At 61.9% G+C, this 57,671-nt stretch carries 49 protein-coding genes (1 of these 49 cut by a window edge); 32 read left to right on the forward strand and 17 right to left on the reverse strand.

Annotated elements, in window-relative coordinates; all coding sequences use genetic code 11:
* Positions 1-84, forward strand: the final stretch of a protein-coding gene (locus tag C8K44_RS01000; protein ID WP_109573883.1) for a glycosyltransferase family 2 protein. The gene continues 837 nt to the left of window position 1, outside the view; only the last 84 of its 921 coding nucleotides appear in the window; its start codon lies off the left edge, out of view; the stop codon is at positions 82-84.
* On the opposite strand, the gene C8K44_RS01005 is transcribed toward C8K44_RS01000, so the two are convergent.
* From C8K44_RS01005 to C8K44_RS01015, 3 genes are all read right to left on the reverse strand, one after another.
* Positions 37-1,230, reverse strand: a complete 1,194-nt coding sequence (locus C8K44_RS01005; RefSeq protein WP_245417305.1) for a glycosyltransferase family 4 protein — start codon at positions 1,228-1,230, stop codon at positions 37-39. The two genes, C8K44_RS01000 and C8K44_RS01005, sit on opposite strands and share 48 nt — an antisense overlap.
* 76 nt (positions 1,231-1,306) lie before the next feature.
* Complete coding sequence (locus C8K44_RS01010) at positions 1,307-2,617, reverse strand: GNAT family N-acetyltransferase (protein ID WP_146203891.1); 1,311 nt, start codon at positions 2,615-2,617, stop codon at positions 1,307-1,309.
* A gap of 57 nt (positions 2,618-2,674) precedes the next feature.
* A complete protein-coding gene (locus tag C8K44_RS01015) occupies positions 2,675-4,048 on the reverse strand; it encodes an O-antigen ligase family protein (protein WP_158282688.1) in 1,374 nt (457 codons plus the stop codon).
* Positions 4,049-4,334: 286 nt separating this feature from the next.
* On the opposite strand from C8K44_RS01015, the gene C8K44_RS01020 reads away from it, so the two are divergent.
* A complete protein-coding gene (locus C8K44_RS01020; RefSeq protein ID WP_245417306.1) occupies positions 4,335-5,423 on the forward strand; it encodes a glycosyltransferase family 1 protein in 1,089 nt (362 codons plus the stop codon).
* 48 nt (positions 5,424-5,471) lie between these two features.
* On the opposite strand, the gene C8K44_RS01025 is transcribed toward C8K44_RS01020, so the two are convergent.
* Positions 5,472-6,488, reverse strand: coding sequence for a glycosyltransferase family A protein (locus tag C8K44_RS01025; RefSeq protein ID WP_109573887.1), 1,017 nt, complete (start codon positions 6,486-6,488; stop codon positions 5,472-5,474).
* A 154-nt stretch (positions 6,489-6,642) separates the two neighbouring features.
* Here C8K44_RS01025 and C8K44_RS01030 point away from each other — a divergent pair, with 154 nt between their 5' ends.
* Positions 6,643-7,707 (forward strand): glycosyltransferase family A protein, encoded by a 1,065-nt coding sequence (locus tag C8K44_RS01030; protein ID WP_245417307.1) that lies wholly within the window; start codon positions 6,643-6,645, stop codon positions 7,705-7,707.
* Positions 7,708-7,833: 126 nt separating this feature from the next.
* On the opposite strand, the gene C8K44_RS01035 is transcribed toward C8K44_RS01030, so the two are convergent.
* On the reverse strand, positions 7,834-9,351 hold the full coding sequence (locus tag C8K44_RS01035) for a hypothetical protein (protein WP_245417308.1): 1,518 nt from the start codon (positions 9,349-9,351) through the stop codon (positions 7,834-7,836).
* Between the two features lie 114 nt (positions 9,352-9,465).
* Entirely contained in the window at positions 9,466-9,648 is a 183-nt protein-coding gene (locus tag C8K44_RS27235; RefSeq protein ID WP_146203892.1) for a hypothetical protein, read from the reverse strand.
* Positions 9,649-9,865: 217 nt separating this feature from the next.
* Between C8K44_RS27235 and C8K44_RS01040 the strand changes: the two genes are divergently transcribed.
* Genes C8K44_RS01040 through C8K44_RS01065 form a run of 6 tightly spaced genes read left to right on the forward strand, consistent with a single transcriptional unit; the run spans position 9,866 to position 15,387 of the window.
* Entirely contained in the window at positions 9,866-10,384 is a 519-nt protein-coding gene (locus C8K44_RS01040; RefSeq protein WP_109573889.1) for an acyltransferase, read from the forward strand.
* Positions 10,381-11,421 carry a Gfo/Idh/MocA family oxidoreductase gene (locus C8K44_RS01045; RefSeq protein WP_109573890.1) on the forward strand — a complete coding sequence of 347 codons (1,041 nt, stop codon included), beginning with the start codon at positions 10,381-10,383 and terminating at the stop codon, positions 11,419-11,421. The genes C8K44_RS01040 and C8K44_RS01045 overlap by 4 nt, the downstream gene beginning before the upstream one ends.
* Complete coding sequence (locus C8K44_RS01050; RefSeq protein WP_109573891.1) at positions 11,418-12,524, forward strand: DegT/DnrJ/EryC1/StrS family aminotransferase; 1,107 nt, start codon at positions 11,418-11,420, stop codon at positions 12,522-12,524. The genes C8K44_RS01045 and C8K44_RS01050 overlap by 4 nt, the downstream gene beginning before the upstream one ends.
* Positions 12,514-13,224, forward strand: a complete 711-nt coding sequence (locus C8K44_RS01055) for an acyltransferase (protein WP_109573892.1) — start codon at positions 12,514-12,516, stop codon at positions 13,222-13,224. Before C8K44_RS01050 ends, C8K44_RS01055 begins: the two co-directional genes overlap by 11 nt.
* Positions 13,225-13,234: 10 nt before the next feature.
* Complete coding sequence (locus C8K44_RS01060; protein WP_109573893.1) at positions 13,235-14,209, forward strand: NAD-dependent epimerase/dehydratase family protein; 975 nt, start codon at positions 13,235-13,237, stop codon at positions 14,207-14,209.
* The gene (locus tag C8K44_RS01065) at positions 14,206-15,387 is read left to right on the forward strand and encodes a DegT/DnrJ/EryC1/StrS family aminotransferase (RefSeq protein WP_109574056.1); all 1,182 of its coding nucleotides are present in this window, start codon (positions 14,206-14,208) and stop codon (positions 15,385-15,387) included. Before C8K44_RS01060 ends, C8K44_RS01065 begins: the two co-directional genes overlap by 4 nt.
* 3 nt (positions 15,388-15,390) lie before the next feature.
* On the opposite strand, the gene C8K44_RS01070 is transcribed toward C8K44_RS01065, so the two are convergent.
* Together C8K44_RS01070 and C8K44_RS01080 are read right to left on the reverse strand one after the other, a co-directional pair.
* On the reverse strand, positions 15,391-16,899 hold the full coding sequence (locus tag C8K44_RS01070) for an O-antigen translocase (protein WP_109573894.1): 1,509 nt from the start codon (positions 16,897-16,899) through the stop codon (positions 15,391-15,393).
* 228 nt (positions 16,900-17,127) lie between these two features.
* Positions 17,128-18,444, reverse strand: a complete 1,317-nt coding sequence (locus C8K44_RS01080) for a polysaccharide biosynthesis/export family protein (protein WP_158282689.1) — start codon at positions 18,442-18,444, stop codon at positions 17,128-17,130.
* A gap of 334 nt (positions 18,445-18,778) precedes the next feature.
* On the opposite strand from C8K44_RS01080, the gene C8K44_RS01085 reads away from it, so the two are divergent.
* From C8K44_RS01085 to secD, 3 genes are all read left to right on the forward strand, one after another.
* Positions 18,779-19,573, forward strand: a complete 795-nt coding sequence (locus C8K44_RS01085; RefSeq protein ID WP_245417309.1) for a response regulator transcription factor — start codon at positions 18,779-18,781, stop codon at positions 19,571-19,573.
* 172 nt (positions 19,574-19,745) lie between these two features.
* Entirely contained in the window at positions 19,746-20,135 is a 390-nt protein-coding gene (locus C8K44_RS01090; RefSeq protein WP_109573897.1) for a hypothetical protein, read from the forward strand.
* Positions 20,136-20,236: 101 nt separating this feature from the next.
* Entirely contained in the window at positions 20,237-22,768 is a 2,532-nt protein-coding gene (gene secD, locus C8K44_RS01095) for a protein translocase subunit SecD (protein WP_109573898.1), read from the forward strand.
* Positions 22,769-22,870: 102 nt separating this feature from the next.
* Here the strand turns inward: secD and C8K44_RS01100 are convergent, their stop codons facing one another.
* Genes C8K44_RS01100 through C8K44_RS01110 form a run of 3 tightly spaced genes read right to left on the reverse strand, consistent with a single transcriptional unit; the run spans position 22,871 to position 25,556 of the window.
* Positions 22,871-23,968: a histidinol-phosphate transaminase gene (locus tag C8K44_RS01100; protein WP_109573899.1), complete on the reverse strand. Its 1,098-nt coding sequence runs from the start codon at positions 23,966-23,968 to the stop codon at positions 22,871-22,873.
* Positions 23,969-24,003: 35 nt separating this feature from the next.
* Positions 24,004-24,603: a TetR/AcrR family transcriptional regulator gene (locus tag C8K44_RS01105; protein ID WP_109573900.1), complete on the reverse strand. Its 600-nt coding sequence runs from the start codon at positions 24,601-24,603 to the stop codon at positions 24,004-24,006.
* An 11-nt stretch (positions 24,604-24,614) separates the two neighbouring features.
* The gene (locus C8K44_RS01110) at positions 24,615-25,556 is read right to left on the reverse strand and encodes a nucleoside hydrolase (protein WP_109573901.1); all 942 of its coding nucleotides are present in this window, start codon (positions 25,554-25,556) and stop codon (positions 24,615-24,617) included.
* Between the two features lie 135 nt (positions 25,557-25,691).
* Here C8K44_RS01110 and C8K44_RS01115 point away from each other — a divergent pair, with 135 nt between their 5' ends.
* Complete coding sequence (locus tag C8K44_RS01115) at positions 25,692-27,017, forward strand: FAD-binding oxidoreductase (protein ID WP_199226981.1); 1,326 nt, start codon at positions 25,692-25,694, stop codon at positions 27,015-27,017.
* A 2-nt stretch (positions 27,018-27,019) separates the two neighbouring features.
* Here C8K44_RS01115 and C8K44_RS01120 read toward each other — a convergent pair whose 3' ends face one another.
* The gene (locus tag C8K44_RS01120; protein WP_109574059.1) at positions 27,020-28,267 is read right to left on the reverse strand and encodes a S41 family peptidase; all 1,248 of its coding nucleotides are present in this window, start codon (positions 28,265-28,267) and stop codon (positions 27,020-27,022) included.
* Positions 28,268-28,562: 295 nt separating this feature from the next.
* Here C8K44_RS01120 and C8K44_RS01125 point away from each other — a divergent pair, with 295 nt between their 5' ends.
* The 15 genes from C8K44_RS01125 (at position 28,563) to C8K44_RS01195 (ending at position 46,184) form a co-directional block, all read left to right on the forward strand.
* Positions 28,563-29,753, forward strand: coding sequence for an aminotransferase class V-fold PLP-dependent enzyme (locus C8K44_RS01125; protein ID WP_109573902.1), 1,191 nt, complete (start codon positions 28,563-28,565; stop codon positions 29,751-29,753).
* Positions 29,754-29,763: 10 nt separating this feature from the next.
* A complete protein-coding gene (locus C8K44_RS01130) occupies positions 29,764-30,729 on the forward strand; it encodes a CoA ester lyase (RefSeq protein ID WP_109573903.1) in 966 nt (321 codons plus the stop codon).
* Between the two features lie 13 nt (positions 30,730-30,742).
* On the forward strand, positions 30,743-31,927 hold the full coding sequence (locus C8K44_RS01135) for a malate--CoA ligase subunit beta (protein ID WP_109573904.1): 1,185 nt from the start codon (positions 30,743-30,745) through the stop codon (positions 31,925-31,927).
* 11 nt (positions 31,928-31,938) lie between these two features.
* Positions 31,939-32,838 (forward strand): succinate--CoA ligase subunit alpha, encoded by a 900-nt coding sequence (gene sucD / locus C8K44_RS01140; protein WP_109573905.1) that lies wholly within the window; start codon positions 31,939-31,941, stop codon positions 32,836-32,838.
* A 63-nt stretch (positions 32,839-32,901) separates the two neighbouring features.
* Entirely contained in the window at positions 32,902-33,870 is a 969-nt protein-coding gene (locus tag C8K44_RS01145; RefSeq protein WP_109573906.1) for a D-glycerate dehydrogenase, read from the forward strand.
* On the forward strand, positions 33,870-35,171 hold the full coding sequence (locus C8K44_RS01150) for a DUF4147 domain-containing protein (RefSeq protein WP_109573907.1): 1,302 nt from the start codon (positions 33,870-33,872) through the stop codon (positions 35,169-35,171). The genes C8K44_RS01145 and C8K44_RS01150 overlap by 1 nt, the downstream gene beginning before the upstream one ends.
* A gap of 164 nt (positions 35,172-35,335) precedes the next feature.
* On the forward strand, positions 35,336-36,073 hold the full coding sequence (locus tag C8K44_RS01155) for an XRE family transcriptional regulator (protein ID WP_109573908.1): 738 nt from the start codon (positions 35,336-35,338) through the stop codon (positions 36,071-36,073).
* Between the two features lie 410 nt (positions 36,074-36,483).
* Complete coding sequence (locus C8K44_RS01160) at positions 36,484-37,380, forward strand: glutamine amidotransferase family protein (protein WP_109573909.1); 897 nt, start codon at positions 36,484-36,486, stop codon at positions 37,378-37,380.
* 4 nt (positions 37,381-37,384) lie between these two features.
* Positions 37,385-38,122 (forward strand): GXGXG domain-containing protein, encoded by a 738-nt coding sequence (locus C8K44_RS01165; RefSeq protein WP_109573910.1) that lies wholly within the window; start codon positions 37,385-37,387, stop codon positions 38,120-38,122.
* 8 nt (positions 38,123-38,130) lie between these two features.
* Complete coding sequence (locus C8K44_RS01170) at positions 38,131-39,459, forward strand: FMN-binding glutamate synthase family protein (protein WP_109573911.1); 1,329 nt, start codon at positions 38,131-38,133, stop codon at positions 39,457-39,459.
* A gap of 29 nt (positions 39,460-39,488) precedes the next feature.
* The gene (gene glnT, locus C8K44_RS01175; protein ID WP_109573912.1) at positions 39,489-40,832 is read left to right on the forward strand and encodes a type III glutamate--ammonia ligase; all 1,344 of its coding nucleotides are present in this window, start codon (positions 39,489-39,491) and stop codon (positions 40,830-40,832) included.
* Positions 40,833-40,915: 83 nt separating this feature from the next.
* Complete coding sequence (locus C8K44_RS01180) at positions 40,916-42,169, forward strand: sarcosine oxidase subunit beta family protein (protein WP_109573913.1); 1,254 nt, start codon at positions 40,916-40,918, stop codon at positions 42,167-42,169.
* A 16-nt stretch (positions 42,170-42,185) separates the two neighbouring features.
* Positions 42,186-42,494: a sarcosine oxidase subunit delta gene (locus C8K44_RS01185; protein WP_109573914.1), complete on the forward strand. Its 309-nt coding sequence runs from the start codon at positions 42,186-42,188 to the stop codon at positions 42,492-42,494.
* Positions 42,495-42,496: 2 nt separating this feature from the next.
* On the forward strand, positions 42,497-45,559 hold the full coding sequence (locus C8K44_RS01190) for a sarcosine oxidase subunit alpha family protein (protein ID WP_245417310.1): 3,063 nt from the start codon (positions 42,497-42,499) through the stop codon (positions 45,557-45,559).
* On the forward strand, positions 45,552-46,184 hold the full coding sequence (locus C8K44_RS01195) for a sarcosine oxidase subunit gamma family protein (protein ID WP_109573915.1): 633 nt from the start codon (positions 45,552-45,554) through the stop codon (positions 46,182-46,184). Before C8K44_RS01190 ends, C8K44_RS01195 begins: the two co-directional genes overlap by 8 nt.
* Before the next feature lie 145 nt (positions 46,185-46,329).
* Here the strand turns inward: C8K44_RS01195 and C8K44_RS01200 are convergent, their stop codons facing one another.
* Entirely contained in the window at positions 46,330-46,710 is a 381-nt protein-coding gene (locus tag C8K44_RS01200) for a hypothetical protein (protein WP_146203893.1), read from the reverse strand.
* A 358-nt stretch (positions 46,711-47,068) separates the two neighbouring features.
* Between C8K44_RS01200 and C8K44_RS01205 the strand changes: the two genes are divergently transcribed.
* The 3 genes from C8K44_RS01205 (at position 47,069) to C8K44_RS01215 (ending at position 51,858) form a co-directional block, all read left to right on the forward strand.
* Positions 47,069-49,777 carry a phosphoenolpyruvate carboxylase gene (locus C8K44_RS01205; protein WP_245417311.1) on the forward strand — a complete coding sequence of 903 codons (2,709 nt, stop codon included), beginning with the start codon at positions 47,069-47,071 and terminating at the stop codon, positions 49,775-49,777.
* 44 nt (positions 49,778-49,821) lie between these two features.
* Positions 49,822-51,126: a serine hydroxymethyltransferase gene (gene glyA, locus C8K44_RS01210; protein WP_109573917.1), complete on the forward strand. Its 1,305-nt coding sequence runs from the start codon at positions 49,822-49,824 to the stop codon at positions 51,124-51,126.
* 84 nt (positions 51,127-51,210) lie between these two features.
* Positions 51,211-51,858: a response regulator transcription factor gene (locus C8K44_RS01215; RefSeq protein WP_199226989.1), complete on the forward strand. Its 648-nt coding sequence runs from the start codon at positions 51,211-51,213 to the stop codon at positions 51,856-51,858.
* 6 nt (positions 51,859-51,864) lie between these two features.
* Here the strand turns inward: C8K44_RS01215 and C8K44_RS01220 are convergent, their stop codons facing one another.
* On the reverse strand, positions 51,865-52,641 hold the full coding sequence (locus tag C8K44_RS01220) for an anti-sigma factor (RefSeq protein WP_109573918.1): 777 nt from the start codon (positions 52,639-52,641) through the stop codon (positions 51,865-51,867).
* Positions 52,638-53,177: an RNA polymerase sigma factor gene (locus C8K44_RS01225; protein ID WP_109573919.1), complete on the reverse strand. Its 540-nt coding sequence runs from the start codon at positions 53,175-53,177 to the stop codon at positions 52,638-52,640. Before C8K44_RS01225 ends, C8K44_RS01220 begins: the two co-directional genes overlap by 4 nt.
* Before the next feature lie 175 nt (positions 53,178-53,352).
* Here C8K44_RS01225 and C8K44_RS01230 point away from each other — a divergent pair, with 175 nt between their 5' ends.
* Positions 53,353-54,750: a S8 family serine peptidase gene (locus C8K44_RS01230; RefSeq protein ID WP_109573920.1), complete on the forward strand. Its 1,398-nt coding sequence runs from the start codon at positions 53,353-53,355 to the stop codon at positions 54,748-54,750.
* 57 nt (positions 54,751-54,807) lie between these two features.
* Here C8K44_RS01230 and C8K44_RS01235 read toward each other — a convergent pair whose 3' ends face one another.
* Positions 54,808-56,031 carry a glycerate kinase gene (locus C8K44_RS01235; RefSeq protein ID WP_109573921.1) on the reverse strand — a complete coding sequence of 408 codons (1,224 nt, stop codon included), beginning with the start codon at positions 56,029-56,031 and terminating at the stop codon, positions 54,808-54,810.
* Positions 56,032-56,187: 156 nt separating this feature from the next.
* Positions 56,188-57,654 carry an SLC13 family permease gene (locus C8K44_RS01240; RefSeq protein ID WP_245417312.1) on the reverse strand — a complete coding sequence of 489 codons (1,467 nt, stop codon included), beginning with the start codon at positions 57,652-57,654 and terminating at the stop codon, positions 56,188-56,190.
* Between the last annotated feature and the right edge of the window lie 17 nt (positions 57,655-57,671).

Here is a 57,671-nt window from a genome sequence, read left to right on the forward strand (position 1 = left end):
CTGAGCATCATTGTTGGCGAAACGATGCGGGTCACTTTAAGCTCTGGCCATCGCGCTGCCTTGCGTGCTGCTCTCGGTCTTTGAGGCATTGGCGCGCATGATCTCTGCGTAGATGGTATCCACGCGATCGAGCTTTGCCGACCACAGTCCTGTCTTGCTGACATGCGTGTGAGCGGCTGCTCCCATCTTCAGGCGCAACGGCTCGTCGGTCACCAGTGTTCTGACCGCCGCTGCGATGTCATATGCGAGGGCGTCCGGCGTTGTTACCGGCAATTTGATCGCACATTCGTTGGTGGTGGCGCTTCCTGGCCCGCCACGATCGACGACAATGAGAGACAGCGAAAACCCCATAGCTTCGTAAGCCACATTGCCGCCAGGCTCGCGGTAGCTCGGGAAGACAAACATATCTGCCCGTCGATAGAATTCGGAAACGGCCGCCTTCGACTTCCATCCGTGCAGCATCACACGTTGGCCAAGATGCAGGTTCTCGATCAGATGTTCGCAGGCACCGCGTTCGGGTCCCTCGCCGACCACGTCCAGCTCGACGTTCAGGTCTCGCAGCATGGACATGGCACGGACCACGTCACGAACTCCCTTCGTTCGCACGAGGCGGCCCACAAACAGCAGACGGACCGGACCGGTTCGGCCGCTGCGCTGGATCGGCTCGGGGATCATGTCGAGGCCCGTTTCGCTCATTACCTCGAAGCGGCGCAGCGGGATGTCCGCAAGCTGGTCCCTCACATAATCGGCAATCCCAAGGACACAGTCTGCGCTCCTGTATGTGTTGCGAAGCAGCGGATCCCAGCGACGCCTATACTGGTCGAGGCCGCGCAAAGCGACGAACCAGGGTGTTGAATCTTCATCGGCTGAAAACGTGGCTGGCGAAGAAAGACCACCGCCGACCGGACCAATGACCATGGGGATGCCGAGCCCTGCAGCGGGCGAAGGGTAGCGCATGGCCACTGGCACCGGCTGGTGGACGAGGTCGAAGCGTTGCCCACTGGCGAGTGCCGCACGGATCCAGCTACGCGCGCGCCAGTAGAACGGAACATAGGCGGGCTTGAGCATGCTGTTCAGCCGCTCGGCGCGCCCGACCAGAGGCGGTTCGGTCCACTCGACCACCTTCAGACCGGACAGTTGCTGCGCAGCCGGTTTCGCACCGCGCTTGTGATAGGTCAGCAGCGTCACATCGTGCCGTTCGGCGAGCCGCTGTGCCCACTGATGCGCCACCCAGGCCTCGCCGACATCCTCGCCGTCGCAGGTCGGAGCGATGAGCAGAAGGTTGGTCATCGTGCGTCGCCTCGTGTCACGGTTTTCGGCTTTCCGCTATGCGCCGTCGCCAACTCGCTTTCAGTTTCCGGGCCCAGGCCGATCGTTCGACCAGGCGCCGGCTCTGGTTGTTGACGGCCGATAGCATCGAAAACCCCAGCATCACGAGCATCGCCTTGGGCCGGCGCGCGGCCAGCAGCACATCGCATTCCTTGAGTTCGTGGTTGCCGAATGCGGATTTGTACTCGGCTTCGCCTTGACCGTAGTCGAGCATCGAGATCTCCGAATCGGCGCACAGATCCTCGATCATGCGGAACATGGTATAGCGCCCAACGGAATCGCGCGCGTGGTCGGGGTCAAATCCCGGTGTTCCTATGGCAAAGGTGCCCGCATAGGCCGTACCGGTCCAGAACGCCACCGGTCGATCGTCGAGATAGAGCATCCACGTGCGGTGCCATCCCTGCCGAAGACAAAGATCTATCAGCCCAAGTGCCAATGGGGTGCCGGTGAACGAGACGCCCAATCCGCGCTGATAGGTTCGGGAAGCGACCATTTCCATGTCCCGGCAAAGTTCGTCCATCTCCTTGTGGCTATCGAAGCGGCGAAGCCGCATGCGCTCGCCGAACTGGTCACGTAGTTGCCGGTCCTGCCGACGCAGCGTGCTGCGGGTTTTGGCCGAGCGTTCCGACAGGAATTCATCGAGGCTATCGGGGATGACGGCCATCCAGCGTCGCGTGGCTCGCTGGGCCCGCGCGCGGCAGGCTCCGCGTACCGCTGCGGTGGCGGCCGCATGCAGCGTGCTGTCGACGTCGATGTTCGGCATGAGGATCAGGTCTGCCTCGCCTGATTGAAGCGACTGGTGGAGATGGTACAGGACCAACTCTTCATCCTCTCGACAGCGTGCGCCAAGGATACCGTCGAAAGCCAGCACGATGGTGGGCAGACTTGCTTGACCAAGCACGCGATAGCCGAACCGGAAGGTGACAGGCATTTGTTCGATACGCGCCACGGCCATGAGATCAGGCTGGTTTTCGCGGCGGATGTGAACAACGTGAGGTCGGATGACGCGCTTGGCATTCCGCACGACCGTCAGGAAATAGTCGATGTCAGCATCGATGTTGGTGACGGGCAATGCGCTCCAGGCATCACGCAGTTTCTCGACCTCTTCCGGGGTCGTCGCAATGGTGGCCAGGATTGCCGATGCCGCGCGCGCTGAAACGTGACGAACGACGGTCGGCAGTGCCTTAGTGGTGGCATGCATATCTTGCGCCCCCAACATGAACGGCCGGCAACATTGCGCCAGCTTCCGGTCAAACTCCCCACTTAGTCTAGCCGGGCACGGCTCCAACGCCAGCCGTCACGGCGGTGGCGAATGGTGTAGGACACTCGACAATAAGCGGTAGCGTCAATTCTGCCGGGGGCCACTGGCTGCAGATTTCCCCATCGCACGCATGGGCGTGCGTCGTTGATCTGCGCTGATGTGAGTTTGCTGATCCAGCAGCCACACGCCACTACCGAGCATGAACAGGAAGATGACATAGGTGGCATTCCAGAAATAGACGGTCCAACCGACAAGGAAGAAGCCGGTCATGGAGATCACGAAGGCGGTCCGAAAAACTGAGAGCCTTTCTGTTAGCCCTTTCTTGAAGGCAACCGGCAGATAGACGGCGAAGAAGGCCAGCATCATCAGGAATTCAGCCGGAATGCCATGGCGCACTGCGTCGATGATCCAGAACATGTCAATGCTGGTGGTCATCCACGGTGCGCGCTCCCATTCATTGAAACCGACCCCGAACAAGGGGTGGTTGAGGGCGGAAGCAGATCCATATCGCCAGATCTCGATACGCACGCGCGCGGATTGCTCATCGAATGCAAAGTAGGAGACAAAAATCACCGGCACGGATCGGTTTGACAGCAGTTCGATTGAAACCACTGCAAGCAGGGCAAAGCTGCCGAGTATCCGCCAGCGTGCCTCGACAGCGTTGAAGACCCAGTTCCAGCCCAAAAGCATGGCTTGGGCCGCAAGGGCAGTCATCGGCCCGGCGGACAGCGAAAGGAATGCCGCGATGCCCACTGTTGCGGTCTTCAGCCAGCGCTGTGTGAGGCTTTTGCCGTGCCCGAGGACGAGGTGGACAAGAGTGAGAATGCTGGCGCAGAACACCCCATAGAGGATGGGATGTTCGAAGATCGACTGGACCCGCCTCAACCCCCAGCGCGGTTCGAGGTAACTGTCGGGAACGGTCTGGTACAGGGAAGCGAAAAATTCCCGTGCGATGTTGCGGCCAGTGACTGCTTCGAAGACCGAGAGCGGCAGAAGCATCGCCACTATCCAGAATAGGGCCACTATCACATTGTAAAAATCATCCGCGTCGCGAATGAAGCAACGGGCCAGTAGATAGGCGCCGACGGTTTCGATGAAGATCATGCCTGCTGGCTGGATCGCATAGGCGAAACCGTGAATCATGATGATCGCTAGGAAACACCAGAAGCAATAGAGGATAAGGCTTATGTCAGCTATCCTGATCCGCCCTGCTTTGCCGCCGAGCCACATAATGAGGCACGGAATAAGCATCCCGATCAGAACGAAACGGTAGGCCGACATTCGCAGCGGGCCGATTGATATGATCCAAGGGATGAGTAACGAGATCAGGAACAGCAAAACCGGCCACGGCAACGATTTGCGCGCCTGCTCGCCGTCATCGCGGGCTGCGGTTTTCCTGCGGCTACGGTTTTGTTCGATGCCGTTGATCTGGTCGAAACCGCCGAGATCATGCGTCATGGTTCCAGCGGCTTGCGCAGCCGCGCCGAAACGCCTCGGTGTGGCTGTCGACCGGTTAGCCCGCGCCCGCATGGTCCACTTCCTGGATGGTCGAATTGCCTCCAGCCTAGACTCCGGGGTTCGAGCCATTCGATAAACCTGGATGTTCGTAGATGAGGCTCGTCTTTTTGACTGAGCCTGCTACCTCTTGCCATTACAGCATTGTCCCGCGCTATCCTGTCACTACCGAAAGGTAGCGAATTTGGGAGGCAGGTCCGAAAGGGCGGTCCTGAGTGGGAGATGGGTTGTGTCGGCTGAAGACCTTGCCCGAACCTTCTATCGAAGGATGAACGAGTTCGGAGAGTTGCGCAAAAGGCGCCAATGGACAATCCAGAGGATCGATGAGCCTTCACCGGCTCCAGCCATCTATTTCGTGACCCCCGACCATGATTCGCCCTCCGGCGGCATCCGGGTCATCTACCGTCATGTCGATATCCTGAATGCGGCAGGCTTCAATGCCTATGTCGTGCACTGGACGCGCGGCTTTCGCTGCAACTGGTTTGAAAACGACACTCGGGTAACGAACTTCGCGAACATTGCCGTGCGTAGCGGCGATCTCCTCGTCTTTCCCGAGGTGGATGTGGATTTGTTGTCCCGGCTACCGCGCGGTGTTCGGCACGTCATTTTCAACCAAAACAGCCACCTTACCTGGAGCAGATGCACAACAGCCGACGCCCGCCGCCTCTATGCGGCAAAGCCTGACCTAGCAGGCGTGGTTACTGTGTCTGAACACAATCGGGCGATGCTCGCCCGCGCTTTTCCGGATTGTCATCCACTGCACCGCGTTCATCTAGGCCTCGATGAGGGCCTCTTTTATCCCGCGCCAGGTCCGCGCGCGCGCCGGGTCGCCTATATGCCAAGGCGAGGCCGCAACGATGCGCTACAAGTCTTGGCAATGTTGCATGCACGCGGTGCGCTTCATGGATGGGAAGTCGTGCCACTGGACGGCCTGTCGCATGCGATGGTGGCCGATCAGCTGCGCACGACGTGCCTATTCCTTGCCTTCACTCACCAGGAAGGGTTCGGCCTGCCATCTGCCGAGGCGATGGCCTGCGGAAACTACGTTATCGGAAATCACGGCTTCTCGGGACGTGAGTTTTTTCGTCCGGAGTTCAGTACCGCAATCGAGGCTGGCGATACCTTGGCGTTTGTTCGGGCGGTCGAGGAAGTCTTGAGCAGGGATAACCTTGATCCCGGTTGGTGCGTCGCCCGGGGCCGGCTGGCAGCGAAGTACATTCAATCGAACTACTCGGTCGCCGCGGAGCGTAACGACGTGGTAGATCTATATACACAATTCCTCATTGGCTCTGTCTCACAGGGGCAGGCCGTCGAATGACCGCCCTTGATTTCGAAGATGGACTTCGAGAGAGATGACGGTCTATCCTTAATAGACACCCGTATGCCACCATCTGCGCCAGGCATATTTGTCAGCTACCTCGCCAAGTCGGCTGTAGCCACGTGCGATTGCGGTAGCAACCGGGCCGCTAGCGTTACTTCTGGATCGTTGGAGTCTGTGCCAAAGCCTGGTGGTGGCAATCTCAGGATCAAGCGAAAGCGCAAACTCGCAATATGCCTCGACCGTCACCTCTTCACCTTGTTTGAAGGCAAGGGCCTCGCTGGCTCGGCGGATTGCCGCCATGCCTAGGCTTCGCCGTGCAGTTGCGAGCAGCAAAGCGGCATCAGGCAGCCTGCCTGCCTCGCTTTCGAATGCAGATTGAAACGCCGCATGCCGCGCTTTCAGATCGAACAGGAAACCAGCATGGACGGTCCGCTGCATGCTGGCGTCGTGTATGCGGTAGTAAGCTTGGTCGGCGCCATTGATATATCCAACATCAGAAATGGCGGCGGCGCGCATCCACATTTCCATGTCGCCTGAATGGGGAAGGCTAGGCCTGTAGCCACCGATTTCATGCTGAACGCTGGTGCGCAAGATTGCTTCAGGGTTTACGATGAAGTTCTTTCCGGTCTTGCACATGCGTGCGATCCAGTCTCGTCCCTTCCAGATCGTCCATCCACTGTCGTCGGGCCTTGCAGGAGGGAGTGTCGTGCCGCGCAAGGAAATCGCGTAGCCGTATGCCAATCCGACGGACGGGTTGTGGTCCATGAGCGCGGTTGCGCGCGCAAGTGACCCCGGGGTCAATAAATCGTCAGCCGACAAAAGAAGAACATAGTCCGTGGTCGCCAAGCTAAGCCCTTCGTTGTAAGTCGCTATATGCCCTTTGTTTGCCTTGTGGCGGATATAGGTGACCCGACTATCCTCTGAAGATAGCTGCTGACATACCTCTGGTGTATTGTCAGAAGATTTATCGTCTATAATGAGCAGATGAATGTCAACGCCTGGCTGTTGTAAGACGCTTTTAGCGGCCTCATATAGGTATCTTCCGTAGTTGTAGCATGGCATGACAACATGAACGCTTGACACTAGTCACCTATATTTAAAAGGAAGATGTGATTTATGCTTCAATGATACAATCGTCTACATGTTTCTGCAAGACAGCCAGGTAGGGCGAAACGTATTGTGGCACGTAGAGCGAAGTGAAGTGAGGTCTGAAAAGATGCAGCGGACCAGGCCGAAGCCGGATGGCAACGCATCTGTTACAGTGGTGATCCCGTGTTACAACTACGCGCGATATCTTCCGCAGGCGCTTCAGAGCGCCCTGTCGCAAGCCGGTGTCATCACAAATGTGGTAATTGTCGACGACGCCTCAAGCGATGACAGTCTCGCCGTCGCACGCTCTCTGGCCACCAGCGACGCCAGGATCGCAGTTTTGGCGCATGAGCGAAACATGGGCCCCGTGCAGACGTTCAATGATGGGTTGGCGCAGGCGCAAGGGGAGTTTCTTGTAAGGCTCGATGCTGATGATCTGTTGACGCCTGGTTCACTAGCGCGTTCGGTGGCGGTCATGAGGCAAAACGCCAACGTCGGTTTGGTCTACGGGCATCCCTTGCACTTTTCGGGCGAAGCGCTGCCTGTGCCGCGTCTGACGGCCACGCACTCGACTATCCGGCCAGGCCACCAATGGCTGGCGGATCGCTGTCGCTTCGGCTTCAACGTCATCACGTCACCGGAAGTGATGATGCGTAAATCGGTGGTCGATCGGGTCGGCGGGCAACAGCCTCTGGCACACACCCACGACATGGAAATGTGGCTGCGCGTGGCCGCCTTCTCGGACGTCGCCTACATCCATGGTGCGGATCAGGCGTGGCATCGCGAGCATTCTGCCAGCCTTTCAGCGCGCAAGGTGGATGTTTATCGCGATTTGGTGGAGCGGCGGGCCGCATTTGAGGTGCTCTTTGCCGGGATAGCGGGCAAGATCCCCCAGGCAGCTGACCTCCGGTTCTCAGCCATGATGGCGATCGCAACTGACGCGATCGAGCTTGCCAGTCGCCAATACGATCATCCTCGCGCGGATATCGAAATGGTCGAGAAGTATTGCGAAGTTGCGCGAGCGACCGTACCAGCGGTCGAGGATGTTCCGGGTTGGAACGGACTGAAAAAGAGAATGGCGATGGGATCGCGGATAGCTTCTCGGCACCCGTTGTTCTTTTTCGAGCGGGCCGTGCGCGGGCTTCGTGGTGCGGTCCGCCGCAGACGGTGGCACCGAACCGGCGAGATATGACCGGCATCGTCTTTCTTCCCACGGTTCGATGTACCCGAGACGATGCGCTTGCAGGACTGCCCCGTCACGAGGGAACCCCACATGCGCTGGGGATCAGGTGTCCTCAAAGCTGGACTTGCTTGGCGCTTAGATTGCCGGCTTCGTTGACTTGTTGCGGCTTAGTGCGTTTCTGGTCCTGACCCAAGCCAATTGGTGCAGTTTTCGCAAAGCTCGCCTTGGATCGAATACCGCGTCCCGAGCCTTCTCATACTTGTCGCGCCAATCACCGTATTTGTTGATGGGCAAATCAAGCGTCTCGGGCCATGCGCTTCGAACACAACTATGTATCATGCCATTGTTGCGGCGAACCGACGGAGGCAGCGACAACATGGCCTGGTACGACTTGCGAGAAATGAGCGGATTGACTTCGGTGTAGCGTGGCAGGGCGTAGGCCTGTGCGAAAGCCCACGAACTCACTCGCAGTTCCATGAAGGCAAGGTCAAGAATCAACAGACCTTCCAGATCCCTCAAAGGCCTGAGCCAAGCATCGACCGCAAGCCGCAGGCGCGGATGCAGAGGCAATTTCAGTCTCGTGATAATACCGTCGGCGTCCAGCTTTGTGTGGTCGTCGGATCCCAACCAGAGAAAGCCACGGCCAACTTCTCCCCCAACACCGCCGACAAATATCGTGTCTTCCAGCGGCCGCACACTGGGATGCAATCTCAGATTCGATCCGGTGATTCCGTGGCTGACCTTTTTCTGCCAGACCTGCATTTGTGCGGAGTTGGCCTCAACATAGGGCAGAGTCTGGTGCCGCAAACCGAACCGCAGTGACAATTCGCGCGCACGCTTCACATCCAACTCGGCGCCAGGCGCCCCCACCGTGACAAATCCGACATCGCTGCGCAACTCCTTGGAACACGCCAGAAGGAGCCTCGTGTCATGCCCGGCGGTCAGTGCGAGGTTCGTTTCTCCTGCTTTCGACAGCGCTACTATTGCTCGCCTTGCTTGGTCCACGATCGTATCGATGGCCTTTTCAGGATCCTCGTCGCGCATCATCGGCGCACGTGGCCAATGCCTTACACAAGTCCAGGTATCAAAATCGAGATAGTGGTTGCAAATCAATCGCTTAACGCCATCGTGAGCCGTCAGGCCCGCAGGGAACCAACCATCCTTGTCCACGCGCAGGGCAGCGTGAAGAGATCTATCGAGCCGTTCGAAATATATGTCCGCCGTAGGCAGCACCAACGCTGCGGTCGCTGCCGCGACATGATCGGTGGCGCTGTATACAGCCGATTTGGTGCCGTTCGCGTCAAGATACAGACGCCGCGCCTGTGGAACATCCAGCACAAAGGCGAAGCTGCCAACTAGCCGGTAGATGTGTTTCTCGATGATTTCGTCGAGTTCGTCGAAAGAAGTCGTTTCTCCTATATCCGCATCGACCACATAGCGGTCAACCACGACCTTGCGTTCGTCGGGGTCGATTGGCGTGCCAAGCAGAATGCCGATGCGGGAGCCGTCTCGCTGTACGACCTCGACCGTTTCCAGTCGTTCGAAAACGTCTACGCACAGTGAAGTGAGGAGTATCCTTTTCGAGCCGGCGCGTTCAGGAAGGCGACCATCTGCAATAACGAACTGACCTTCAAATTCCGAACCAGAAGTCATTTTCCACCCATGATTCGCCCGCGTGCTCCGGAGCGGTCGCAAACAGCATTCTTCCAGATTGCCGAGCGTTCAAGGCAGCCTTTCGCGGTTCCACGCAGCCTTTGGATGAAGTTCCTACACCATCAGGCGTGCGGCCTGCATGCCGACCACCTGCTGTTCTTTTTTCGAGCGGGTAATACGGGGCTTCGTGGTGCGCTCTTCGCCTACATTGGCACCGAACAGCCGAAATACAAACCGCGCCGACCGAATCCGCTTTCTGATGCATCGAACGGGTACGGCTTGAGCGCTGATCGCCACACCTCCTCCGGCCAACCTACCCCTTTCGGGCAGTCCGTTACCACGTTTTCTGCGGTTTACTCGGCTGGCGAAAAGCACGCACCTTAAGCGCGCAAAGTCCATTTTCAATGCCCAATCAATGCCCTGTGGATCAGAGAGTTGGTTGCGGCTCAGGTGCTGGTACCCGGCGACTGATTGCAGGTGGGGCCATCACTTGGCGATAGGGAAACCAGGCGGGATGATTTCTTCCAATGCTATGTTGGGGAAGGGCGTGGTCATCCACCATCCGGAACTGGTCAATCTTTATGGTTGCACCATTGGTGTGGGAACGCGGATCGGCACTTTCGTCGAAATTCAGAAAAACGCCGTCGTCGGCAGCGACTGCAAGATCTCCAGCCACAGTTTCATCTGCGAAGGCGTGACGATCGAGGACGGTGTCTTTGTCGGCCACGGTGTCATGTTCACGAACGATCGCCATCCGCGCGCCGTGACGCCTGAGGGGACGCTTCAAACGGACGACGATTGGAGCGTGGTTCCCAGCGTGGTGCGGCGGCGCGCTTCCATCGGAAGCAACGCGACTATCCTGCCGGGCGTGACGATTGGCGAAGGCGCTTTGGTCGGCGCTGGCGCTGTCGTCACCCGAGATGTTCCAGATCACGCCATCGTAGCTGGGGTGCCTGCCAGGATCGTTGGTTGGACCCATGACAAGCCACAGCCGCAAGCCGAGGCAGCAGGTTCTTCCGGGAGAGTTTCATGATTGGTATGGCCGTCGTTGGTTATGGCTATTGGGGGCCAAATCTGGTCCGAAACATCGCCGATACGCCCGGTGTGCAGCTGCTCACGGTCTGTGACCTTCAACCCGAACGCCTTGCATCGGTAAAGGGTCGCTATCCGGCGGTGACCGTGACCAGCGATTATGAAGAGTTGCTGCGCGATCCGCGTATTCATGCCATTGCCATTGCGACGCCGGTTTCGTCGCATTTCAGGTTGGCCATGAGTGCGCTCATGGCCGGCAAGCACGTCTTCGTGGAAAAGCCGATCACCCCCTCCGCAGAAGAGGCGCAGCGGTTGGTAGACGAGGCCGAGCGTCGCGGCCTGGTGCTGGCGGTCGACCATACTTTCGTGCACACCAGCGCGGTTCGCAAGATGCGCGAACTGGTCGGGAGTGAACTGGGCGACATCTATTACTACGACTCGGTGCGGGTGAACCTCGGACTGTTCCAGCACGATGTCAGCGTCATCTGGGATCTCGCCGTCCACGACCTGTCGATCATCGACTATGTGATACCTGAAAAGCCGGTTGCCGTTTCGGCAACAGGTGTGAGCCATGTCGCCGGCGAACCCGAAAACATCGCCTACCTCAACCTGTTCTTCGAGAGCAATCTCATTGCCCATATTCACGTCAACTGGCTGGCGCCGGTCAAGCTCCGGCGCACGCTGATCGGCGGCAGCCGCCAGATGATTGTCTATGACGATCTCGAGCCCAGCGAAAAGATCAAGGTCTATGACAAGGGCATCACGCTCACCGGCGGTCAACCGTTGCAAGGCGGAAAAGACGTCTACCAGATGATGGTGGGCTACCGCACGGGCGACATGCGGGCTCCGCATCTCGATGTTGTCGAGGCGCTCGGCAGCGAGATCCGCGAGTTCCTCCACTGCATCGAGCACAATGGCACGCCGGTCGCCGACGGTCAGGCCGGTCTTCGCGTGGTCAGCGTCCTGGAGGCGGCGACCCGCTCGCTTGCACAGCGTGGGCGCGTCATGGAACTGCAACCGGCAAGGCGCGTCGCATGATCCCGCTTCTCGACCTAAAGGCACAGTACGCCGGCATCAAAGCCGAACTGGACGCAGCAGTGCTCAAGGTATTGGCCTCGGCGCAATACGTCCTGGGCGACGAGGTGGTGGCTTTCGAACGCGAGTTCGCCGCCTATTGCGACGTCAAGCACGCGGTCGCGGTGAACACCGGGACCAGCGCCTTGCATCTTGCCCTGCTGACTGCGGGCGTCGGGCCAGGCGACGAGGTCATCACGGTGCCCTTCACTTTCGTCGCCAGCGTCTCGGCGATCTGCTACGCGGGCGCGCGTCCGGTATTTGTCGATGTCGAGCCCGTGACGCTGACAATGGATCCCGGCAAGCTGGAAGCCGCGATCACATCGCGCACGAAAGCGATTCTGCCTGTCCATCTCTACGGCCAGATGGCCGACATGGACGCCATCACCGCGATCGCGGATCGGCATGGCATCGCAGTCATCGAGGACGCCTGCCAGGCACATGGCGCTGAATTCGATGGCCGGCGCGCGGGCAGCATAGGCGTGTCCGGCTGCTTCAGTTTCTATCCGGGCAAGAATCTTGGAGCATGCGGCGAAGGCGGCATGTTCGTGACCAATGACGACGCGATGGCAAAGACCGCACGCATGCTGCGCGATTGGGGCCAGGAGAAGCGTTATCATCATGTGCTGAAGGGCTTCAACCACCGCATGGATGGCATCCAGGGCGCGATCCTTCGCGTCAAGCTGCGCCATCTTGAGGATTGGACGAATGCGCGGCGGGCAAATGCTCGCCATTATTCTCAGCTGCTGGCAGGATCCAGGCAGGTTCGAGCTCCGGTGGAGGTAGCCGGAAGGCGCCATGTCTATCACGTCTATGCGGTGCGCTCGCACGACCGCGACGGCCTCGAGCGCAGCCTTCAGGAGGTAGGCATCCAGACCGGATTGCATTATCCGGTTCCCGTGCACCTGCAGCAGGCGCATGAGGATCTCGGCTACAGGAAGGGAGATTTTCCCGTCTCGGAAACGGCGGCGCGCGAGGTTCTCTCGCTGCCCATGTTCCCGGAGTTGACCCCGGCCCAGATAGAACAGGTGGTCGCGGCGGTGGAGCAGGAGGCCCATGTTGGCTGAACCTAGACCGGCTGCTCGAGTCGTTGCTGCCGTACATGGCCGGCGCGAGACGGTGCCTGACCCCGTGTTCGAAGATGGGCTCGTCGCGTTTCTGAAAGCGTCTTACGGCCCCGCTGGTCTTGTCGAACTATATGGTCGCTTCGCCACCGGTGAGGGGCCGACCGATACGCTGATGCGGCGCATGATTTGGCGTGGACTTGTTCGCAGCTGCGGCTCAGGGCTGCAGGTTGCGAGCGGTGCCGGTTTCAAGCATCTCGAAACCTTCGATGTCGGGGAGCGCCTGTTCGTCGGCGCGCAAGCCCAGCTCTGCGGCCGTTACGATGGCAGCTGCGTCATCGGCGACAATGTCTGGATCGGCCCGCAGGCGTTTCTCGATGCACGCGACCTCGTCATAGGCGACCATGTCGGCTGGGGTCCCGGCGCGAAGCTGCTTGGGTCGACCCATAGTGGCTTGCCGGTGGAACTGCCGATCGTGCGAACCGACCTCGAAATCAGGCCGGTGAGGATTGGTGCATGGGCTGACATAGGCACCAACGCGACCATCTTGCCGGGTGTAACCGTGGGCAAGGGTGCGATCGTAGGCGCGGGTGCCGTGGTCACCACGGATGTCGAACCGTTCTCGATCGTAGCCGGCGTACCTGCCAGGTTCCTGCGCTGGCGTCCGGGTTCCGAAGCGATACGCGGGGTGTTGCAGGAGTGAGGGCAAGGGGATGCATGACAAACGAATTCTGATCACCGGCGGCGCGGGCCTGATCGGCTCTCACATCGCCGACCTCGTTGCGCTGGAGCAGCCACGCGAGATCATCATCCTCGACAATTTCGTGCGCGGGCGGCGGGAAAACCTGGCCCAGGCGGAAGCCGCCTTTCCGCTGACAATCGTTGAAGGCGACATCCGCGACCGGAACCTGCTCAGCCAGCTCTTTAAGGGCGTCGATATCGTTTTTCATCAGGCGGCGATCCGCATTACCCAATGCGCCGAGGAACCACGCCTGGCTTTTGACGTGTTGGCCGAGGGAACCTTCAATGTCCTGGAGGCGGCGGTTGGATCAGGGGTATCAAAGGTAGTCGCTGCCTCATCGGCATCCGTGCTCGGTCTCGCCGAGGTTTTCCCCACGACCGAAGCACATCATCCCTACAACAACCGGACCATCTACGGCGCTGCCAAGGTCTTCAACGAGGGTCTCTTGCGCAGCTTTGCCGAAATGTATGGCTTGCAATATGTCGCGCTGCGCTATTTCAACGTCTACGGCCCCCGCATGGATGTCCATGGCGCCTATACGGAGGTGCTGATCCGCTGGATGGAGCGCCTGGCCTCGGGCCAGCCGCCGATCATTCATGGCGACGGCAGCCAGACGATGGATTTTGTGCATGTGCGCGATATTGCCCGCGCCAACGTTCTTGCCGCCAACTCGCCTGTTACCGACGAGGTGTTCAACGTCGCAAGCGGCGAGGAAACCAGCCTTCGCGAACTGGCTGAACGGTTGAGCCGTGTGATGGGCATTATCGCCCAGCCGCAGCACGCGCCCGCTCGCACCGTGAATGGTGTCACGCGGCGGCTGGCAGATACACGCAAGGCGGCCGAACTGATCGGTTTCGAGGCCCAGATATCTCTGGACTACGGGCTGCGCGACCTCGTCGAGTGGTGGCAGCGGGAGCGCGCGGCTACTCGGGAGGCGGCGGAATGACCAGGCAGATTCCGGTCGCCAAACCGCTTTTGGACGAGCTCGAGGTTGAGGCCGTTCGGCGTGTCGTGCTTTCCGGCTGGGTCACGCAAGGGCCGGAAGTGGCGGCATTCGAGAGCGAATTCGCCGCACTCATCGGCACACCACATGCCTGCGCGGTGTCGAACTGCACCACGGCCTTGCACCTGGCCTTGCTAGCGCTCGGCGTCGGGGCTGGCGATGAGGTGATCACCGTCAGCCACTCATTCGTCGCCACCGCCAATGCAATCCGCTACTGCGGCGCGGTTCCAGTGTTCGTCGATATCGAGGCGGATGGCTTCAACATCGATCCGGAGCTGATCGAACCGGCGATCACCGCGCGCACCAGGGCCATCTTGTGCGTGCATCAGCTCGGCATGCCTTGCGACCTGCGCCAGATCGTTGGGATCGGAAAACGCCACGCCATTCCGGTTATCGAAGATGCGGCTTGCGCGATTGGAAGCGAGATCCTGTGGGACGGCCAGTGGGAAAAGGCTGGTCGGCCGCGTGGCGACATCGCGTGCTTCTCTTTCCATCCGCGCAAGGTGGTGACGACCGGGGATGGCGGCATGCTGACGACTGCCAATTCGGAATATGATCGCAAGTTCCGTCTTTGGCGCCAGCACGGCATGAGCGTTCCGGACACGGTACGGCACGGCTCGCGCGAGGTTATCTACGAGAGCTATCCCGAACTTGGGTTCAACTACCGGATGACCGACCTGCAGGCCGCGCTGGGGCGTGGGCAATTGCAGCGCCTTGGCAACATCGTGGCGGCGCGCCGGCGGCTTGCTGCCCAGTATGCTGAGCGCCTGCAAGGCATTGCCGGCGTGGTACCGCCGGTCGAGCCCGATTGGGCGCGCAGCAATTGGCAAAGCTACTGTGTGCAGTTGCCTCGCGGCGTCGACCAGCGCGGCGTCATGCAAGCGCTTCTCGACCGGGGCGTGTCGACCCGCCGGGGCATCATGAACAGCCATCTCGAACATGCCTATGAGCAACCCGGCGCCTATCGGTCCGGGTCGGGTCTGCAACGCTCTGTCATGGCACAGCGCAGCACCATCATCCTGCCGCTCTACGCCCAGATGACCGAGTCCGAACTCGATTTCGTGGTCGACACCTTCACCGACGTTTTGGACCAGCCAGACCGACATCGGGCGGCAGGCTAGGGGTCAGGCCGGCTTGGGCAACCACGGCCTGATTGCTTGCGGCAAAGCATCGAGCGGAAGCAATTTCAGCAATATCCGGAGCGAACAAAGGCCGCTTGCCACTGTGACGAGCGCGCCGATGGCCGTAGCGATCCAGAACGGCAACGCCAGGCAAGCGGCGAAGACCACCGCTGCTGCCGAAAGGAAGCCAACGGCAAGAGCCTGGTTCATCCCGGACCAGCGCAGGCCACTCAACCGGCGTGCCACCAAAAAGGTGAGCATGCCGTGCCAGAGGTAAAGGCCGAAGAAAGCGCCGCCGGCGCCGATCGGGCCGAACATCGGCACGAGAAGCCACGCGAGGCCAACATGGACAACTGTCGCGGCCACCTCCATCCAGAAGAAGACCCGTTGGGCGCCCTTTGCCAGCACGATGAAACCCATCGGCCAACTGATGATGCGTAACATCATGCCTAGGCAAATCCAGCGCAAGAGATTTACCGCAGGCTGGAACTCGGGTGTATAGAATAGCGTCATCGCAACGGGCGCAAGCGTTAGCGTGGCGAGAAGTCCGGGGCCGGCCAGCAGCATGCTAATCTGAGTCTGTTCGTTAACAAGCCGGTTGCAGGCGGCGTTGTCGCGGGAGACCCCGGTCAGGCGTGGATAGAAATCCGTGCCCATGGCCTGCAGGATGAAGCCGGCATACAACCCTCCCAGCGCCCAGGCCGCTTGGTAGAGCCCGGCCGCGACCACGCCGTCATGGCGCAAGACGATGATGCGAATGACATAGGCCGCGCCGAAGGTCAGGACGGCACTCGCCATGAACGCCACTCCAAGCTTCAGCAGCGCCGAAGCTTCCTGGCCGACCTGCTGCAGGGACAATGTTGTCGGCGCGATCTTGATTTTGCGGCTGTGCCACCACGAGGTCAGCATTGACACCGTCGCCATGGCGACTAGCGCAGGGACGATTCCTTGTGCGCCAAAGAAGTAAACGGTCGGCAGCGCTATGACGGTGCTGAAAAAGGCACCCAGCATGGTGATCCGCGCCAGTGAAGAGATTTCCCGCAGGCCCTGGATCAGCGCGCCTTGTCCGGCCGCGACTGTACGAAAGAACACGGCGAGCCCAAGAATTGCGACGCCAGCCGCATGGCCACGGTCATCGAAGGTCAGCACCGCTACGGGTAGAGAGAGCAAGGCAAGCAGCACCGCTCCGATCAAACCAAGAACTAGCGATATGCGTCGCAGAACCTTGGCGGTTCGGGCAACGCGCTGTTCATCGCCACTACCGGCGGCTTCGGCGATCTGGCGCACGCCGCTTGCCTGTACCCCCAGTCCGCCAAGCGTCTGGGCAAGATCGACGATAGAGCTGTAAAGCCCCATCAGGCCGACTCCTTCGGGGCCGAGTAGTACGGCCATTCCCTTGTTGCGAACGATCGCAAAGCCGATGTTGACCACGGACGAGCCGCCAATCACCGCGGTCGACCTCAGGATCTGGACGTATGATTTGCCGGAGGACACTTCGTTCGTCGTGGCCATCAACCCGTCATCCGTTGTGCACGAATCCGGTCCTTACCCCCGGCGGAAATGCTGTCCAGACCGGCGAAAGGTGGAGGGCCAAGCGTAACGACCCCGAGATCGCGCCGCCTGGCGGCCCGTTCGACAAGGCTCGCGGCGACCTGACCCAGCCTACCGGTGACAGCAATCTTCATTGTCCGCTCTCCGAGCAACGGCGCCCTGTCGTGCGCAGCCTGCCCATCAAGCAGATCATTGGCTCGCGCCTGCAGCAACGGCGCCACTGCCGGAGATCACTTGCGAAAGTGCCCGGTCGCTCCCCGGAGCTTGTTTGTATGTTACCTTGACCACGTCGCCCGGCTGCAAAACGGTCGTCTCTTGAGCCTCAATTTGTTTCGGCGCGCCATTATCCAGTCGAGTGATTGCAAAGCTCGTAGTGCTTTGCTGTCCTGGCACCTTCGCGCCGGGGGCAGCGAGCGTATCGAGCAGCAGGCGCTGCGAAATGTTTCGTTTGAGCGTGAGTTCCTCAAGTTTGGCCTGCTCTGTCTGCAATTCCGCTGCGATGTCGGTCTGTTGCTTGTCACGCAGTCCGTCGATGTTGCGCGTCGCTTCCGTGATGCCCTGGCGCGCCCGCATCACGGCAGTAACCTGATCGAGGCGATCAGTGCGGTAAGAGGCAAGCAGACGTTCCAGGTCTGTCTTGCGGGACGCCACGACAATGCCTTTTTCGACGAGTTGAGAAACTGAAGCCAGTTCGCTTTCGGCCGACTTGATGCTGTCGTCGGCTGTCTTGATCTTCTCTTGCAGCACGCCGATTTCAGCTGTCAGTAGGTCTCTCAGTTCGCCCAGCGACTTCGTTTGCCGATATAGTTCATTGCCCCGAGCGGTGAATAGAATCCGCTCCTGTGCAAAGATGTCGGCTGAAGTCTGGTCGCTCGCAGTTTCAATTGGCGTTTGCGGAAAGCGTATTTCCTTGGCGCCAGACATCTCTGCCTGCAGGCGGGCGAGCCGCGCGGTCGAGCGCAACATGTCGTTTTCGATTTCCTTGAGGTCGCCGATCAGCCTGACCAGTCCTGCCGACCCCCCCGGGTCGACAGTCCGTAACTCGCCTCCGCTCAGTGCCAGCGCCTGCAGTACCGTCAGACCGGTACGGAATTGGTGTTCGCCGGGCGTAGTCACATCGCCGACAACGTAGATTGGCGGGTATTCGAGGACTTCGACCGTGGTGTCAGGCTTGCTGACGAGGCCGATCTTCTGTTGGAGCCGATCGGCGATTTTTGCGGCTAGCGCGGCATTGTCGAGACTATCGACCGCTATCGTACCAACCACAGGCAGCACAATCGTTCCGGCTTCGGACACCGTGAACTCGCCGCCGAGTGGCGTCCATTGCTCATATGCGCCCTTAGTCGGCATCCACTGAACCACGGTCACACGCAGCTTGGTCTGCGGCGCGAGCGGTACGCTCTCCGCTTGCGCAGCTCCCGACAGGCCGAACGCCAACGCGGCGACGGCAAGAAGGGCGGTCGTCGAATTCCGCAGCCGTGACCTGTATCTTGTTTGCTTGGGCATCTGCCGCTCGGTACCCCTGCTGCTTCGAAACCAGGCTTCCGCTCGATAGGCCTCACTGTGCGGATTTATCCAATTCTTGTTAAGGGGCAGGGGGGTGGTGTTCGGCTCATCCATAAAGCGGAGGGGGTGAAGCAGGCTACCCCCTATTCGACCGGAGCACTCAGGTTTCCGTAAGCAACCACACCTCATGGTCTCGAAGACCCTGGCCATAGTCCATTCGGATGACCCACGGATGTAGTCCGCCTCTCAACTCGGCGCACCGAAAGCCTACGGGTTAGCCTTTTTGCGCCATCGTGACTGTCAGATGTTCGGGCTATGTTAGCTGACGAAAACCATGTCGGCGCTGCCGAGGCTGGTGGAAGGTATTCAGTTGGCGGATATGAACGCAGACGGCGATGCCGGAATCAAATGGGCCGACCGCGCGGGGCGAGTATCCGAGCCACGCCGGGTGATCCTGTTCATCGGACCGTCGGGAGTGGTGTCCGAAAGCCTCGTATTTGCGCTGGAACGCGAGTTTTCCTGGGTTGAGGTCGAACAGGTCGAGCGGGTTGACGATGCCTGCGCGAGTTTCTCGCATTCGGTGTCGCTGATCATTGTCGAGGCGGCACAGTTGAAGGCTGCCGAGGCAGCCTCGACCGAGCTCTCCATTCTACATCCGCACGCGCTGGCCGCCGTGATTGAGGTTAACGACCGCGACCCTGTTTGTTCGGTCGAGGAAATATTCGACTCTCGCTTTGTTCGCGGCGTGCTGCCGATGAATCTGAGGCTGGACCTGTGGCTGTCGGTGATCCGGCTGATGCTGCGGGGCGGAGAGTATTTTCCAGCCGACCTGATTCGCTCCTATGCGAAAAGGCTCAACCGCGAGGCGACGGTGCCGGATCGGTTGGATGCAACAGATTCGCGCGTTGCGACCAGGACATACGTGGGAGAGCTAACCGCACGCGAACTGCAGATCCTAGAAATGGTCTCGCGCGGACTGCAAAACAAAACAATAGCCACTTCATTCGGGCTGTCTGAACACACGGTCAAGGTTCATCTTCACAACATCATCAGCAAGCTCGGGGCACACAACCGCACCGAAGCCGCCGCGCTCTTCCGCGACCACAAAATAAACGGCACGCGAATCTGAAAGATATGGCGGCCGCTAGAATAGCCTTTCATACGTGCATCCGAAACGGCGAAACGCTCGCAATGCGCAACATGGCGGCGAGACTTGGTTGGCGTATCCATCAAAATGCGTTAGTGGTCGGTTTCTAAGGCAATTCAGCCCCGACCGTTCGGACATTTTGCGCCAGTATCTGATGCAGCAGCCCAAGGCACATAGAACGCCTGCGACCGGCATTTTGTCGGCGCTGCTTCTGTGCCTGTCCGTAGCTATTGCTCTTGCCTGCGGCCCCTTGGTCGATGGCGTGGCAGTCGCTTCCGAACTGCCCGAGTCGAGTTCCGGCGGAATGGACGCCCGCGAGCGGCATACCGCACCGGCGGTTCCCGAGCGCTCGTTCGTCGTGGTCGATTGGCGCAGCGTCAAGGCGACCGCAGCTTACGATGACGGCAATTTGGCTTTGCCGACGCAAGGCAGCGAAATCCCGGAAGCGGTTTTCGCCAAACCGCGCCCTGATCTGGCCTCCCGATCAAATCCTCGTCCCTCAGGACCGGGCTACGGCGCCCGTGCACCTCCTGCATTTTCCTGAACCTTTGTGACTGGCGCCGTCCTTCGTGTCGCGCCGCCGAAATAACAGCCGTTGTCCGCGCGCCATGACGCTGCGGCGATGGTTTTTGCAGGATCAGACATATGCGAACCTCCCGATGGGTGGTGGTGACGTACACCATCATCATTTTGGCCGGCATCATTGCCGCGCTTCCCAATGTTCTTACGGCTAAACAACTTGCGGCCTTGCCTAGCTGGTTCCCCAAACAGCAGGTCACGCTCGGCCTCGACCTCCAGGGCGGCTCCCATCTGGTGCTTGAGGTGGACGCGGCAGCGCTCAAGACCGACCGTCTGCGCTCGCTGCTCGACGATGTGCGCGGCGCACTTCGCAAGGAGCGCATCAACGCACAGTCGGCTCGGCTTGCCGGCGACGCGATCGTCGTCAGCATTGCCGACGACGCGCAGCGCGCCACTGCCCTTTCCACACTTCAGGCTCTTGCCGTTCCGGTCACTGGGCTGGGCCTAGGCGCGGGCAAGCCCGACATCGAAGTTACGACAGCGGACAAGCAGATCAAGGTCACGCTGACCGAAGCCGGCCAGCGCGACAAGCTCGACGCGGCACTCCAGCAGAGCCTCGAGATCGTGCGCCAGCGCGTCGATCAGGTCGGTGTCGCCGAACCCACGATCCAGCGTGTCGGTTCCGACCGCATGCTCGTCCAGCTTCCGGGCCTGCAGGACCCGACACGCTTGCGTGAACTGCTGGGCAGCACGGCCAAGATGACGTTCCACATGGTGGCCAATGTCGCCAACGGCGAACCGCTACCGCGCGGGGTAACCATGCTGCCCGACGCCAAGTCTGGCAGGCAGTATCCTGTCGAGGATCGCGTCGCGCTTGATGGCGCACGCCTCACCGATGCGCGCGCTGGCTTCGACCAGCGAACTCAGGAACCGCTGGTTTCGTTCCGCTTTGACAGCGTCGGCGCGCGCCAGTTCGCCGAGATCACCGCGGCCAATGTCGGCAAGCCATTCGCCATCGTGCTCGACGGCAAGGTGTTGTCGGCGCCCTCCATCCGCGAACCGATCACAGGCGGTTCCGGCCAGATCAGCGGCAGCTTCAGCGTTGAAGAGACGGTGACGCTCTCGGCGCTCCTGCGCGCCGGCGCCTTGCCAGCACCGCTGACCGTCATCGAAGAACGCACCGTCGGTCCCGACCTCGGTGGCGACGTCATCAAGATGGGCATCTACACCGGCATCGTCGGCTTCGTGGCCGTCGTGCTGTTCATGGTGGCGCTCTACGGCACCTGGGGAATGATCGCGAATTTCGCGCTCTTGCTGCACCTGATCCTGACCTTCGGCGTGCTGACGCTTATCGGCGGTACACTGACCCTGCCCGGCATCGCCGGCATCATCCTGGGCATCGGCTTCGGCGTCGACGCGAACATCCTGATCAACGAGCGCATCAGGGAAGAGTCGAAGAAGGGGCTCAGTGCCTTCGCCGCCTTGGACAACGGCTTCAAGCGTGCATATTCGACCATCGTCGACGCCAATGTCACATCGCTTATCGCAACCGGCCTTTTGTTCATGTTCGGCTCCGGTCCGGTGCGTGGCTTTGCCATCACCATGTTCCTCGGTACCTGTCTTTCGATGTTCACGGCCGTTTCGGTGACGCGCATACTGATGGCCGCGGTCGTGCGCCGCAAGCGCCTGAAGACGATCACCATCGAACCGCTAATCCGGTTCTTCCCGGAAAAGACCTCGATCTCCTTCATGAAGGCGCGCTATCTCGGCATCGGCATGTCGATCTTCCTGTCGCTGGCCTCGATAGGCCTGTTCTTCAAGCCGGGTCTCAATTACGGCATCGACTTCAAGGGTGGCATCCAGGTCGAGATCGCGACGTCGACACCGGCCGATCTCGCACAGCTGCGTAGCACTCTGGGCAGCTTGAACATCGGCGAAGTGGCGCTGCAACAGATCGGCAGCGACGGCAACGTGCTGATCCGCGTGCAGCGTCAGGAGGGTGGCGAAACTGCGCAGACCGCGGCCGTCGATACCATCAAGGCCGCTGTTCAGAAGCTCGATCCAAGCGTGAAGTTCGAGCGCACCGAAGTGGTGGGGCCGAAGGTCAGTGGCGAGCTGGCGCAGTCCGGCATCATGGCCGTGGTTCTGGCCGCGCTTGCGATGCTGGTCTACATATGGTGGCGCTTCGAATGGAACTTCGCCATCGGCGCTATCGCCACGCTGGTGCTGGATACCACCAAGATGGTCGGCTTCTTCGCGCTGTTCGGGCTCGACTTCAACCTGACTGCGATCGCGGCACTTCTGACTATCATCGGTTATTCGGTGAACGACAAGGTGGTTGTCTACGACCGCATGCGCGAGAACCTGCGCCTGTACAAGAAGATGCCCCTGCGAGAGATCATCGACATGAGCATCAACCAGGTGTTCGCGCGCTGTATCTACACCTCCGTCGCTATCCTGCTGTCGATGTTGCCGATGGCGATCTGGGGCGGCAGTGCGGTCGAGAACTTCGCCGTTCCGATGGTCTTTGGCGTCTTCATCGCAACGACCTCGTCGATCTTCATCGCGGCACCGATCCTGCTGTTGCTTGGCGACTGGTGGCAGCATCGTCATGCAGGCCGCGAGCCGTCGACCGCGGTGGCCGCAACCAAGGCCTGAGCCTTACGGAGCCGTCTCAGGACGGCTCCGGATACAATGTTCTAGGCATGAAAAGCCGGCGGGGCCACACGGCCTCGCCGGCTTTTTGTTCAAGGGGCGGTCTTACCCGTTGGCAGCCCGAACCTCGACTCGCATCACGGCGAGCAATTCATCGAGATCGGAACGGTCGGCGATCGATATGCGCAGCCATTCCGGCAAGCCGTAATCTTCGTTCGAGCGGATGATGAAACCTCGCTTTGCAAGCCGCGCAACGGTCGCCTGAGCCCAGCCTGCATAAGCACCTAGTAGGCGAACGAAGGCGAAATTGGCCGCACTAGGCGAAATCTCGAACCCGAGCTTGCGCAACTCGCCTTCGAGATATTCGCGCTCCTCGGCGGTGCGGGCGCGTACGTGCTGGACAAAGTCCTGTTCGCCGACAGCGACCGTCGCCGCCACCTGCGCCAGGCCGTTGACGTTGCCGATGCCTCGAACATTGTTCAGTGCCGAGATCACTTCTGGATAGGCGTACGCCCAGCCGGCACGCGCCGAGGCCAGGCCGTAAGCCTTGGAGAAAGTGCGGGTGACGATGACGTTGGGGTGGCGATCGGCGATTTCGAAGGTCGCCACAGCCTCGGCCGGATCGACATATTCGGCATAGGCGGCGTCGAGTACCAAAACAATATGTGGCGGCAGCTCACGTGCCAACCGCGCCACCTCGTCCATCGGCACCACCGAGCCAGTGGGGTTGTTGGGATTGGCGAGGAAAACGACGCGTGTGGCCGGCGTGATAGCGGCCAAAAGCGCGTCGACATCGACCGAGAAATCGGGGCCGAGCGGGGCCTCTACAGCCTTGGCGCCGAGGCGATAGGCAACAATAGCGAACTGCAGGAACGAATAGGCTGGAAACAGGATCTCGTCGCCGGCACGTGCATAGACGCGGCCGACTGCGTCCAGAAGCTCTTCCGAGCCATTGCCGCAGACGATGCGGGCGGGGTCGAGGTTGAACTGCCTGCCAATCGCCGCACGCATCGTCCCGCAGTTCGGATCGGCGTAACGGTAGACGTTGGGCGCTGTCTGGCAGATCGCTTCAACCACGCCTGGGGCCGATCCGAGCCAGCTTTCGTTAAGCCCGAGATTGACGACGCGTGCTGCACCCGTGGTGTCGATCTTCTTGACGACGGTCAGCGTCCGGGCGGACAGATAAGGCACAGGCAGGGACATTTCATTTCCTCGAAATCAATGATGAGGGTTGGCGTCTAGTCGGAGCCGATGAGTATCTTGGTATAGAGTGAACGGAAGCGCTTGCGGTCCGCCGGCGGCTCCTTGAAGTGGGTGGCGTAGTAGCCGATCTGCTGGAAATAGGTGATGCGAGCACGGATCAGGCTCTCGTCATCGTCGTAGCCCATCGCCGCAAAGGCCCGGACAAGCAACGCCATGCGAAAATCGTCCTGCGCCTGCACCTTGCGGGCGATTGCAGTGGAACTGCGTGCCCAGTCTCTAATGGCGAGATCGAGCCTTGGGCTGAACGGGGCCTCCCTGATCCACACGCCCGTCACATCGTCGAAGAAGGTGGGGCCGTCGATGATCTCCTGATCGATGAGCGCTTCGAAGGGTCTGCAGTTGCGCTGACGCCATTCCTCAAGAAGGCTGTCGAGCAAGTCCTTCAGGTTCTTGAAGTGGAAATAGAAACTGCCGCGCGTGACCTTCAACTGTCTCGACAGGTGATCGATCTTGACGTTGGCTATACCCTTCTTTTCCAGCGTGGCGATGGCAGCCGCAATCCACGCCTCGCGCGACAGCGTCTTGCGCGTCTCGGGCTTGGCCTTTCGTTCGGGAGATGTTGTGTCGCGCTTCATCTGGTCGTTCTTCAGGGAAGATTGCCGAAGCGCTCCAGCATCAGAGCAAAGAAGCCGTCGGCGTCGATGCGGCGCAGCACGTTGCAGTTCTTGCGGCGGCCGGTGACATTCCACCAGTCGACCACGGTCATGCCGATGGTCTCCGGCGACATGAGTTCGATGGTGACGTTACACTGCTTCTGCTCGTAGAGGTGCGGCGCAAGAAGATAGCCGGTGACGCAGGCGTCATGAATGGGACGCGCTTCGGTGGGGAATTTGTGCGAACCGTACTGGCGGTAGAAATCGGCCATGTTTGCGGCTTCTATGGCCGATCGGGTGCCGAGCGCGCGAAGTTCTTGCAGCCATTCCGGCGTCATCTGGGCGGTGTAGGTACAGTCGATGCCGGCCATGGTAACAGGCACGCCGGAATCAAACACGACAGCGGCCGCATGCGGGTCGACCCAAATGTTGAATTCGGCGGCTGGCGTGGCATTGCCGCCCTCGAAGAAACCGCCGCCCATCAGCACCACTTCGCGGATGCGCGGGATGATGCGCGGCTCCATCACCATAGCCATGCCCAGATTGGTCATCGGTCCGAGCGTGCAAACGGTGATCTCGCCCTCGGGCGCGGCCATCAGCGTATCGACCAAGAGATTGACGGCGTGCTTGTCCTGCAAGGGCTTGGTCGGCTCGGGCAGAACGCAGCCGTCGATGCCGGTCGGGCCATGGACATATTCGGCGGTCTTGAGCGCCTTGACCATGGGGCGCGAGCAGCCGGCGTAGACCGGCACGTCCGAGCGGCCGGCGAGCTCGGCGATCTGCAGCGCGTTGCGCGAGGTTAGCGCCAGAGGCACGTTGCCGCCGACGGTGGTCAATGCCACGACTTCCAGTTCGGGCGAACCGAGCGCAAACAAGATGGCAAAGGCGTCGTCCTGGCCGGGATCGGTGTCGATGATGATCTTGCGTGGCGACATGGCACTTTCCCCCGGTTCGTTGGCCGGGTAGCCTCCGGCGGCATTGCAAGAATTTCAACCGCCATGCATACAGTACTGTATGTTATTTTCAAGACGGGTTGGGGCGCTTCCCGTTGGCACATAGGGGAGAAATGAATGGGGCCTGCAGTCGATCCGGTTCCTGCTGGCGACATCCAGCCGAAGAGCGCTGACGTCATCATCGTCGGCGGCGGCATCATCGGTGTCAGCGCCGCGCTGTTCCTGGCCAGGAAGGGCATCTCGGTCGTCGTCTGCGAGAAGGGCCACGTCGCGGGCGAACAGTCGAGCCGCAACTGGGGCTGGTGCCGGCGCATGGGCCGCGACGCGCGCGAACTGCCGCTGATCGTCGAGGCGCTCAAGATGTGGGGCGGCATCGTGGATCTGGTCGGTGAGGACGTCGGTTTCCGGCGCACGGGTATCCTTTATCTCTGCCAGGATGAAAGCGACGTCGAACACCATTCCGAATGGGTGAAAAGTGCCGGCGACTACTCACTCGACAGCAAGATGATCGAGGGCAAGGCTCTGGCCGAATTGATGCCCGGCGCGCAAAAGACGTTCCGGGCAGCACTGCACACGCCAAGCGACGGCCGCGCCGAGCCGCAGAAGGCGGCTCCCGCGATAGCCCGTGCCGCCCAACGCGCTGGCGCGCGCATCCTGTTGCGCTGTGCTGTGCGCGAAATCGAGACCGAGGGCGGGCGTGTCTCGGGTGTCGTCACCGAAAATGGCCTGATCCGAGCCGGCACCGTCGTCGTGGCGGGCGGCGCTTGGTCGAGCAAGCTTTGCAGCTCCGTCGGCATCCGCCTGCCGCAGCTTGCCGTACGCTCGTCCGTGATGCGCACGGGCGCGGTCGAGGGCGGCCCTGACGGCGCAGCCTGGACAGAGGGTTTTGCCTATCGCAAGCGACTGGACGGGGGCTACACCATCGCCAACGGGACCATCAGCTATCACCACCTGAACCCCGACAGCTTCCGCTATTTCACCGATTTCCTGCCGATATTGTCGCGCGAGTGGCGTTCGGTCGGCCTACGCTTCGGTGATTTTATCGGCGGACCTTTCGGACTTTCACCCAGACTGGAGGGTGAGGGCAGCGTCTACGAGCGGCATCGCACGCTCGATCCCGCACCGGCCGTCGGCCCGCTGGAAGCGGCCCGCGCCAACATGGAAAAGGTTTTCCGCGTGTTGAAAGGCGTGCCGACGCTGCAGCGTTGGGCAGGCTTCATCGACGCCACGCCGGATGCGGTGCCGGTGATTTCGCCCGTCAAGTCGCTGCCAGGGCTGGTCATCGCTACGGGTTTTTCAGGCCATGGCTTTGGCATCGGCCCGGCCGCGGGCAGGCTGACAGCCGATCTGGTGACTGGCAACACGCCGCTGGTCGATCCGCTGCCATTTCGCTACGAGCGCTTCATCGACGGCACCAAGCACCGTCCGACAACGGGAGTGTAGGTTCAGCCACCTGCAAGGATGCGCAGCATTTCTTCCACGGCCGCGTCGCGCTGCGGGTCCCGGCCCGCGGCGTAGGGCAGGCTGAAGGCCACGGGGACATCCGGCTCGACGCCAACCCCTTCCAACCGCACATTGTCGCCGATGACGGCATCGGAGACCGCCACTTCCAGCAGGCTGTCGTCGGGCAGCAGGTAGGCACGTCCGGCCAGCAAAGCGCCGGCGGTCCGGGAGCCTACGAGCGGAATGCCGTTGGTCTTCAGCGCATAGGCGAACAGCTCGAGCCCGCTTCGCGCGCCTCCATCGATGATGCCGACGACAGGCCGCTGCCAGCGCACATTGGCAAGCGTCGCCTCGCCGTTGCGCTGGATGAGCCGGAATGTCGGGGTGTCACCGACGAAAAGCTCGGCCGCATCGGAGGGGCCGCCGCCCCAACGCCCGCGCAGGTCGACGACCACGCCGTCGACGTCCTTGAGCCGGCCATCTGCCAGTTCGCGGGCAACTATGTCGATGCCGTCAGGTGCCGAAAGGGTCCACAGCCTGACATAGCCGATCCGCTTTCCGTCGCGCTCGGTCACGCTGACGCTTGCCTCGATCGCCTTTTCAAACGTTCTGAGCGGACGCAGCTGCTCGACCGCGACCTTGACGGCGATGGGTTCAGAACCGGCGTTCCGGCGCAGCCTGATCTCGACAGTCTGGCCAACCTTGTCGCGAAACGATGCGATCTCGCGATAGGGCGCCCCGTCCACCGCAAGGATCTCGTCGCCGACAAGGATACCCGCCCGGCTTGCAGGCGACCCATCATAGACGTCGTTGACGAACAACGAGCCGTTGCTGGGCTGTGCGATCATACCGATGCCGGGATAAGAAACCTCGCCTTCAGGCGGAAACAGCCGCCGCAAATCGTTGCGGATGGCGAACCGGAAAATGTCGGCGAGTTCGAAATAGGCGATCGTACCCTGCTGGAAACGCCCAGTGTGGGAGGCCTGAAGGCTGGCAAGAACCGTGTCGATCGCCTTGCTGACGCGTTCGTTGGAGCTTTCGGCATTGAGAGGTGCACCCGCGTCCTCGATTTCATGCCTGACCGCTGTCGCGAAGCGCCCTAGCGCCGATGCATCGTGGAAATGATCAAAGACCAGTTCCACCGCGCGGTCGAACACCGGTTGTCCCGAACGGGGAGGATCCTGCGCCAATGCCGCGGCAGGCAGAAGAAAGAGCAAAGCTGCCAATGCGAAGGAGCCGAAAGCCCTCATGGCCATGAGCCGTTCGTTCGCCGATCCCGCCATTATCGCCTGAACCGGCTACGGAACGAGTCCTCAGGTTCACAACATTCCGTGAGCCAATGCCGCTGCCTGCCGTCGCGACGGCGGGTAGGTTCCACCCTATCCGATAGGACGCTGCGGCATCTGAACGAGTAGGCCCGGTCCAACGCCCAAAGGTCCGCGTTTCTATCTGGACAGGTGTTGTGAGCCGGCAGTGCAAAACCGATCATCCTTCCGAAAGCCACAGACAGGGCACCACGCCGCAACAGTTTCGGGAGGACTTTTCATGGCCGGCTTCAATCAGCTCTTCGTTCCAGGACCGACCAACGTTCCGGAGATTGTCCGGCAGGCGATGAACATGCCGATGGAGGACATGCGCGCCCCGGATTATCCTGCCTTCACGCGCGGCCTCTTCACCGACCTGATGAAGGTTTTCCGCAACGAGACCGGCCGCGCCTTCATCTTTCCGTCCTCGGGCACCGGTGCCTGGGAGTCGGCGATAACCAACACCTTGAACCCCGGCGACCGCGTATTGATGTCGCGCTTCGGCCAGTTCTCGCATCTGTGGGTCGACATGGCCGAGCGCTTTGGCCTCGACGTCGACGTCGTCGATGCCGAATGGGGCACGGGTGTTCCGGTCGAGATTTATGCCGAGCGTCTTGCCAAGGACAAGGAACACCGCATCAAGGCGGTCTTCGTCACCCACAATGAAACCGCAACCGGCGTCACCAGCGATGTCGGCGCGGTGCGCGCCGCACTCACGGCCGCCAAGCACCCGGCACTGCTGTTCGTTGACGGCGTGTCCTCGGTCGGTTCGATTGATTTCCGCCAGGAAGAGTGGGGCGTCGACTGCGCAGTCTCAGGTTCGCAAAAGGGCTTCATGCTGCCGCCTGGCCTCGGCTTCCTGTCGGTCAGCCAGAAAGCGCTCGAGGCGGCCAAGACCGCGAAGTTCAACCGCTGCTATTTCTCCTTTGAAGACCAGATCCGCGCAAACGACACGGGCTACTTCCCTTACACCCCTGCCGTCCAGCTGCTGCGCGGCCTGCGCGCCGCACTCGACCTGATCCAGGAAGAGGGTCTCGATAACATCTTCGAACGCCACCACCGTTTGGCGACAGGCGTGCGCAAGGCCGTCGACGCCTGGGGCCTGCGCGTCTGCGCCAAGGAGCCCAAGTGGAACTCGGACACGGTCAGTGCGATCGTGGTTCCCGAGGGCATCGACAGCGCCGAGGTCGTCCGCCGCGCCTTCCACGGCTACCAGACTTCGCTCGGCGTCGGCCTCAACAAGGTTGCCGGCAAGGTGTTCCGCATCGGCCATCTCGGCTGGGTCAACGAGGTCATGATGTGCGGTGCAATCTCGGCCGCGGAAATGTCGCTGCGCGATTGCGGCGTCAAGGTCCAGCCGGGTTCCGGTGTGGGCGCTGCACTCGAGCATTACCGCCTGTCGGCCCAGCCGGCCGTCGCCAAAGCAGCCTGAGGAGGAACGCATGAGCCATACACTTCACCACCTCCGCAAGCTGCGCCTGCAGCGCAGCGAACTCGCGGTCCCCGGCTCAAATCCGGAGATGATCCGCAAGGCCGCCGATGGCGACGCCGACTACATCTTCCTCGATATCGAAGATGCGGTCGCGCCGCCGGACAAGGAACGCGCCCGCAAGAACATCATCCAGGCTCTCAACGAGATCGACTGGCGCGCCAAGGGCAAGACCATTTCGGTCCGCATCAACGGACTCGACACCCACTACATGTACCGCGACGTGGTCGATGTGATGGAACAGGCCGGCGACAGGCTCGACACCATACTGGTGCCGAAGGTCGGCGTTCCCGCCGATCTCTACATGGTCGACGCCATGGTCACCCAGATCGAGACGGCCAAGGGCTTCAAGACACGCGTCGGCCTTGAAGCCCTGATCGAGACCGCGCTCGGCATGGCCAATGTCGAGGCCATCGCCGCCTATGGCGGCCGGCTCGAGGCGATGCATTTCGGCGTCGCCGATTATGCAGCGAGCTGCAAAGCGCGCACCGTCAGCATCGGTGGCCTCAATCCCGACTATCCTGGCGACCAGTGGCACGCTGCCCTGTCGCGCATGACGGTCGCCTGCCGCGCCTACGGCCTGCGCCCGATCGATGGTCCGTTCGGCGATTTCTCCGATCCGGAAGCCTACATCGCCGCAGCCAAGCGCGCCGCAGCGCTCGGCATCGAAGGCAAGTGGGCGATCCATCCCTCGCAGATCGAGCTGGCGAATGCCGTATTCTCGCCACCGGAAAAGGAAGTCACCCGCGCCCGGCGCATCATCGAAGTGCTCAAGGAAGCCGAGGAGCAGGGCAAGGGTGCTGCAGCTCTCGACGGCAAGATGATCGACGCAGCTTCTGAACGCATGGCGCGCAACGTGCTGGTCATGCACGACGCAATCGAGCAGTCGGCGCGCTCGCGCACCGGCCTGCCAAACTGAGGAGGAGTTCGACATGGATATTCATGAATATCAGGCCAAAGAGCTGCTCGCGCGCTACTCGGTTCAGATCCCGCGCGGTGGCCTTGCTTACAGCCCCGAACAGGCGACCTACCGCGCCAGCGAGATTGGCGGCGGCAAATGGGTCGTCAAGGCGCAGATCCATTCCGGTGCCCGCGGCAAGGCCGGTGGCATTCGCATCTGCACCACCGACAACGAGGTCTCCGACGCCGCGGAATCCATGCTCGGCCGCAAGCTGGTGACGCACCAGACCGGCCCAAAGGGCAAGTTGGTATCGCGGCTGTACGTCGAGGAAACCGTCGACATCCGCCAGGAGCTCTATCTCGGCATCGTGCTCGACCGTAAGTCGGAGCGCGTCATGATCGTGGCGTCGGCTTCCGGCGGCATGGAGATCGAGGAGATCGCCGAAAAGCAGCCGGATTCGATCATCCGCGCCATTGTCGACCCGGGTGCCGGCATGCAGCAGTTCCAGGCCCGCGAGATCGCCTTCGGCCTCGGACTTGACAATAGCCTCATCGGCAAAGCCGTCGACACGCTGCTCGGCTGCTACCGCGTGTTCCGTGATTTCGACGCCTCGATGCTCGAGATCAACCCGCTGGTCATCACCAAGGACGGCAACCTGATCGCGCTCGACGCCAAGATGTCGTTCGACGAAAACGCGTTGTTCCGCCGCGCCGAGATTTCCGAGCTGCGCGACAAGTCCCAGGAAGACCCACGCGAAACCTTCGCCAGTGACCGTGGCCTGTCCTATGTCGGCCTCGAGGGCAATATCGGCTGCATCATCAATGGTGCAGGTCTCGCGATGGCGACGATGGACATGATCAAGATCGCAGGTGGCGAGCCCGCGAACTTCCTCGACATCGGCGGCGGCGCTTCGCCCGAACGCGTCGCCAAGGCGTTCCGCGCCGTGCTTGCCGACAAGAACATCGAGACGATCCTGGTCAACATCTTCGCCGGCATCAACCGCTGCGACTGGGTCGCCGAGGGCGTCATCAAGGCAATTCGCGAAGTTGGCGTGAACGTGCCGCTGGTCGTGCGGCTTGCCGGAACCAATGTCGAAGAAGGCCGGCGCATTCTCGCCGAGTCGGGCGAAAAGGTGATCGTCGCCGATACGCTCGCCGAGGCGGCCGAGAAATCGGTCGAAGCGATGCGCGCCTACTCGAAATCAAAAAAGAACTAAGGGAGGTCGAAATGGCAGTTCTCTTGAATCGCCGGACGCGCGTCATCGTCCAGGGTCTGACCGGCAAGATCGGCTCGTTCCATGCCGATGACATGAAGCGTTACGGCACCAACGTGGTTGGCGGCGTCACCCCCGGCAAGGGTGGGCAGGTCCACCAGGGCATTCCGGTATTCAACACCGTGCGCGGCGCGGTTCGTGAAACCGGGGCCGAAGCCTCCATCGTCTTCGTGCCGCCGCCCTTCGCGGCTGACTCGATCATGGAAGCGGCTGAGGCTGGCCTCAAGCTCTGCGTCTGCATCACCGATGGCATTCCCTCCCAGGATATGATGCGGGTCAAGCGCTACATGCGCCGCTTCCGCTACGAAGACCGCATGCGCCTCGTCGGTCCGAACTGCGCCGGCGTCATCACGCCGGGCCAGGCGTTGATGGGCATCATGCCCGGCAACATCTACCTGCCGGGCCGCGTCGGCATCGTCGGCCGCTCGGGTACGCTGGGTTATGAAGCCGCATCGCAGATGAAGGCGCTCGGCATCGGCGTGTCGACCTCCGTCGGCATCGGCGGCGACCCGATCAACGGCTCGTCCTTCAAGGACATCCTCAAGCTATTCGAGGACGATCCCGATACGGACGCCGTCGTCATGATCGGCGAGATCGGCGGACCGCAGGAAGCCGAAGCGGCCGAATGGGCCAGGCACAACATGCGCAAGCCGCTGATCGCCTACATCGCCGGCCTTTCGGCGCCGAAAGGCAAGCGCATGGGCCATGCCGGCGCCATCATCTCGGCATTCGGCGAGTCGGCCCAGGAAAAGGTCGAGATCCTGCGTGATGCCGGCGTGACTATCGTGCCGACCCCGGCAGCATTCGGTCCGACAGTTGCCGGCGTGCTAGAGCAGCAGAAGAAGGCCGCCTGACCTGGCCTTCGGGGAGCCGGCGCCGACCGGCTCCCCATTCCAGTCAAGAAGCAGGGAATTGAAATGAAACCTCGCGTTATCGTCACGCGCCGCTGGCCGGCGGCAGTCGAACACATCCTGGCTGAAAGGTTCGACACGACCTTCAATCAGGGTGATGCGCCGCTGGGCCCGACCGAACTCAAGGCGGCGTTCCTGAATTTTGACGCGATCTTGCCGACCGTCAGCGACAAGCTGCCGGCGTCGGTGTTTCCGGTTTCTGATATCCGCACCAAGATACTGGCCAATTTCGGCGTCGGTTTCAGCCATATCGACACGGATGCCGCACGCACCCGTGGCATCGTCGTCACCAACACGCCGGGCGTTTTGACCGACTGCACCGCCGATATCGGCATGAGCCTTCTGCTTTCCGTCGCCCGGCGGGCGGGCGAGGGCGAGCGCCAGCTGCGCGCCGGCCAATGGACCGGCTGGTGTCCGACCCACATGATCGGCACCAAGGTGACCGGCAAGACGATCGGCATCATCGGCATGGGCCGCATCGGCAAGGCGATGGCCAAGCGCGCGCATTTCGGTTTCGACATGGATGTTGTCTTCTACAACCGTTCGAAGGTCGACGACGAGGAAACCCGCGCCATGGGCGCACGCCAGATGGCCACGATCGAGGAAGTGCTGGCCGTCGCCGATTTTGTCTCACTGCATTGCCCCGGCGGTGCCGAGAACCGGCACTTGATCAATGCGGAGCGTTTGGCCGCGATGAAGCGTGGTGCGTTCCTCATCAACACGGCGCGTGGCGACGTGGTCGACCAAAAGGCACTCGTCGCAGCGCTCGACGGCGGAACGATCGCCGGTGCCGGCCTCGACGTCTATGACGGCGAACCTGACGTGCCCGGCGCCCTGATGCGCATGGAAAATGTGGTGCTGTTGCCGCATCTGGGCAGCGCCACCGAGGAAACCCGCGTGGCCATGGGCATGAAGGCGGTCGACAACCTGACCGCTTTCTTCGAAGGCAGCGCCTTACCCGACAAGGTGGTGTGATGTATCTCGACTGCTCGGTCTCGGCTTTGGTCAAGCTTCGCGCGCAGGCAACAGCCCTGTTTCGCGAAGGTATCGCGGCTTCCGATCCCGAGCAGGCGGTTACCTCCACGCTTGAAACGAAACTGGATGAAATCGCAGCTGCAAGGCGCGTAATCCTGATCGCCTTCGGCAAGGCGGCGTGCCCGATGGTTCGTGCTGCGCTGCCGTTCGTCGCTGGCAAGCTGCATTCGGCCTGTGCGGTGACCAATTTCGAGAACCTGGCCGAGATCGACGGCGTCGAAGTCATATCAGGCGGTCACCCCTTGCCCGACGAAGGCAGCATCCGGGGCGCCAAAGCGATCGAGCACGCCGCGCGCTCGGCCGAGCCGGGCGATCTGGTGCTGGTGCTCGTCAGCGGCGGTGGTTCTGCGCTTACCTGCGCGCCGGCGGGTGGCATCGACCTCGCCGACAAGATCGCGCTCAACGACATGCTGATCCGCTGCGGCGCTGACATCAGCGAGATCAATGCCGTGAGACAACTGTTTTCGCGTCTCAAGGGCGGGCGCCTTGCTCAGCTCGCCCCGCAAGCCAAGATGCTGTCGCTGATCCTGTCGGACGTTCCCGGCGACGATATCGGCACTGTTGCCAGCGGACCGACCGCGCGACCCTCTGCTACTCAGGCCGAGGCAATCGCCATTCTCGACCGCTATGGCCTGGTCAAGAGCTTGTCGCCGGCTTTGAAGGCGCATCTCGACCTTGTGGTCGAGCAAAACCAAGCCAGCGCCAATTTCGACCACGTCGAAAACATCATCATCGGCTCCAATGGCATCAGCCTGCAAAGGGTGATGAGCAGCGCCGGCAGCAACTATCCCGTCGTCGTCAAGGCGGATGACTGGCTGAGCGGCGATGTTTCGGACGTCGCCAAGACGCTGCACCGCATGGCGGTGTTTGCCGCCAACCAGCGCGGGCCGGTTGCGATCGTTGCCGGTGGGGAGCCTACGGTTCGTGTGGCCGGCAATGGCAAGGGTGGGCGCAACCAGGAACTGGCGCTTCGTTTTGCCCTGCTCAATGAGTGGACGTCGATCAAGCGTCCCTGGGTTTTCCTGAGCGGTGGCACCGACGGACGCGACGGCCCGACCGACGCGGCGGGCGCCATCGTCGACGCCGGATCGACAACCTGGATGCGAAAGCTGGGCTGCAATCCGGTGGCGCTGCTGCAAAACAACGACTCCTACCATGCGCTGGCATCGTCGGGCGATCTGCTCATGACCGGTGCCACCGGCACCAATGTCGCCGACCTGCAAATACTGCTGATGCAGTAGCGCGACCTGTTGGGCGCGCAGTCGAGCCAAGTTGAATTCCCGGCTAACTACTGTCGCGCCAGCATCGTTGGTTGCGTGCCGTTGTTCACGGCTGTTGTTTCTTTTGCCGAAAATGTTTACTCTCGGTGAAATAGATTCAACGAGCAGAGGCAGGCGGCAACGACATGGCGAAAGCGAAGGCAGCGGAAAAGCAGGCGCCGTCGAAAAAGAACGGTAAGGCAATGCACGCTGCAGTCGCAGCCGGTGCGGCCAAATCAGCCCTTTCACGCGTCTCGCCTCTGTCCCAGGACCCGCACGCCGTTCGCGATACGCGCGAAAAGGTGCTGGAGGTGGCGATCGGCCACGAGGTTCGCGCCTTCCGCAAGAAACTTGGCATCACGGTCGCCGATCTTGCTTCGGCCACCGACATCTCGCTTGGCATGCTGTCGAAGATCGAAAACGGCATCACCTCGCCATCGCTGACGACGCTGCAGGCGCTGTCGCGCGCCCTCGGCGTGCCAGTCACAGCCTTTTTCCGCCGTTTTGAAGAGGAGCGTAATGCCGTTTTCGTCAAGTCGGGCGAGGGCGTCGACGTCGAGCGCCGGGGCACCCGCGCCGGCCATCAGTACACGCTGCTCGGTCATATTGGCTCGGACACATCGGGCGTCACGGTCGAACCGTATTTGATCACGCTTTCGGAAGACTCCGACGTCTTCCCCACCTTCCAGCATGACGGCATGGAGTTCCTCTACATGCTCGAGGGCGAAGTGGTTTACCGCCACAGCAACAATCTCTACCGCATGACCCCCGGCGACAGCCTCTTCTTCGACGCCGACGCCCCGCACGGCCCGGAAGAACTCACACGGCTGCCGATCAAGTATCTGTCGATCATCTCCTATCCGCGCGGCCGCGGTAGCGACTGAGCGATCCGTTCATCTGGTTAGATTCCGGTCGTCGGCAACCCGCGCGAATGTTGTCGTTGTACGCTTAGACGCCTGCATCCACACTTTATTCGATTTGGGCCAAAAGTCGGCTTCGACTGCGGAACTCGAAAGTTGCGCGGCAGCGGTCTGGCACGCCAGCTTTTTTGACCCGGCGCATCGCGCGTCGGCCCAACCTCAATCCCTGAATTCCTGTGACTGATCAGCTTGCGCCCGTCGAGAGTCCCGGTTCGCGCGGGGATTAGCGCATCCGGGCCGACCTGCGCTTCCTGATGGGCCTTTCATTCGCGCTGCTTGTTTTTCTACAGGAATAAAAAATTCATGTGAGTTGAATTGAGGTCCGGAACCTGCTAGCTTTTGTCACAGGCAGCCAATCAGGTGAGGAAACTGGGATGTGCGGAATTGTAGGACTCTTTCTCAAGGACAAGTCGCTGGAGCCCCAATTGGGCGCGCTGCTGTCCGAAATGCTCGTAACCATGACCGACCGCGGCCCCGATAGCGCGGGCATCGCCATCTACGGCGGCGGCAACAAGGGTCATGCCAAGGTCACCATCCAGTCGGCAAATCCGGACACGGATTTCAAGGGTCTCGATGCCGAGCTCGGCAAGAAGATCGGCGCCAAGGTTTCATCGACGGTGAAGTCCACCCATGCGGTGCTGGACGTGCCGACCGAAAAGGTCGCGGAAGCCCGCGCGGCACTTGCCGAACTGCGCCCCAACGTCCGTATCATGGGCGCTGGCGAAGCGATCGAAATCTACAAGGAAGTCGGTCTCCCGATCGAAGTGGTGAAGCGCTTCGACGTCGCTTCGATGGGCGGCAGCCATGGCATCGGCCATACCCGCATGGCTACCGAATCCGCTGTCACCACGCTTGGCGCACACCCCTTTTCGACCGGTCCGGACCAGTGCCTGGTGCACAACGGTTCGCTGTCGAACCACAACAACCTGCGCCGCGAACTGATCCGCGACGGCATGCGCTTCGAGACCGAAAACGACACCGAAGTGGCCGCTGCCTACCTGTCGTCGAAGATCGCTCATGGCCAGAACCTCGGTGAGGCGCTGGAAAGCAGCCTGAACGACCTCGACGGCTTCTTCACCTTCGTCGTCGGCACCAAGAACGGTTTCGGCGTCGTCCGCGATCCGATCTCCTGCAAGCCCGCCGTCATGGCCGAGACCGACCAGTATGTCGCCTTCGGTTCCGAATATCGCGCGCTCGCCAATCTGCCCGGCATCGAAGACGCCAAGGTCTGGGAGCCCGAGCCGTCCACTGTCTATTTCTGGGAGCACTGAGATTATGCATTCAACAAATCTTGCGACCGCGCCTCTGCACCAGGCCAACTACGCGCCGAAGACCTTCGATCTTTCCAAGATCACTTTGCGCGAGTTCAACCAGGCCCTTCATGAGGTCAAGGATGCCGCGGCTGAATCGAACTGGGAGGTTCTCAACCCCAAGGGCAGCCACGCCGTTGCCGTTGGCGCCGAGCACGCGATCTCGATCGATGTGCAGGGCTCCGTTGGCTACTATTGCGGCGGCATGAACCAGAACAGCACGATCACCGTGCATGGTTCGGCTGGCCCCGGCGTCGGTGAAAACATGATGTCCGGCACCATCATCGTGAAGGGCGACGCCAGCCAGTACGCCGGCGCCACCGGCCGCGGCGGCCTGCTGGTCATCGAAGGCAACGCCTCGTCGCGCTGCGGCATCTCGATGAAGGGCATCAACATCGTCGTGCGTGGCAATATCGGCCACATGTCGGCCTTCATGGCCCAGTCCGGCAACCTTGTTGTTCTCGGCGATGCCGGCGACGCGCTCGGTGACTCGATCTATGAGGCCCGCCTGTTCGTGCGCGGTTCGGTCAAGAGCCTCGGCGCTGACTGCATCAAGAAGGAAATGCGCCCCGAACACATCGCCATCCTGAAGGACCTGCTCGACCGCGCCGGCATCAGCGACGTCAAGCCGGAAGAGTTCTCGCGCTACGGTTCGGCGCGCACGCTCTACAACTTCAACATCGACAACGCCGACGCTTACTGAGGAACAAAATGAGCTATCACAATCCTCCGACGACGCCACGCAAGTCGGCCACGTTCGATGAATATGCGATGTCAGAGATCCGTCGCGCCGCTGCGACCGGCATCTATGACATTCGTGGCTCCGGCGCCAAGCGCAAGGTCCCGCATTTCGACGACCTTCTGTTCCTCGGCGCCTCGATCTCGCGCTATCCGCTCGAAGGTTACCGCGAAAAGTGCGACACCACTGTCGTGCTCGGCTCGCGCTATGCCAAGAAGCCGATCGAGCTGAAGATCCCGATCACGGTTGCCGGCATGAGCTTCGGCTCGCTGTCGGGCCCGGCCAAGGAAGCACTCGGCCGCGGCGCAACGCTTGCGGGCACCTCGACCACCACCGGCGACGGCGGCATGACCGAGGAAGAGCGCGGCCACTCCAAGCAGCTGGTCTACCAATACCTGCCGTCGCGCTACGGCATGAACCCACGTGACCTGCGCCGTGCCGACGCCATCGAAATCGTTGTCGGCCAGGGCGCAAAGCCGGGCGGCGGCGGCATGCTTCTCGGCCAGAAGATTTCCGACCGCGTCGCCGAAATGCGTACGCTGCCCAAGGGTATCGACCAGCGCTCTGCCTGCCGTCACCCCGACTGGACCGGTCCGGACGATCTCGAGATCAAGATCCTCGAAATCCGCGAGATCACCGACTGGGAAAAGCCGATCTACGTCAAGGTCGGCGGCGCACGCCCCTACTATGACACTGCCCTTGCAGTGAAGGCCGGCGCCGACGTCGTCGTTCTCGACGGCATGCAGGGCGGTACCGCCGCGACCCAGGAAGTGTTCATCGAGCATGTCGGCCAGCCGACGCTTGCCTGCATCCGCCCGGCAGTGAAGGCACTGCAGGACCTCGGCATGCACCGCAAGGTTCAGCTGATCGTTTCCGGTGGCATACGCAATGGTGCTGATGTGGCTAAAGCGCTCGCACTCGGCGCCGATGCAGTATCGGTTGGTACCGCGGCGCTTATCGCACTTGGCGACAACGACCCGCGTTGGGAGGACGAATACCAGAAGCTCGGCACCACCGCCGGCGCTTACGACGATTGGCACGAGGGCAAGGACCCCGCCGGCATCACCACGCAGGACGTCGAGCTGATGAAGCGCGTCGATCCGATCGCGGCGGGCCGCCGTTTGGCGAATTATCTGAAGGTCATGACGCTGGAGGCACAGACGATCGCCCGTGCCTGCGGCAAAAATCACCTGCACAATCTCGAGCCTGAGGATCTCTGCGCTCTTTCGATCGAAGCTGCCGCCATGGCTGGTGTGCCGCTAGCGGGAACGAGCTGGGTGCCTGGTAAGGGTCCCTTTTAAAACCACAAGGATTGGGAGGAGCAATTCATATGGGTACGGCGTTCGAAGCCAAAATCGATCAGTCGGAGGTGACTGATCTCAAAGAGTTCGCAAGGGCTCGCAACATCAGATACTTCATGGTGTCGTATACGGACCTTTTCGGAGGTCAGCGCGCCAAACTGGTGCCGGCACAGGCCATTTCGGACATGCAGAAGGACGGAGCCGGCTTTGCCGGCTTCGCGACCTGGCTGGACCTGACCCCGGCACATCCAGACATGCTGGCTGTGCCGGATCCTATTTCGGTCATTCAGCTGCCGTGGCGGCCGGAAGTCGCCTGGCTCGCATCAGACTGCCTGATGGAAGGCAAGGGTGTCGCCCAGGCACCGCGCAACACGCTGAAGCGCCTCGTTGCTGAAGCGGCCAAGGAAGGCATGCGGGTCAAGACCGGCGTCGAGCCGGAATTCTTCCTCACCACGCCGGATGGCAACCAGATTGCCGACGAGTACGATACGGCGGCAAAGTCCTGCTACGACCAGCAGGCCGTGATGCGCCGCTTCGATGTCATCGCCGAAATCTGCGATGCCATGCTCGATCTCGGCTGGAAGCCCTACCAGAACGACCATGAGGACGCGAACGGCCAGTTCGAGATGAACTGGGAATATGACGACGTTCTCCAGACCGCCGACAAGCACTCCTTCTTCAAGTTCATGGTTCGCTCGATCGCCGAAAAGCACGGCCTGCGCGCCACCTTCATGCCGAAGCCCTTCCAGGGTCTCACCGGCTCCGGCTGCCATGCTCACATCTCGGTGTGGGACCTTACCGGCAAGTCCAACGCCTTCGCCGACAAGAACATGGAACTTGGTCTTTCGGAGAAGGGCCGTCACTTCCTCGGCGGCATCATGAAGCACGCTTCGGCGCTCGCTGCGATCTGCAACCCGACCGTCAACTCCTACAAGCGCATCAACGCACCTCGTACCCTGTCGGGTGCGACATGGGCGCCGAACACGGTGACCTGGACCGGCAACAACCGTACCCACATGGTGCGCGTGCCCGGCCCCGGCCGCTTCGAACTGCGTCTGCCCGACGGCGCTGCCAACCCCTACCTGATGCAGGCGATCATCATCGCCGCCGGCCTCAGCGGCATTCGTTCGAAGGCCGATCCCGGCCCGCGCAGCGATGTCGATATGTACCGCGAAGGCCACACCGTCACGCATGGCGCCAAGCTGCCTCTCAACCTGCTTGATGCGCTGCGCGCCTATGACGAAGACAGCGAGCTGAAGGCTGCGATGGGCGAGGAGTTCTCCGCCGCCTACATCAAGCTCAAGCACCAGGAGTGGAACTCCTACGCCTCGCACTTCACCCAGTGGGAGCGCGACCACACGCTGGACGTCTGAGGCTCCCAAACAGGCATTGCGCCCGGTCGTTTGGACCGGGCGCACGCCTCGGACATACCTCACATTTCGCCGGAACACATGCGATGAAATATTCGATCTTCTCACTCGCCAAGGCTGCTTTGTCTGGCCACAAGGGCTGGACCCGGGCCTGGCGCGATCCGGCACCCAAGAGCCACTACGACGTCATCATCATCGGCGGCGGCGGCCACGGGCTCGCGACGGCCTATTTCCTCGCCAACGAATACGGCATCCGCAATGTCGCGGTGCTTGAAAAGGGCTGGATCGGCTCCGGCAATGCCGGCCGAAACACGACCATCATCCGCTCCAACTACGGCCTTCCCGGCAATACCGGCTTCTACGAGATGTCGATGAAGCTGTGGGAGCGTATGGAGCAGGATCTCAACTACAACGCGATGGTCTCCCAGCGCGGTATCATCAATCTCTACCACTCGGATGCCCAGCGCGACGCCTTCGCCCGCCGTGGCAACACAATGCGCATCAACGGCATCGACGCCGAATTGCTCGATGCGGTGCAGATCCGCAAGGAACTGCCGTTCCTCAACTACGACAGCCCGCGCTTCCCGATCATGGGCGGCCTCATGCAGCGCCGCGGCGGCACCGCCCGCCATGATGCGGTGGTGTGGGGTTATGCGCGCGCAGCCGACCAGCGCGGTGTCGACATCATCCAGAACTGCGAAGTCACCGGCTTCGTGCGTGATCCTAACGGCAAGATCACCGGCGTTGAGACATCGCGCGGCAAGATCAGCGCGGGCAAGGTCGGCATGGCGGTCGCGGGCAATACGTCTCGCGTTGCCGCGATGGCCGGCATGAAGCTTCCGATCGAAAGCCACGTGCTCCAGGCCTTTGTCTCCGAAGCCATCAAGCCGCTCATCCCAGGGGTCATCACCTTCGGTGCCGGCCACTTCTATATCAGCCAGTCCGACAAGGGCGGCCTCGTCTTCGGCGGCGACCTCGACGGCTACAATTCCTACGCCCAGCGCGGCAACATGCCGGTGGTCGAGGACGTCTGCGAAGGCGGCATGGCGGTCATGCCCATGATCGGCCGCGTCCGCATGCTGCGCCAGTGGGGCGGCATCATGGACATGTCGATGGACGGCACGCCGATCATCGACAAGACGCCGATCGATGGGCTCTATCTCAACGCCGGCTGGTGCTACGGCGGCTTCAAGGCGACGCCGGCTTCCGGTCTCGTCTTTGCCCACTTGCTGGCGCGCGACGAACCGCACCCCGAAGCCGCGCGCTTCCGGCTCGACCGGTTCCGCCGTGGCGCGATGATCGATGAAAAGGGCCAAGGCGCCCAACCCAACCTGCACTGAAAGCGAGACTGGCGGAATGCGTATTGCATGTCCTTTCTGCGGCGAACGCGAGAACGGCGAGTTCACCTATCTCGGCGATGCTTCGCCCAAGCGGCCCAACTTCGCTGCCGATAGCGGCGAAAGCCCCGAACGCGTTGAAGATGCCTTCTATGACTACGTCTATCTGCGCGACAACGTGGCCGGCTTCATGCGCGAGTACTGGTACCACGGCGGTGGCTGCCGTTCCTGGCTGATAGCCGAGCGCAACACGGTGACGCACGAATTCAGATCGGTGATCGCAGCCCCAGGCGTTGGCGCGGCCAATCCGGTGCAGGCAGGAGAATAAACATGTCGGGCTATACCGGATCCGAACCGCTCGGCAGGACGGCCGCACTTGAGGGCAGCACCCCCAGTGCCCGCAGTCAGGCAGCATCCGCTAGCCAGTCGCACCGGCTGCGCAGCGGCGGCCTGATCGACCGCCAGCAACCACTTCAGTTCTCCTTCGACGGCAAGGTCATGTCCGGCTTCGCCGGTGACACGCTGGCCTCCGCACTCGTTGCGAACGGCGTCAAGCTCGTGGCGCGCTCGTTCAAGTATCATCGCCCCCGCGGCATCATCACCGCCGGTTCGGAAGAACCGAGCGCGCTGGTGGAGATGCGCAGTGGTGCCCGCAAGGAACCCAACACCCGCGCCACGACGCAGGAACTCTATGACGGGCTTGTTGCGCAGAGCCAGAATCGCTGGCCTTCGCTGCGCCGCGACTTCATGTCGATCAACCAGCTGGCCGCCCCGATCTTCGTCGCCGGTTTCTACTACAAGACCTTCATGTGGCCCGCCAAGTTTTGGGAGAAGGTCTACGAGCCGCTGATCCGCCGCGCCGCAGGCCTCGGCAAGAGCGCTGAGCTGCCCGATCCCGACCACTACGACAAGGCCTGGGCGCATTGCGACGTGCTGGTCGTCGGTGGTGGTGCCGCTGGTCTTTCTGCCGCTTTGGCGGCTGGCCGTGCCGGCTCGCGTGTCATCCTTGTCGAAGAAGACGTCCGGGTCGGTGGCCGCCTGCTCAGCGACGGCGGCGAGATCGATGGCATGCATGCCGAGGAGTGGGTGCGCCGGGCGACCGGCGAGCTTGCCTCGCTGCCCAACGTCCGCGTCATGGTTCGTACGGCGCTGTTCGGCGTCTATGACGGCGGTGTCTACACCGCGCTCGAACGCGTCAACGACCACGTGCCGGTGCCCGCTCCGCATCAGGTTCGCCAGCGGCTCTGGCGCATCGTCGCCAAGCGCTCGGTTGTCACCGCAGGCGCCATTGAGCGGCCGATCGTTTTCCCGGGCAACGACCGTCCGGGCGTGATGATGGCATCCGCCGTGCGCACCTATGTCAACCGCTTCGCGGCGATGCCGGGCAAGCGTGTGGCGCTGTTCACCAACAACGATGACGGCTGGCGCACGGTCGAGGCGATCCAGCAGGCAGGTGGAGACATTGCCGCCGTGATCGATCCGCGCGGCAAGGTGCCGGCGGAATATCAGGCACTCGCTGATCTGTCGGATTTGCGCGTGCTCTCGGGTGGCGTGTCCGACGTCAAGGGCGGTGTCGACGGCGTGCGCGGTGTCATCGTTACCGACGGCAACGGCCGCAAGCAGCAGATCGACGCCGACTGCCTGGCCGTATCGGGCGGCTGGAACCCCAATGTCGGCCTGTCTTGCTTCCATCGCGGCAAGCCGGTGTGGCGTGACGACATCGCCGCCTTCATCCCCGGCGACGCGCCCAGAGGCATGGTCATGGCGGGTGCGGCGCGTGGCGAGTTCTCGCTCGGTGCCTGCCTGCGCGACGGTCATGCCGCAGGTGCGGCAGCTGCCGCCGAATGCGGCGCTTCCGGCAATGCCGGCGAGGCATCGGAAGCTGGCGACGAGACTTATGCGATTTCGCCGCTCTGGCAGGTCAAGGCCAAGGGTAAGGCCTTCGTCGACTTCCAGCACGACGTCACCGCTTCCGACGTGACGCTGGCGCAGCGCGAAGGCTTTGAAAGCGTCGAGCATCTCAAGCGCTACACCACGCTTGGCATGGCGACCGACCAGGGCAAGACCTCCAACATCACCGGCCTTGCCATCATGGCCGATGCAACCGGGCGCACCATTCCGCAGACTGGCACGACGATCTACCGTCCGCCATATGCGCCGGTGGCGATCGGCGCGCTTGCCGGCCATCACCGCGACGAGAATTTCCACGCCTGGCGCCTGACGCCGTCGCACCACTGGGCTGCGGCCAGAGGTGCCGTGTTCGTCGACACCGGCCTGTGGAAGCGTGCGCAATGGTATCCGCAGCCGGGCGAGAACGACTGGCTGGAGTCGGTGACCCGTGAAGTGCTCGCCGTGCGCAACGGCGTCGGTTTCTGTGACGTCTCCACGCTCGGCAAGGTCGACGTGCGCGGCGCGGACGCCGGCACCTTCCTCGACCGCGTCTACATCAACGCCTTCTCCTCGCTTGGCGTGGGCAAGGCACGTTATGGCCTGATGCTGCGCGAAGACGGCATCGTGATGGACGACGGTACGACCTCGCGTATCGCCGAAGACCACTACTTCTTGACCACGACCACAGCCAAGGCAGGACCTGTCATGGCGCATCTCGAATTCTGTCGCCAGGTGCTCTGGCCCGAACTCGACGTGCAACTGTCGTCGGCGTCGGACCAGTGGGCGCAGTTCTCCATCGCCGGGCCCAACACCCGCAAACTGCTTCAGGAACTCGTCGATCCGTCGGAAGACATGTCCAACGAGGGCTTCCCCTTCATGGGCGCCCGCGAGGTCAAACTTCGTGGTGGTGTGACCGCACGCCTGTTCCGCATCTCGTTCTCCGGTGAAATCGCCTTCGAGATCTCGGTTCCGGCTCGCTATGGCGCCGCCATGGCGCAGAACCTGATGATCGCAGGACGCGACCTGGGCGTCACGCCTTACGGCACCGAAGCACTCGGCGTCATGCGCATTGAAAAGGGCCACGTTGCGGGTCCCGAGCTGAACGGCACCACGACCGCCGACGATCTCGGCCTCGGCAAGATGATGTCCAAGAAGAAGGACTTCATTGGCCGCGTCATGGCCGGGCGCGAAGCGCTGACCGCACCCGACCGCCAGGTCGTTGTCGGCATCAAGCCGATCGACGTCAAGCGGCGCCTGCGCTCCGGCGCGCACGTGGTCCCCAAGGGTGCGATCCCGGGACCCCAGACGGACCAGGGCTACGTCACATCGGTCTGCTATTCGCCGATGCTGGAACAGTGGATCGGTCTGGGCCTGGTCGAACGCGGCCGCGAACGCTTTGGCGAAATCGTGCGCATCCACGACCCGCTGCGCAGCGAGGATTACGAAGCCGAAATCTGCAACCCAGTCTTCTACGATCCAGAAGGAGCGCGCCAGCGTGGTTGATTATCTCTGGAACACCCAATCTCCGCTGCAGAAGGCGCTCGTTCCCGGTTGCCATGGTGCAACTGGAGCACATCCCGGCGTAACGCTTCGGGAAGTGCGCGACATCGTGTTGGTGCAGGTCATGGCACGCCGTGGCAAAGCAGCGGAAACGGCCAAGGCCGCCAAGAAGCTCTTCGGTGTCGAGGCACCGGCTACGCCTAAGGCTGTCATTGGTAAGACGGCCACGTTGGTCTGGTCTGGTCCCGATCAGTTCACCGTCATTGCGCCGCGCACCGACGAGGCATCGCAGCTTGCAGCCATGGCCCAGGCCTTCACTGGCTCGGCATCGCTCTCCGACCAGTCCGACGGCCGCTGCCTGATCCGCGTTTCAGGCGCGCGTGCCCGCGATGCGATCGCCAAGTTCTCGTCGCTCGATTTGCACGACTCCGTGTTTCCGGTCGGCACGGCGGCGAACACTTCGGTCGACCATACGGCGGTCAATTTCTGGCGCGAGGCCAATGGCACCGACGGGCATCCGGTCTACAATATGCTGGTCTTCACCAGCTTTTCGGACAGCCTGTGGCACACCATCGTGGACTCCTCGCTGGAGTATGGGGTCGAAGCCTCGAGCGCCAAGGCGGCCTAACGCGCGCTGGAACATCAACGGTAAAAAAAGCCCCGGATCGGGGCTTTTTTCATGGGGTATTTTTGCGAGTGCCAAGCAGGCGCAGAAACGCTCTGCCGCAGGCGCTGGCGCGCCTATGACAGAGCCATATGCAACGGTTGCTGGGTCAGGCCTCGACGCAGGCCTTGCGCAATTGGGCCAGGGACGCGGTCGGTCGCAGCAGCGACAGGGTCAGGCGCTCGATGCAGAGCGGCATCACCAGTTTCGCGCCATCGGCATAGAGCGAACCGCCGGTGGCTCGAAACGAGCCCTTGTCGATGATGGTTTCGAGAACGTCTCGCGTGCGCAGCGGCAGCAGATCGGTGCAAGCGCTCATGCGGGCAAAGATGTGGCTGATGGGGACGTTGAAGCTGTCAACCGGTACGAGCGGTTCCTCGCTTCCTTCCTTCCATTCCTCAAGCGCCTCGAGCGCGTCGTGAAATGCGTTCTGGAGGGTGATGGGCGCATGGCCCTCATAAAGCTCCGGCAGCACTTTCTGCATTGGCATGTTCCTCTTCAAGCTCGGTTGGATCGTGCTGCGGCGATGCGGATTTCGGTAGTGGACCTCACTTTCATGCGCCTCCCTTACTTGCCTGATATGCAACATACTTGCACATGAGTTAAATGCCGTCCACTGCAAAACGCGCTGGACCAATCCTCTTGCAGTTTTCGATTTTCCGACCGGACCGGTAGTCCGATTTGGGCCCGGCGATCATCGTTCGGCCAGTGCCGGTACCACCCGAACGAATGGGAATTCTACCCGTCCGGGCGTTTTCAATGAGACGGAAAACCGGTCTGCTCGCTCTCGGGAAAACAGCATTTTCGGGATGACCAACTCAAAGGTTCGGCTCCCGGAGCAACTCAAGATGAATGGGTGTCGCTTGGAGGAGAGCAGACCACTCAGCTTTCGCGAAGACGTCCGCAGCCTGCTTTTCAGGCTGCTCCTGGCCGTTGTCAGCGAACGCGAGCCCGATATGGCGGAGGTTCTTACCGGCCGCGTGAGCCTTGATGCCCTGGCTAGCGAACAGCGCATAGCCGCGTTGCAAGCCACCGGCATCTGGTTCCAGCTTGTCGCAATCGCCAACGAACTTTTGGCGATGCGTTCTCGCCGCGAGCTTGAGCAGATGGGCGGCGCCGACGAGGTGATCGGCTCGTTTGCCAATGTCATGGGCGAAATAGCCGCCGGCGGCTACCCGGCCGAGCAGATCCAGGCCACCCTCGACGACCTTTGTGTCGGCCCGACCATGACGGCACACCCGACCGAGGCCAAGCGCGTCACCGTGCTTGAAATCCACCGCCGCATCTATCGCAAGCTGACCGAGCTCGAACAGCAGCGCTGGGCGCCGCGTGAGCGCGAACAGCACATCAGCGACCTCAAGAGCGAGATCGAGCTCTTGTGGATGTCGGGCGAGCTGCGACTCGAGCGGCCGTCTGTGGAACGTGAGATCGCCTGGGGCCTGCACTTCTTCCGCGAAGTTATCTTCGAGGCGACGCCCAAGCTTTATGACTCGGTCGAAGAGGCGCTGGCGCGCCACTATCCGGAATATGATCTCAAGGTGCCGTCCTTCATGCGTTATGCCTCCTGGATAGGTGGCGATCGCGACGGCAATCCGAATGTCACCGCCAAGACCACCGCTTACGCTCTCAACGAGTGTCGCCAGGCGATCGTTGGCTGGTACATCGGCCAGGTGCGCAGGCTCGTCACGGTGTTGAGCATCAGCGCCAACGTGGTCGACATTCCAGACACTTTCATCAAGGCGCTGGGTCATGCGCTGCATCGCAGCGGCAACGCCTCGGAGATCGTCGCGCGCAATCCCGACGAGCCGCTGCGCCAGTTCGCCGCCGCGATGCTCGACCGTCTGGAGGCAATGCGCGGGGAGGCTTCGGCCAAGCCCTATGGACGCTCAGATGCCTTCAAGACCGATCTTCGAGAACTCGAAAACGTTCTTGTCCAGCTCGGCGGCAAGCTGATCGCCAGGCGTTTCGTCCGTCCCTTGCGTCAGCAGGTCGAGACCTTCGGCTTCCGCACCGTATCGCTCGACATCAGACAGAACTCCACTGTCGTCAATCGCGTATTGGCCGAGCTGTTCAAACTCGCCGATCCGGCTGCGGCACCGGCGCCCGACACGCCGCAATGGACGCAGCGCATCCGCGCGGCACTGAACTCCGGCGAACAGCTGGAGGTCGACCGCCTCGCGCTGTCTGAAGAAGCGCAGGAACTGCTCGACCTGTTCGACGTCATCCGCAAGGCTTCTGCCGGCCTCAATGGCGGCGCGGTCGGTGCCTTCATCCTGTCGATGACGCGCTCATGCGACGACCTTCTGGCCGTCTATCTGCTTGCACAGTATTCAGGGCTTGCAACCGCGATGGACGGCAGCGGAACCATCGCACTGCGCGTCGTTCCGCTGTTTGAAACCATCGACGACCTGCGCGCCGCGCCCGAAATACTCGACCAGCTGTTTGCAGTTTCCATCGTGCGGCGCTCGGTGCGCGATTTCGGCAACCGCCAGGAGGTCATGCTCGGCTATTCCGACTCCAACAAGGACGGCGGCTTCCTGGCCTCCAACTGGGAGCTCAATAAGGCGCAACGGCGGATCACCGCGCTCGGCATCAAGCGCAAGGTCAAGATCAGCTTCTTCCACGGCCGTGGCGGTTCGGTCAGCCGCGGCGGCGCTCCGACGGGCAGGGCAATCGCCGCCCAGCCGGCGGGAACCATCGGTGGCGCAATGCGCGTTACCGAACAGGGCGAGGTCGTCTCGTCGAAATTCGCAAATCGCGGCACGGGCCTCTATCAGCTCGAGATCCTCGCGGCGAGCGTCTTTGCCCACTCCGTAAAGTCGCCGAACGAAGCCGAGCTCAAAGACATCCCCGAGTTCAGCGAAGCGCTGGAAGCGCTGACCGGGATGTCGCAGGCATCCTATTCGGGCCTGATCAACGAGCCCGGCTTCATAGACTACTTCCACCAGGCAAGCCCGGTCGAGGAATTGTCGCTGCTCAAGATCGGTTCGCGCCCGGCCCGGCGTTTCGGAGCCCGCGACATCTCCGATCTGCGTGCCATTCCATGGGTATTCGCCTGGAGCCAGAACCGGCATCTCTTGACCAACTGGTACGGCATAGGCAGCGCGCTGAATTCGTTCGTCAACGTGCGTGGCGAGCCGGGTCTCGAGTTGCTCAGGCAGATGTTCGAACGCTCACGCTTTTTCCGCCTCGTCGTCGACGAGGTGGACAAGGGCCTCTACCAGTCCGACATGGACATTGGCTGTCTCTATGCCGGACTGGTGCAGGACCGAGAGGTGGGCGAGCGCATCTACCGCAAGATATCGGCCGAGTACGCACTGACGCGGCGGATGATCTCGGAGGTGAATGGCGGCTTGAAGCTGTCCGAGCGCTTCCCGGCCTTCAAGCGGCACTTCGACCGTATCCGCCCGCAGATGGACTCGATTCATCGGCTGCAGGTGCAGCTGCTGCGCGAGGTTCGCGCGCAGGATGGAGCCACGGCCAATCCCAAGCGCGCGGTCAACGCGCTCTTGCTGTCGATCAACTGCATTTCCGCCGGCCTCGGTTGGACCGGATGACCACAATTTTGGGACGCCGCACGGCGCCATAAGGGAGGAGCCTCATGAATATCCCCACCAGACCCGGCATCGGCAGTGCCCGCCATTTCTTCCGCACTGGCGTCGCCCAGGCCGATCCCGCCGTCAGCGACGCGATGGGTCGCGAACTCCAGCGCCAGCGCGACGAGATCGAGCTGATCGCCTCTGAAAACATTGTTTCCAAGGCTGTGCTCGAGGCGCAAGGCTCGGTGCTGACCAACAAGTACGCCGAAGGCTATCCCGGCCGCCGCTACTACGGTGGCTGCGCCTATGTCGACGAGATCGAGGATCTGGCGCGCGAACGCGCCAAGACGATGTTCGGCTGCAGCTTCGCCAACGTCCAGCCAAATTCGGGCAGCCAGGCCAACCAGTCGGTGTTCATGGCCCTGATGCAACCGGGCGACACGTTCCTGGGCCTCAACCTGGCGGCGGGCGGCCACCTGACCCACGGCGCGCCGGTCAACCAGTCCGGCAAGTGGTTCAACGTCGTTTCCTATGGCGTCAAGCCCGATACCCATCGCATCGACATGGACGAGGTCCGCGATCTCGCCAAGAAGCACCAGCCCAAGGTGATCCTCGCTGGCGGCTCGGCCTATCCACGCATCATCGACTTCAAGGCGTTCCGCGAAATCGCCGACGAGGTCGGCGCTAAACTGTTCGTCGACATGGCGCACTTTGCCGGCCTTGTCGCCGGTGGCGTTCACCCCAACCCGCTCGAACATGCCCATGTCGTCACCACCACCACGCACAAGACCCTGCGCGGGCCGCGCGGCGGCATGGTGTTGTCCAATGACGAGGAGATCGGCAAGAAGATCAATTCGGCGGTGTTCCCCGGCCTTCAAGGCGGACCGCTGATGCATGTCATAGCCGCAAAGGCGGTGGCCTTCGGCGAGGCGCTGACGCCTGACTTCAAGGTCTATGCCGCAAACGTCGTGTCCAACGCCAAGGTTCTCGCCGAAACGCTGCAGGAGGGCGGTGTCGATATCGTCTCGGGCGGCACCGACACGCACCTGATGCTGGTCGACCTGAGGCGCAAGAACCTCACCGGCAAGGCCGTCGAAGCAGCCCTTGGCCGCGCCCACATCACCTGCAACAAGAACGGCATTCCGTTCGACCCGCAGGGGCCGATGGTTACGTCGGGTGTTCGCCTCGGCACGCCTGCCTGCACCACACGCGGTTTCCTCAATGAGGAGTTCCGCCAGGTCGGGCGCATGACGATGGCCGTCGTTGACGGACTTGCGGCGAATGGTGAGGCAGGCAACGCCAAGATCGAGGCGGCGGTGCGCGAAGAAACACGCGATTTGGTCGGTCGATTCCGAATCTACGACTGATTCCTGTCGCTGGAGAGCGGGCATGCCTTGGTGAATTCGATTGGAATGCGCCAAGGCACAAATGCCGATGTCGATGGCGGGCTGATGGCGCAACAAATGAAGCTGAATGTCCTGATCGCCGAGCGAAACCCGCTGGTGATTTCGGCGTTGCGCGACATGATCAGCCGCGACGAACGCTTCGACTTCGCCGAGGGCATCCAGAGCGGCGAGGCGTTCATCCGTGCGGTGGACGAAGCGCGACCTGCATTCGACGTCGCCATCGTTGGCTGGAAACTGTCCGACATGGATGCGGCTGAGGTGCTGTCCGAATTGCAGCGCCGCCAGCTCGCAGCGCGCATGGTCATCTTTTCCAACGACCATGACATAGGCATTCTGAAGCAATGCGTGCGCCTTGGCGCGCAAGGCTTCTGCTATCAGTTCGACGACCCCTGCATCCTGTTCGACACGCTGATTGCGGTCGCCAACGGCCGTATCTGCATTCCATATGTCGATGTTGCCAAGATCAACGAGACGCCGCTGTCGCGCCTGACGACGCGCGAGCTGGAATTGCTCGGCGTTCTGGCGGACGGCTGGACCAATCTGCAGATCGCGACAAGGACCGGGATCTCGGAGAACACGGTCAAGTATCATTTGAAGAATCTCTACGACAAGCTGGGCGTGCGTAACCGCGCCATGGCCGTCGCCCTCTACGCAAGCGAGCGCAAGCGCGGCCCGCAACCGAGCCTGCGATAGAGCCGGTCAGGGCAGGCCGAGCGCCTTTTTCTCTTCCGCTTCCGAAAGCGGTGCTCCCGCCTGGGTCGTGGTCAGATAAGCATCGACAGTCTCGGAGGCGCCAGCGGGAACGTAGTCCTGCCCGGCTGCGGGAGCGGCGACGGCAAGCCTGAGATCCCAGTGTTGCCCGACCCGACAAGCGACCGAAACGAGAGATGTTTCCGAAGCGCGATGGAGCTCGAACTCGCGGCAGAGTGCGCCTGCTTCATCGCGGAAACTGGAAACGAACTTGATCGTGGTGTCGCCGGCATTGACGTCGGTGCCTGACGGTGTGGCGCCAAGCGCCTTGGCGACGACCGGATTGCTGATCGAAGCGATGGCAAGACCATTGGAAGCCGGCCCTCCGGCCTTGCCTGCGAGATACCCGCCAACACCGACGATGACGGCAGCGAGCGAGGCTGCCAGCGGCAACGCCCAGTTCGAGGTGACTTTTCGTGGCGCGCGGGGCTCAAAAGCGATGATATTTTTCTGGGCAGGCTGCTTACCTGCTTCCGCTCGCTCGCGCTGATGCGCCTCGTCGATCAATTTATGCACCGACGTCGTCAGCGCTTCGGGAACCGGCTCGTCGATCAGAGGCTTCAGCGCAGCTGATGCCTGGGCGCGGCTTTCCATGAAGGTGGCTACGCGGGCAATGAGCGCGTCATCGGTGCCCATGGCCTCCTCGATCGCCGCCGTGGTGTCAGCGTCGAGTTCGCCATCGGCGAAGGCCATCAGGGTTTCGTCGTCGAAGTCGCGCCTGCTCATATCTTCCCACCTTTTTCGGGTGAACGGTCGGCTGCGGGGATTATTCCGGCCGCTTCAGCGAGATTCTTGCGGGCGCGGGCAAGCCTGCTCATCACCGTTCCAATAGGAATCGAAAGCACCTCGGCCGCCTCCTTGTAGGAAAGATCTTCGACGCAGACGAGCAGCAGTACCTCGCGTTGCTCGTCGACAAGCTCGTCGATAGCCACTGCCACGCTTTTCAGGGTCAGGCGCGCTTCCACATCACGTTCGCCGCTCGAGCCGACGATGTCCTGGCGGTCGTCGATGTCCTCGCGTGGGCCAGCCGTCTTGGTGCGCCTGACCTGGTCGATCCACAGATTGCGCAGGATGCGGAACATCCATGCGTCAAACCGGCTGCCCGGTTCGAAACGCTCCTGTCCGGCGAGTGCCCGCTCGCAGGCCGTCTGCACAAGGTCGTCGGCGAGATCGCGCGACCGGCACAGCGAGATGGCGAACCGGCGCAGATTGGGTAGGAAAGCCACCAGGCGATCGCTGACCGGAAAATCGTCACCCTTCATGCAGTCGTATCCTGTCTCTCCTCCACGAAAAGCGCCCCCAGCGGAATAAGCAGGGGGTTCGTCCGTTGAGCCAAAAATGCACAAATGTAGTCAAAATGATATGGGATGCCGAAAAGCTTATGTGGATCGCTAACATTTGCAATCGACGCGCCAATTCGCCAGGAAAGGAGAAGCCATGCCTCTGAAGCCCCCATCGGGTTCACTTGCGGTTGTATTCGCGTTGGCGTTGAACGGCGCGACTTTTGGCGTCCCTTCGGCAACGCCAATACTTGGACAGTTTGTTGGAACTGACACGGCGCTGGCCGACGACGACGACGACGATAACGGCGGTGGTGGTGGCGGCGGTAGTGGCAGAAGCTCTTCTGGCAGCAGCAGGGACGCCAGTACGGCGGCACAAGCGGTTGGAAAAGGGCGCAATCCATTCGGCTATTTCCGCCAGTCCGAATCACGCCGAAAAGCCGCGGCCCGCACGGCTGCCGCGCTTGTGCGCCAGGCGCCGCAAGAGATCGTGGCACTCGGTCTCGACCAGGGGGCGATAACGAACCTGACCGCCGTGGGCTATTCGATCGGCGATCGTACCGCCGTTGCGCTCGTTGGGGCCGAAATCGTCAAGCTGCGCGTTCCCGGCGGTACGACGCTTGAAGCGGCGCGCGCCGAAGTGGCGGCTGCCGCACCAAACGCGGTGGTCGACTTCAATCACTTCTACCGGCCTGACCAGGACAGCCTCGATCCTTGCGGCGCCGAGCAGTGCCTGGCACGCCACGTCGTCGGCTGGCCCGAGACACAGGCGCTGCCGGATCGTTGCACGGGCCCGGTGCGGATCGGTCTCATCGACACGGCCATCAATGCCGAACACCTGGCCTTTGCCGGCGGGCGCATCGAGACGATCAGGCTTGGAGCAGGCGACCTGCCCGATTCCGCGCGCCAGCATGGCACGGCGGTGGCAGCCCTTCTTGTCGGTTCAGCGGAAAGCCGAACGCCCGGCCTCGTGCCCGGCGGCGAACTCGTCGCTGTCGACGCTTTTCAGCGCAGCGGCAATGACGACCGTTCCGCCGTCTACGATCTGGTCCGTTCGATCGACCTTTTGGCAGGCAAGGGCGTGCTCGTCATCAACATGAGTCTGACCGGCCCGGCGAACCTGTTGCTCGAGCGGACGGTCGAACTGGCCGCGCAGAAGGAGATCGTGCTGGTTGCCGCTGCCGGCAATGGCGGTCCGCGCGCGGCCCCGCTTTATCCCGGCGCCTATCAGGAGGTGATTGCGGTGACGGCGATCGACCGGCGCAAGAACGCATATCGGCGCGCCGGGTCCGGCGACCATATCGACATCGCCGCACCTGGCGTGCAGGTGTGGACGGCAGCTTCGGTCAAGGGTGCCTCTTCCAAAACCGGAACGTCATTTGCTGCCCCCTTCGTTACTGCCGCAGCAGCGATGATCAAGGCGGCCAATCCGCAACTCAAGGCCGACGAGGTCGAGGCGCAGTTGCGCAAGGGTGCGGAAGACCTCGGCAAGCCGGGCAAAGACCCGGTTTTCGGCTGGGGCCTGCTCAACGCACGAACGATCTGCCAGACTTGACACCTGTTCCTCGAAAAACCGCCGCGACATTCGCGGCGGTTTTTTGTTGCCGCACTATCAGGCGGCGGCGCGAGACGTAGTTTTCGGGCGCGGGGTCTGCTTTTGGGCACGCCGCACTGCACTGGCCTGATTGAGGCGCATGCCAACCAGGATCATGCGCGAGGCGTCCTCGGCGGCGCGTACCAGCAACTTCGACGCGGCACCAATGGCTTCGTCGAGGCTGCACGGGCGCTTGAGGATCGAAGCAAAGGCGTCGATGCCATGCTCGAAGTTGAGTGTCACGCCCTTGCCGATGGTGCCGGCGAGCGCGATCACCGGCAGGCCTGCCGCCTTTGCCCTGTGGCCGACTTCCGCCGGCACCTTGCCGAACGGGGTCTGGCCATCAAGACTGCCTTCGGCGGTGATGACCAAGTTTGCGCGACCGATCAGGCTGTCCAGATCGAGATAGTTCATCACGATCTCGTAGCGCGGATGAAGTTTGCCTGACAAAAGCCCAATCACCGCAGCACCCAGGCCCCCAGATGCGCCGGCACCCTCGGCCGCACCGACATCGATGCCGGTAGTGGCAACAATATGCGCGGCATAATTGTCCATGGCCTGCGCCAGAAGCTCGACCTGCTCGGGCGTCGCCCCCTTTTGCGGGCCGAACACACGGGCAACGCCGCGCGGGCCAAGCAGCATGTTGTGCCAGTTGACCGCGGCATCGATACGAACATTGGCGAGACGTGGGTCGCGGCCCGACATGTCAATGATCGCAAGCCTTGCGAGTTCCGCGCCGCCTGCCGCGAGCGGCCGGCCTTTTTTGTCGAGGAAACGCACGCCAAGTGCCGCGGCCATGCCAGCGCCACCGTCGTTGATGCCGCTATCGCCACAGCCGAGCAGGATGCGTTCAGCGCCGGCGTCGAGTGCCGCGTTGATCAGTTCGCCAACACCCCGGCTAGTGGTCAGGCACGGATTGCGCCTGTCGCGAGGCACCAGGCGCAGGCCCGCAGCAGCAGCCATTTCGATGACGGCGGTGGGTACCGGCGCGCCGCCGAGGAAGCCGAAAAACGACTGAACAGGATCGCCGACCGGCCCGGTGACGGTCAGGCGGTGGATGGTGCCGCCGGTTGCCGCGATCAGCGCTTCGGTGAAGCCTTCACCGCCGTCGACCATGGGCGCCTTCAGGATATTGGCTTGCGGAAATGTGCGCAACACGCCTTCGCCGATGCAGTCGGCCACTTCGTTGGCGGACAGGCTCTCCTTGAAGCCGGAGGGCGCGACAAGAACAGTGAATGTCATGGAAGTAACTCCTCGTCTTTCATGTGAGCGATGGACGAGAAACGGCGTGCAATCCGCTTTATTCCGCTCAGAAAAGTAAAATATTACAAATACTTACGAAAACGGCCAGGCCACTTCTGGCTTGGCCGCATAGGCATCTGGACGTCAGGGTTCTGATCAGAGCGGTATGCCGAGCAGCGGCCAGACAAAGACCGCGAAGGCCCCGAGCAAGGCGACGAAGGGGATAAAAAGCAGCGCTGAAAGCCACAGCAAATCACGTGCCGAAAAGGCCGGCGGCTCGATGCCGCCGAACAATGTCACCGGCTTGGCCGACACCATCAGCGTCTGGCAAAAGCCACTGCCGAGCGTGACGACCAGGATCATCGCGGCAGGATTCACGCCGAGCCCGGCAAGCGGCAGCGCCAGCGCCGGAATGAGTACCGTTGCGCGCGCGGTGCGCGAGGTGATGACGATATGGGCGAGGGCGGAGACGGTCGCGGCAAAGCCGATCAGGATCCAGGGAGCAGGCGCGACCGAATTTTGGAAGGCCGCCATCACGCGATCGACCACCAGCTTCGCCGCACCTGACACAAGCAGTGCCTCGCCGATGACGAGCGTGGCAGCAAGAAACAGCAGCAGGTTCCATTCGACGCCCTTGAGCGCGGCCTTGAAGGCGATGCCCGAGACGGCTTTCGAGGCCACGACCAGAGCACCCACGAGTGCGACGATTGGCAGGCCGATGCCGTGGAAGCTGCCGGTGGCCCAAAGCGCGACAGTCGCTCCAACCACGGCGAGAATGGTCTTGTCGCGGTTGGAGAATGTATTTGCCGCTCCCTTGCCATGCGTCACCAGCGTTTTGCGATCATCTCCGTCGAGGAAAACAAACAGGATCAGGCCACAGGCAATGAGGCTGGAGATGAGCGCGAAGGGCGCGCTCAGCATCGTCCAGGTGGCGAAGTCGACGGACTGACCCGAAACGCGCCGGATCGCATCGGCCGCCACCAGATGAGCACCAGCGCCCGTCAGCGAAGCGGCAGCGGAAAGCAGGATCGTCGATGGAAACAGCAAGGCAAGCGCGCGCGTCACGCTTGGCCTGCCGATAGCAGTGGATAGGCTCAGGAAGATCGGCATCAGGATCGCCGCGCGTGCCGATGTCGACGGCACCAGGAACGCGGTCAGGAAGATCGCGCCCGTCGTTGCCCAAAAAATGCCTTGCACGGTTCGGAACGGAGCGAGCATGCGAAAGGCACAGCGCTCGGCAAGCCCGGTCTGCTTCAACACCGCGCCGATGACAAAGGCGGCGAGCATCAGCACCACGATCTCGCTGCCGAGTGCCGAAAAAAACGCCTGCTCGCCGACTGCGCCCGCCAGAACCAGCGCCAGCGCACCCGCCAATGCAACCGGCGTTTCCGGCAGGTCCATGACAGTCCAGGCGATCAGAGTGGCGGCGAATACTGAGAGTGCGACGCGCATGTCGGTCGAAAGGCCGTCGATGCTGGCAAAGAAGGCAAAGATCACGAAAGCGATCAGCAATGCTCCCACCAGGATGCGTACCAGGCGCAGCGAAATCTGCCGTTCATTTGGGATGCTCGCAACGGCGACCAAAAGACCGTCGTCGGCGGGCAGAGCCAGGTTGTTCGACATCGGCCACTCTCCTTGAA

This window comes from Aminobacter sp. AP02 (genome assembly GCF_003148805.1).
Classification (GTDB): domain Bacteria; phylum Pseudomonadota; class Alphaproteobacteria; order Rhizobiales; family Rhizobiaceae; genus Aminobacter.

Bases quoted from the DNA above. Each gene is read 5' to 3' on its own strand.
- C8K44_RS01015 (WP_158282688.1), bottom strand. From the start codon at position 4,048: ATGACGCATGATCTCGGCGGTTTCGACCAGATCAACGGCATCGAACAA.
- C8K44_RS01025 (WP_109573887.1), bottom strand. From the start codon at position 6,488: ATGCCATGCTACAACTACGGAAGATACCTATATGAGGCCGCTAAAAGC.
- C8K44_RS01030 (WP_245417307.1), top strand. From the start codon at position 6,643: ATGCAGCGGACCAGGCCGAAGCCGGATGGCAACGCATCTGTTACAGTG.
- C8K44_RS01035 (WP_245417308.1), bottom strand. From the start codon at position 9,351: ATGACTTCTGGTTCGGAATTTGAAGGTCAGTTCGTTATTGCAGATGGT.
- C8K44_RS01040 (WP_109573889.1), top strand. From the start codon at position 9,866: ATGATTTCTTCCAATGCTATGTTGGGGAAGGGCGTGGTCATCCACCAT.
- C8K44_RS01045 (WP_109573890.1), top strand. From the start codon at position 10,381: ATGATTGGTATGGCCGTCGTTGGTTATGGCTATTGGGGGCCAAATCTG.
- C8K44_RS01050 (WP_109573891.1), top strand. From the start codon at position 11,418: ATGATCCCGCTTCTCGACCTAAAGGCACAGTACGCCGGCATCAAAGCC.
- C8K44_RS01055 (WP_109573892.1), top strand. From the start codon at position 12,514: ATGTTGGCTGAACCTAGACCGGCTGCTCGAGTCGTTGCTGCCGTACAT.
- C8K44_RS01060 (WP_109573893.1), top strand. From the start codon at position 13,235: ATGCATGACAAACGAATTCTGATCACCGGCGGCGCGGGCCTGATCGGC.
- C8K44_RS01065 (WP_109574056.1), top strand. From the start codon at position 14,206: ATGACCAGGCAGATTCCGGTCGCCAAACCGCTTTTGGACGAGCTCGAG.
- C8K44_RS01070 (WP_109573894.1), bottom strand. From the start codon at position 16,899: ATGGCCACGACGAACGAAGTGTCCTCCGGCAAATCATACGTCCAGATC.
- C8K44_RS01080 (WP_158282689.1), bottom strand. From the start codon at position 18,444: ATGCCCAAGCAAACAAGATACAGGTCACGGCTGCGGAATTCGACGACC.
- C8K44_RS01085 (WP_245417309.1), top strand. From the start codon at position 18,779: ATGTCGGCGCTGCCGAGGCTGGTGGAAGGTATTCAGTTGGCGGATATG.
- C8K44_RS01090 (WP_109573897.1), top strand. From the start codon at position 19,746: ATGCAGCAGCCCAAGGCACATAGAACGCCTGCGACCGGCATTTTGTCG.
- secD (WP_109573898.1), top strand. From the start codon at position 20,237: ATGCGAACCTCCCGATGGGTGGTGGTGACGTACACCATCATCATTTTG.
- C8K44_RS01100 (WP_109573899.1), bottom strand. From the start codon at position 23,968: ATGTCCCTGCCTGTGCCTTATCTGTCCGCCCGGACGCTGACCGTCGTC.
- C8K44_RS01105 (WP_109573900.1), bottom strand. From the start codon at position 24,603: ATGAAGCGCGACACAACATCTCCCGAACGAAAGGCCAAGCCCGAGACG.
- C8K44_RS01110 (WP_109573901.1), bottom strand. From the start codon at position 25,556: ATGTCGCCACGCAAGATCATCATCGACACCGATCCCGGCCAGGACGAC.
- C8K44_RS01115 (WP_199226981.1), top strand. From the start codon at position 25,692: ATGGGGCCTGCAGTCGATCCGGTTCCTGCTGGCGACATCCAGCCGAAG.
- C8K44_RS01120 (WP_109574059.1), bottom strand. From the start codon at position 28,267: ATGAGGGCTTTCGGCTCCTTCGCATTGGCAGCTTTGCTCTTTCTTCTG.
- C8K44_RS01125 (WP_109573902.1), top strand. From the start codon at position 28,563: ATGGCCGGCTTCAATCAGCTCTTCGTTCCAGGACCGACCAACGTTCCG.
- C8K44_RS01130 (WP_109573903.1), top strand. From the start codon at position 29,764: ATGAGCCATACACTTCACCACCTCCGCAAGCTGCGCCTGCAGCGCAGC.
- C8K44_RS01135 (WP_109573904.1), top strand. From the start codon at position 30,743: ATGGATATTCATGAATATCAGGCCAAAGAGCTGCTCGCGCGCTACTCG.
- sucD (WP_109573905.1), top strand. From the start codon at position 31,939: ATGGCAGTTCTCTTGAATCGCCGGACGCGCGTCATCGTCCAGGGTCTG.
- C8K44_RS01145 (WP_109573906.1), top strand. From the start codon at position 32,902: ATGAAACCTCGCGTTATCGTCACGCGCCGCTGGCCGGCGGCAGTCGAA.
- C8K44_RS01150 (WP_109573907.1), top strand. From the start codon at position 33,870: ATGTATCTCGACTGCTCGGTCTCGGCTTTGGTCAAGCTTCGCGCGCAG.
- C8K44_RS01155 (WP_109573908.1), top strand. From the start codon at position 35,336: ATGGCGAAAGCGAAGGCAGCGGAAAAGCAGGCGCCGTCGAAAAAGAAC.
- C8K44_RS01160 (WP_109573909.1), top strand. From the start codon at position 36,484: ATGTGCGGAATTGTAGGACTCTTTCTCAAGGACAAGTCGCTGGAGCCC.
- C8K44_RS01165 (WP_109573910.1), top strand. From the start codon at position 37,385: ATGCATTCAACAAATCTTGCGACCGCGCCTCTGCACCAGGCCAACTAC.
- C8K44_RS01170 (WP_109573911.1), top strand. From the start codon at position 38,131: ATGAGCTATCACAATCCTCCGACGACGCCACGCAAGTCGGCCACGTTC.
- glnT (WP_109573912.1), top strand. From the start codon at position 39,489: ATGGGTACGGCGTTCGAAGCCAAAATCGATCAGTCGGAGGTGACTGAT.
- C8K44_RS01180 (WP_109573913.1), top strand. From the start codon at position 40,916: ATGAAATATTCGATCTTCTCACTCGCCAAGGCTGCTTTGTCTGGCCAC.
- C8K44_RS01185 (WP_109573914.1), top strand. From the start codon at position 42,186: ATGCGTATTGCATGTCCTTTCTGCGGCGAACGCGAGAACGGCGAGTTC.
- C8K44_RS01190 (WP_245417310.1), top strand. From the start codon at position 42,497: ATGTCGGGCTATACCGGATCCGAACCGCTCGGCAGGACGGCCGCACTT.
- C8K44_RS01200 (WP_146203893.1), bottom strand. From the start codon at position 46,710: ATGCCAATGCAGAAAGTGCTGCCGGAGCTTTATGAGGGCCATGCGCCC.
- C8K44_RS01205 (WP_245417311.1), top strand. From the start codon at position 47,069: ATGAATGGGTGTCGCTTGGAGGAGAGCAGACCACTCAGCTTTCGCGAA.
- glyA (WP_109573917.1), top strand. From the start codon at position 49,822: ATGAATATCCCCACCAGACCCGGCATCGGCAGTGCCCGCCATTTCTTC.
- C8K44_RS01215 (WP_199226989.1), top strand. From the start codon at position 51,211: ATGGCGCAACAAATGAAGCTGAATGTCCTGATCGCCGAGCGAAACCCG.
- C8K44_RS01220 (WP_109573918.1), bottom strand. From the start codon at position 52,641: ATGAGCAGGCGCGACTTCGACGACGAAACCCTGATGGCCTTCGCCGAT.
- C8K44_RS01225 (WP_109573919.1), bottom strand. From the start codon at position 53,177: ATGAAGGGTGACGATTTTCCGGTCAGCGATCGCCTGGTGGCTTTCCTA.
- C8K44_RS01230 (WP_109573920.1), top strand. From the start codon at position 53,353: ATGCCTCTGAAGCCCCCATCGGGTTCACTTGCGGTTGTATTCGCGTTG.
- C8K44_RS01235 (WP_109573921.1), bottom strand. From the start codon at position 56,031: ATGACATTCACTGTTCTTGTCGCGCCCTCCGGCTTCAAGGAGAGCCTG.
- C8K44_RS01240 (WP_245417312.1), bottom strand. From the start codon at position 57,654: ATGTCGAACAACCTGGCTCTGCCCGCCGACGACGGTCTTTTGGTCGCC.